This is a genomic window from Desulfothermus okinawensis JCM 13304, assembly GCF_054654515.1.
Genome location: NZ_BAAIEW010000005.1, coordinates 1 through 57,122, shown reverse-complemented (window position 1 = coordinate 57,122; position 57,122 = coordinate 1). Strand labels below are relative to the sequence as shown.

Here is a 57,122-nt window from a genome sequence, read left to right as displayed (position 1 = left end):
GATGTGGCCAGGGGCGTTGAAATTGGTAAGGAGAAGATTACCTATAGGCCTGGGGAGGGAATAACAGGCAAGGTTGCCCAGACAGGTAGGCCAATGGCAATAGCAAATTTAGGAAAAGAAGCGCATTTTTTGGACAGGACTGGTGCAAGGAAGACCATTGACAGAAAAGAACTCTCTTTTTTGTGTGTTCCAATTTTTTACAAGGGAAAGGTAGTTGGAATTTTATCAGCAGACAAGCTGTCAAAAGAAGTGGAAGATCTGGATAAAGAGTTAAATCTTCTATCTTCTGTGGCTCACCTGCTTGGGAAGGCAGTTTATTTTAGGGCAGTTGAAGAGGAAAACAGAAAGCTCAGAAAGCAACTGGCCACTGCCAGACGCCCAAAGACCAATATAATTGGCAGATCCAAAGGAATACTCACAGTTTTAAAACTAATAGATCAAGTTGCAGACACTGATACCACTGTGCTTATTATTGGGGAGACTGGGACGGGAAAAGAGCTTGTGGCCAGCGCTATCCATGAAAATAGTGGCAGGGCCAAGGGACCTTTTATAAAAATAAATTGTGCTGCGATGCCTGAGAGCCTTCTTGAAAGTGAGTTATTTGGCCATGAAAAAGGTGCTTTTACAGGGGCAGCCTATAGGAGAAAGGGATGCTTTCAAGAGGCCCATAAGGGGACTATATTTTTAGATGAAATTGGTGAACTTTCCCCAATGGCACAGGCAAAACTACTTAGGGTGTTACAAGAAAAGGAGATCCAGCCAGTTGGATCTTCCAGGACCATTAAAGTGGATGTCAGGGTAGTAGCTGCTACAAATAAAAATTTAGAGGAGGAAGTAGCAAAAGGCCGTTTTCGCTCAGACCTATTTTTTAGGTTAAATATCTTCCCAATTTATCTTCCTCCACTAAGGGAGAGATGTTCTGACATTTTACTCTTGGCTGATTTTTTTGTAAGTAAGTATTCAAAAATTTTTAAAAAGGATGTAAAAAGACTTTCCACAAGTGCAATTGACATGCTCATGTCATATCACTGGCCAGGAAATGTAAGAGAATTGGAAAATTGTATAGAGCGTGCAGTACTTATTGCAGAGGGGCATACCATTGAATCCCATCATATGCCACCTTCCCTGCAAACTAGCTTAAAGGGCGAACAGGGTAAAATACATGGTAAATTTGATATCTTAGTGGCAAATTTTGAAAAAGACTTAATTATTGACGCCTTAAAAGAGACCAATGGAAATCAAAGTGCTGCAGCAAAGATACTTGGTACTACCAAAAGAATAATCCAGTATAAAATAAAGAAGTATGGCATAGACCCCAAACGATTCAAAAAAAGAAATAAATACTAGGCGCCATGGATTTAGCCAAGAAACTCTCAAAAAAATTAAAGGAAAAAAGAGATAGTTTTAAACAGCTATGTGTTCAGGAAGTAGTGGGTTTAAATTCAGTTTTGGCCTATGCTGATGATGTTATCAGTTGTATTTCATCCCATCTAAAAGGGTTTAACTTTGATAGGTTTTGTGTAGTTGCATCTGGTGGCCTGGGTAGGGGAGAGATAAGCTTTGACTCTGATCTGGACCTTGTTTTTTTATATAAAAATAAACTCTCAAAAGAATCGAAAAAAATTGTGGAATCCATTATATCTTCTCTATGGGACGCTGGATTTGAGGTGGGTCAACAGGTCTCCTCAGTATCAGGGCTCAATAAACTAATTAGATCTGACTTTCCCGCCTACACCTCCCTCCTGGAAACCAAGTTTTTAGGTGGTGACAAATATCTCTACAAAAAATTTACCACGAACCTTATCAAAGAGATTACCACCACCAGACAGAAAAGGAACTTTTTGAAGAAATTAAAAGAGTATAGGGAAGAGAGGATAAAACAATATGGTGAAAGCATTTACTTAATTGAGCCCAACATAAAAGAGGGGCTTGGGGGAATGAGAGATATTCACTGTATAAGATGGGGAGGTGTGGTCTGCTTAAATACCCCTGATTTAAGTACTATTATGTCCCTTGGATGGATAAATCAAGATGAGCTCCAGTGGTTATTAAATGGTTATGATTTTTTGTGGAAAACCCGGATACAACTACATATTATTGGTGGGAACAAAAAAGAACAATTGAGTCTATACGATCAGCATTCAATTGCTAAAACAATGGGATTTTCCCATGGAGATACTATATCATCTGAAGAAGCATTCATGAGGATGTATTATACACATACCTCAAGGATAAAGAGGGTAACCAATTTTTTTATTGATAAACTATTTGATAGATTTGTTGAGAAAAATAAGAGGAAAAAGGAAAAAATAATTCCAGGACCTTTTATTGTTAAAAATAATTTGATACAGTTTAAAGATGCAGATGATGTAAATATTAGGCCTGAAATTTTAATGGAGATTTTCTGGAATGCATCAAAGATGGATCTTAAATTTCACCACGAGACAGGAAGGGTGATAAGAGAAAATTTAGATTTAGTAGAACAGATTAGGAATAATGAAAAAGTAGTCAATATGTTTTTCGATATTTTATTAAATGAGAAAAATAGTTTTGATATATTGAAAGTTATGCATGAAACAAAATTTTTGGATACATTTATACCTGAATTTTTACATCAGAGGTATAGGGTTCAGTATGATACTTACCATATATATACAGTAGATGAACATTCACTGCGAACTGTTAAGGTATTACATGAATTAAAAAATAGTGAATATTCTTATTTATTTGACCAGGGTGTAAATCTAAAAATTTTATTTTTAGCAGGATTATTACATGATATTGGAAAGGGATATGGAAAAAGTCACTCAAAAGTAGGTAGTAAACTGGCAATGGAGATTGGAAAAAGACTTTTTCTTACAAAAGAAGAAATAGAACTTTTATGTTTTTTAGTGGAAAATCATCTCTTGCTTGCTGAAACTGCTTTAAAAAGGGACTTAGAAGATGAAAAGCCTGTTGAGAGCTGCGCCATTAAAATAGGATCCTTAAAGAGGTTATATATGTTATTTTTGCTCCAGATTGCAGATTCCATTGCTACAGGAGATAGGGCATGGAATAAGTGGAGAAAGACCCTTTTAGAAGAAATCTTTATTAAAGTGAGGAATATCCTAAAAGGCGAAACCTTAAATGGAGGAGATATTGGAAGTATAATAGAAGAGGTTAAAGAAAGGGTAATTGCACTGGCAGACAAAAATCATATACCAAACATAAAGACATGGTTGAACGACCTCTCTATTCGATATCTACTTAGTCAAGCCCCTGAAGATATTTACCTTCACTACAATTTGGAAAAATTGTTCACACAAAAAAGGGATGTTGTCTTAAATTTAAGACCCTTAAAAAATGGATTTTGGGAACTTGTCTTTATTTCTGAGGACCATCCAAAGTTATTTGACTTTATAACAGGTGTGTTGTGGGTAAATGGTGTTAATGTATTGGCAGCTGATATATTTACAAGGAGATATAATGTAGCTGTTGATATTATAACAGTGGAAAATATACCGGACCCCTTTAATATTCAAAGGTTTTGTGAGAGAATAAAAAACACACTAAAAAAATTACTATCGGGACAGTTAGATTTAAAAGAACTTTATAAAAAGAAATGTTACACACATTTTGACAAATATAGATTTATCAGAATAAATGATAGGGTAGTAATAAATGAAGAGGCTTCAGATTTCTATACAATTATTGAGGTATATACATGGGAGAGGCCTGGTGTATTACATACCATTTCAAAGGTTTTGCATGAGTTTGATCTAAATATAAAGGTAGCAAAGATTTCTACTCCAGGGGAACAGGTAGTGGATGTTTTTTATGTGACCACAAATAACGGTGAGAAGATACAAGATCCCAAAACACATGAAAAAATAAAAAAAGCCCTAATTAATGCATTGAAGGAGCTTAGCTAGGTTATGTGGCTTCTTGTTATCTCTTTTGGCCTGGCAGTTGGTGTCTCTGCTTTGTGCTCCCTCACTGAGGCAGTTTTATATTCTGTGTCGTGGAGTTATATTGAGAGCCTCAGAAAAAAGGGGAAAAAGTCAGGAGAGATATTATATCAGTTAAAATCAAATATAGACAGACCAATAACCGCAATCTTGACATTAAATACAGTTGCTAATACAGCAGGGGCATCCATAGCTGGCGCTGCTGCCATGTCAGTATTTGGAGAAGAGAAATTATATATTTTTTCCATAGTTTTTACCCTTACCATCCTGTTTTTCTCAGAAATTATTCCAAAAACAGTAGGGGTTTTATACAACAGGTTTTTTGCAACAATACTGGCAAGGCCACTTATGGGCATGGTGATTTTATTTTTGCCAATTATAAATATTATTAGTTTTACAATTAGGTTCTTTGAAAAAGGTAAAAGTAGGGGATTAGATACTTCTGAAGAGGATGTTTTGGCACTTGTGAGTTTATCTAGAAAAACAGGAGTATTAAAACACTTTGAAGAAAAATATATAAATAATGTACTGGAACTTGACAAAAAACGGGTTATGCAGGTGATGACACCTCGTACTGTAATGTTTTCTCTTCCTGCTGAGATGAGTATAGATGACTCAATAGATGTTGACAAAATGTGGCCATATAGCAGGGTACCAATTTTTTTTAATGGAGATATAGAAGACATTCGGGGAATTGTCTATAAAGTTGATGTACTTAGGTGTATAATTAAGGGTCAAGGGAATAAAAAACTATATGAACTCAAAAAACCAGTCCATTTTGTGCTGGAGACTATTACTCTGGATAGACTCCTTCTTACATTTTTGGAATCCAGGATACCAATGGCTATTGTTTTAGATGAGTATGGTGGTATCTCAGGGCTTATTACATTGGAAGATATCCTTGAGGAGATATTGGGTAAAGAGATAGTTGATGAAACTGACAGGGTTGAGGACATGAGGAGACTTGCAGAGAAGAAAAAACAGGAGATCTTTTCTAAGATAGGGGAGGATAATAAATGAAAAAATCAAAAAAACAGACTTATTTAATAGCTTTTTTGCTAATTTTTTCTGGATTTATATTTCTTGTATATACATCTATTAAATCTGAGAGTGTTTATTTCTTAAATGTATCTGAGGCGCTTGCAAAGGAGAAATCAGACCTAAAAAATGCCAGGTTATTTGGAATAGTGGGAAAAAATATAGAAAAAAAAGGGGAATACATAGAATTTCCTTTATTGGACAAGGACTATCCAGAGAAAAAGATTTTAGTAAAATATAGCGGTGGTATTCCTGATACCTTTAAAATTGGAAGTGAAGTCATAGTTGAAGGAGGTTTTACTAAAAACGTATTTAACGCAAAGGTACTTATGACCAAGTGTCCATCAAAATATCAAAAAAGAAACAGAAAGGATGTTGGATAATGGCTGCTCTAAGTTACTTTTTTTTGATGCTAGGTTTTTTTTCCTGTACCTTTTTCAGTGTATTTTTACTTTACTGTTTTTGGAACAAAAGGGACATTAGTTGGACTAACTGGGTTCAAGGCTTGATTTTCTTCTGTGTAATGTTGTGTTTTTTAGTCCTTTTATACGCCTTTTTAAAAAGGGATTTTTCCTACGTTTATGTAGCTTCATATTCTGATACATACCTTCCGTGGTATTATGCCCTAACTGCAATATGGGCGGGACAGGAAGGATCTCTACTATTGTGGTTATTATTTATTGCAGGTTGTGGGGTAATACTTGTAAAACAAAGGGGGTATAAAAAACTTTCAGTTGATACAAAGGCAATTTTCTGGTCTTTATTTTATGCAACTGAAGCATTTTTTTTTCTGCTACTTATAACAGTAGCTAATCCTTTTTTATTAAATAACCCACCCCCTACTCAGGGAAATGGACTAAATCCCCTATTAATTCATCCTGGAATGATCTTTCATCCTCCAGCACTGTTTTTGGGATATGCATCATTAGTGGTTCCAGCATTAATTGGTCTTTCCATTAGGATATGTGGATTTAGGGGAGATGTCTTTTACATGATTAGAAAATGGACTATGTTTTCATGGGTATTTTTGTCTATAGGCATAATCCTTGGCATGTGGTGGTCATATTATGAACTTGGTTGGGGTGGATATTGGGCTTGGGACCCAGTTGAAAATGCATCACTGGTACCATGGCTATGTACAACTGGTTTTTTACACGTAAATATTGTGGCTACAAGGGAAAAGGCCCTTGAAAGGACGTGGGGCCTGTTATTGGGACTATCGTTGATAAGTTGTTTTGTGGCTACATTTTTAACTAGAAGCGGAATAATCCAGTCCCTCCATGCCTTTTCAGAAGGGGGTATTGGTGGACCTATTTTATTTTTGATAATAATTAGCTTGATTCTGGTAATATATATTACATGCTTATTTCCATCTAGAAACAACAATGAACTCAGTGGAATGTTTTCTAAAAATGGTTTTTTAATTATTTGTACATGGATGTTCTTAGGACTCTGTGCAATAATCTTGATCGGGACAATGTATCCTGTTATAAGTAAAGCCCTTTTTTCTGAGGCAAAAGGACTTTCCTCTTCTTTTTACAACAGAGTATTTCTGCCAATTGGTAGTTTCCTCATATTTTTAATTATCTTTTGTCCGTGGATTAAATGGAGAAGCGAGTCAATGCAAAAACAAGGATTTATGTTTTTAGGGATATTTGTATTTTTATCTATAATTATATGGGTTTTTAAAATTAAGAACCTGCTGGTTTTACTCTCCATATCATCTGGTATTTGTGCCTTTTTATCTGTTATTTATTTTGTTTTTAAGTATAATTTATATTCAAAATCTGGTCCACTGGGAAAATGGGGAATACATTTATCTATTATAATAATGGCAATATCCATTGCAATATCTTCAGGATTTAAAAAGAGTGCAGATTTTATATTGGCTAAAGGACAGAGTATAAAATTTGAAAATTATGAAGTAAGATACAAAGATTTTACAAAGAAAAATTATCAAGACAAAATTGTATATACCTATAATTTTGACGTTAATTTTAAAGATAAGCATCTGGGAGAGTTAAATCCTGAAAAGATTTTTTATCTAGTTCAAAATAACCTATTTTCAAAGGTAGCAGTGCTCAGGAGATTTTTTGATGAGTTGTATTTGAGTGTTATTCAGAGTACTGAAAATGGAGTTTTAAAATTACAGATACAAAGAAATCCAATGGTACATTGGATATGGTATGGGGCCATCCTTTTAACCATTATGGGATCTGTAGCTACCTTCAAAAGGACTTAGATGTTAGAAGTCGTTAAAGTTAGCAAGGTTTTTGGCCACAGGCTCATTTTTAAAGATGTAAGCTTTAAAGCCAGTAAGGGTGATGGTATATTTGTGCATGGTCCAAATGGATGTGGCAAGTCTACATTGATAAGAATCATTGCTGGTTCCATAAAGCCTACAACAGGTGAAATCAAGTTCTGTGAAAGGGTACACAAAATAGGTTATATGGGTCACTTTTTATCTGTATATGGAGAAATGAATTCCATTGAGAATTTAAAGTTCTGGGCTGATATATATGGCAAAAGTTTTAAGTCAAATGAAATTAAGGGCATCCTTTCTAAGGTTGGACTTGGAAAAGTGTGTTATGAGAAAGTGTCTATATTTTCAAGGGGCATGACTCAAAGGTTAAACATCGCAAGGTTAATGGTGATAGACCCTGAAATCTATCTTTTAGATGAACCTGAGACAGGTCTTGATCTGGAATCAAAGGAATTGCTAAAGGGTTTTATTTTGTCTGAACTGGATAAGGGGAAGATAGTAATCTGGATAACTCACTTGCAAGCAGACAATTTTTTTAAGAAAAAACTGGTATTCATGGATAATACATTTATTTTAGAAGAGAACAAAAATTAAATCATGTATCCAATTTTAGTTGTTTTAAAAAAAGACTTAAAGGTGATTTTTTTTAAGAAAAAGGGAATCATTGAGGCCTTGCTCCTTGGGCTTATAATTATCTTTACCTTTAGCCTGGCTAGTAGTAATCTTTCCTCCATTCATCCAACATGGGCTGGTACAATTTTTTGGGTCTGTTCCCTTTTCTGTAGTGTACTTGTATTTCGGGAACTCTATAGGATAGAAGAAAAGGACAATGTATTTGAACTACTCCTAATTTCCCCTATATCAAGGGAAGGAATTTGGATTTCAAAAACAATATCTGGGCTTATAGCTGTTTTTTTTATACAGATCTTTTTTCTCATTTTAATGGCAATTTTTTTAAAAACAGATTTTAAAAATGGCCTTTTTTACTTAATTACATCGATTCTATTAATAGATGTGGGTATATCAATTATGGGATCTTTTTTTGGTGGAGCAATGGTTGGAAGTCATCTTAAAGATTCCCTTTTGACAACAATACTTCTTCCCCTGGAAATACCTCTAATACTTGGGGGTATAAAAATATGGACTCAACTTGCAAATGGTGGTTCCTTTAAAGACATCATGGGATGGATTAATGTGATTTGTGGCTATGACGCAATTTTTGCTGGAATTTGCCTGTTTTTGTTTCCACACATTTTGGGAGATAGCTAGGAGTTATGAAAAAAAATTTTTCCATAGAAACCACAATCTTGATAATGAGTTTTATATCTATAATTGTGGGCATATATTTTATATATGTGTACGCCCCAGTGGAAAAAGTAATGGGAATACCTCAAAAAATATTTTATTTCCATGTATCTTTTGCATGGTGGTCATTTTTTGCATTTTTTTTGGTGTGTGTTTACAGCTTTTTATACATTTTAAAAAGGGACTCAAACTATTTATTGTGGTCAATTTCTGCAGCAGAAATAGGAGTTTTATATTCTACATTAGTATTAATAACTGGAATTATCTGGGCAAAGGCATCCTGGAACACCTATTGGACTTGGGATCCAAGGCTTATTACAACGCTTATCATGTGGTTTATGTACGTAATATATTTAGTTATTGTCAATATGGATATTCAGGAAGATAAGAAATATATCCTTGGAAGTGGAGTTGGGATTATTGGTTTTCTTGATGTACCATTGGTATTTTGGTCTGCAAGGATGTGGCGGAGCATACATCCAGCAATATTTGCATCCAAGGGTGGTGGAATGCCAAGGGAAATGTTACAGACTATGTTTATAAACCTTATTGCATATGGATTTTTGTTTTTATATCTTTTTCTATTTAGAAAAAGACAGTTGACACTAAAAGATAAGCTAGAACAAATAATTAAGAACAAAATTTTTTGACTATATGGAGAAAGCTTATGAAATATCTTGTGTTAGCAAATATTATTGTTTGGATTGGTATTATAGGTTATCTAATGTTTCTTGGGAATCAGAATAGAGAGATTTTAAAAAAATTAAGCCAAATTAAAAAAGAGTTTAAGTAATATGGATACCATTAATTCAAATAATTCAAAAAAAGTAAAGATATTAATATTTATTATTGCATTTAATGTTTTTTTTATGGTTGCCTATATGATTTATTATAAACTTCAAAATCCTTCACTTGTTGTTCAAAATACAGATACATCTCATGGTGAGGTATCAAAAGTAGATATTGAAAATATTATAACAAAATACATGAAGAGAATAAAAAAGGATCCAAATGATATTGAAGCCTTAAAATCCCTTGCTTCTATTTTTATTCAAATGAGGGCATGGGACAGGGCAGAATTCTTTTTAAAAAAGGCATACAAACTTATGCCAAATGATGAGGAAATAATTTTAAATCTTGCCATGTGTAATTTATTCCTAAAAAAATATAACCATGCATCCATATTGCTAGAGAAAATTGTTACCCTAGACCCAAACAATTATATGGCTAAGTTTAATTTGGCATATTTATATGGTTTTATTTTAAATAAAAAACAAAAATCAAAAAAATTATTTAATGATATTCTACAAGATAAAAAGGCTCCTAAAAATATAAAAGATAAAGTTAAAGAATCCTTAATGGAATTAAAAGATCATTAATTTTATAATTAACCATAAATATTAGGGGGATATAAAACCTATGATTTGTCAAAATAAAATTATAAGGACAGCTCTTACCTTTGATGATGTACTACTCTTACCTGATTATTCTGAAGTAATCCCATCTGATGTTGATGTTTCAACATATCTTACACCTCAAATAAAGCTAAATATTCCTATTTTATCAGCTGCAATGGATACAGTTACTGAAGCTAGAATGGCAATATCCATGGCAAGACAGGGTGGTATTGGAATTATACATAAGAATTTAAGTATTGAAGATCAGGTACTAGAAGTAAAAAAGGTCAAAAAATCCGAAAGTGGAATGATTATAGATCCAGTTAGTATTGAACCAGAGCACAGTGTTGGCCATGCCCTTAAGATTATGGCCCAATACAGGATTTCAGGACTTCCCGTTGTGAGGGGTAGTAGAGTAGTGGGCATAGTCACAAACAGAGATGTGGCCTTTGTGGAAGACATGGAAACCAAAGTTGAAGAAGTAATGACCAAGAAAAATTTAATTACTGTTCCCCCAGGTACTGACTTAGAAAAGGCCAAAAAGATTTTACATGAAAACAGGATAGAAAAGCTACTTGTGGTAGATGAAAACAACAATTTAAAAGGGCTTATCACAATAAAAGACATTAATAAAATTAAAAAGTATCCAAATGCATGTAAAGATAGCTTTGGTAGGCTAAGAGTAGGTGCAGCTGTTGGAGTTGGGAAGGATCTTAAGGCCAGGGTGGATGCCCTAGTAGGTGCCCAGGTAGATGTATTGGTTTTGGATTCTGCCCATGGTCACAGTAAAAATGTGATTCAAGGGGTTAAATTTATAAAATCAAACTATCCAGACATTCCTCTTATTGCTGGGAATGTGGCAACATATCAGGGGGCAAAGGACTTAATAGAAGCTGGAGCAGATAGTGTAAAGGTGGGCATTGGGCCAGGGTCCATTTGTACAACCAGGGTTGTGGCAGGGGTTGGAGTTCCCCAAATAACCGCTATTATGGACGTTGTACCTGCATGTAGGGAAAAGGATAGGTGTCTAATTGCAGATGGTGGCATTAAGTTTTCTGGGGACATTGTCAAGGCAATAGCAGCTGGTGCAGACAGCGTAATGATGGGTGGCATGCTCGCAGGAACAGAGGAGAGTCCAGGAGAGACAGTCTTGTATCAAGGGAGAAGATACAAAATATATAGGGGTATGGGATCATTAGATGCAATGAAAGAAGGGAGCAAAGATAGATATTTTCAGGAAAATTTAGAGAAATTGGTCCCTGAGGGGATAGTTGGCAGGGTGCCTTACAAAGGAGAAGTGTCTGAAACAATTTATCAATTGGTTGGTGGGCTAAAAGCTGGCATGGGATATTGTGGGTGCAGGAACATAAAAGAGCTCCAAACCAAGGCAAGATTTGTGCAAATAACCCAGGCAGGATATAGGGAGAGTCATGTTCACGACGTAATCATCACCAAGGAAGCACCAAACTATCAGATCGATGTATAGGAGTTGTGTCCATGGAAAGTTTAGATAAAGTTATAATCTTAGACTTTGGTTCCCAATATACCCAATTAATAGCAAGGAGAATCAGAGAAGCTGGGGTATATTCAGAGATCCATCCATGTAATATTGATATTGAAGCTCTAAGGAGACTAAAGCCCAGGGCAATGGTTTTTTCTGGTGGTCCGTCAAGTGTATGTGAAAAGGGATCCCCAGATATTGATATGGAAGTATTTAATTTAAATGTACCAATACTTGGTATTTGTTATGGTATGCAGCTTATAGCAAAAAAGATGGGAGGAAGGGTGAGCCCATCAACCAATAGGGAATATGGAAGATCTGCACTTATAAAGGTATCGGATTCTCCCCTTTTTAGAGATGTATTTGAAGATGGAAGTTTAAATGTCTGGATGTCCCACGGAGATAAAGTAGAAGAGATTCCACCTGGGTTTTCAATTATTGCAAAAACAGAAAATATTGATGTTGCAGCAATGGAAAATAGGGATAAAAATATATATTGCCTCCAATTTCATCCAGAGGTTGCCCACACAGTAAATGGTGAAAAGATAATTAGGAATTTCTTATTTGATATTTCCAGGTTAAAACCCACCTGGAATATGGCGTCATTTGTAAAAGGGGTAATTCAAGATGTGCCAAAACAAGTTGGAGATGCAAATGTTGTATTGGGAATAAGTGGAGGAATAGACTCAACTGTTGTGGCAGTACTCTTAAATAAAGCAATTGGAAAGAGACTACACTGTATTTTTGTTGATAACGGACTCTTAAGGCAAAATGAGGGAAATGAAGTTGTTCATTACTTAACAGAACATTTTGATTTAAATTTAAGGTATGTAGATGGTTCTGATACTTTTTTGTCTAGACTAAAAGGGATAACAGATCCAGAAGAGAAGAGAAAAATCATAGGAAGGACCTTTATTGAAGTCTTTGAAAAAGAGGCTAGATCCATTGAAAATGTGAAATTTTTGGCCCAGGGGACCCTATACCCAGATGTAATAGAAAGTGTTTCTTATAAAGGGCCATCTGCAGTTATAAAAAGTCATCATAACGTAGGTGGACTTCCAGAAAAAATGAACCTAAAGCTAATTGAGCCCCTTAGAGAGTTATTTAAGGATGAAGTAAGAAAGGTTGCCTATGAGTTGGGTATTCCAGATTTTCTGGTCTGGAGGCATCCATTTCCAGGGCCTGGGCTTGCAATCAGAATAATTGGGGAGATTACTGAGCAGAGGCTAAAAATACTTAGACAGGCAGATAAGATTGTAGAAGAAGAGCTAAAGGATGCTGGATGGTATTACAAGGTATGGCAGGGATTTGCAGTTTTGCTTCCCTTGAAAACAGTTGGGGTTATGGGAGATGAGAGGACCTATGAGCACGTGGTGGCCTTGAGGGTAGTAGACAGTTTAGATGCCATGACAGCAGACTGGTCCAGACTCCCATCTGAGCTACTTGCAAAGATCTCAAACAGGATAATAAATGAAGTTAAGGGAGTAAACAGGGTGGTATTTGACATATCGTCAAAACCTCCTAGCACCATAGAATGGGAATAATATAACAAAATGGAGTTTAGGGATGTTCGGGGTAGGTACATCAGAGCTTTTAATAATTTTTCTTGTTGCACTTTTGGTTATAGGTCCGTCAAAACTGCCAGATATAGCAAGGGCTTTGGGAAAGGCCCTTGCAGAATTTAGAAGGGTTTCATCTGATGTAAAGAGGCAGATTGACCTGGAAGTACAACTGGCAGATCTGGAAAAAAGAAATAAAGTATCAAATGTGGATCAGGATAAAACAGAGGAAAAGGATATATTAGAGGACAAAGGGGATATGGAGTAAACAAAAGAAGATGAGGTTAACAAATAAGGTCTTGAGGCGGTTAGGTTTTACTCAAGTCAACAGTGAATCTGGAATGATGCATCAAGTTCGAGATATTGCCATGAAAACACTATGGAGTAATTTTTCTTCTTTAGTGGATGAACATCCCAGGAAAGAATTGCTCAAGACTGCCATGAACAACAAAACAATCTCAGTCACATATGAAATTCCAGAACAGGAATACCTATTAGTGTAGGCGTAGCGTTATACCTCAGATAAAGGAGGAAAACCAAATGGAAAAAGTAATTAAGAAATTTACGTTGGAATTCTTTGGCACAGGAAAGCACAAAATATTACCAGAAAAATTTTTTGAAACAGAAAATGGTTTTCTATTGGATGTCCGTTCAAAAGAAGAAGCTGGCTCTCTTTCCATAAGATTGGATTATCATCCAAATATCGAATGTAGAAACATACCTCTTGACGAACTTCCAGATCGAATTGATGAAATTCCTCACCATACATCAATAGCTGTGTTTTGTTCTGGAACCGTTCGGGCAGCTATTGCTTATGTATATTTATTGTCAAAAGGTTATACCAATGTGCATATTATTGTAGGAGGGTATCCAGCTTTAACAGAAGCTCTAATGCCTGGAAAGGTCTTAAAGGTAATTAAACAAAATAAGGAGAATAATTAGATGTCACATTTGCTTATGGTGAGCTTCCTTATTTTTGTTGTAGCAGTTGCCATGACTATGGTTGGTAAAGGCGGAGGTAATTTTTATGTTGTGATTCTTACACTCGCCAATATTCCCATGCATCAGGCCGCAACAACTGGTCAGTTTATTCTTTTTTCGGCTTCTATTGCGGCAATGCTTGTTTTCCAGAAGAATAAATCAGTATCCTGGAAATTGGCCTTTTTAATCGGCTCTTTTACAGCATTAGCTGCTCTTGGAGGTGGGTATTTTTCTCATCTGTTCAGTGGTTTTACTCTTAAAATTATATTTGCGGTCATGCTCTTTATCGCAGGAATGCTGATGCTAATTCCTGTTTCAGAAAAACAAAATAATATAGTAAACAGCCATTTGGGAATCATAAATATTAAATCTGGAGACAAAGTATATAGTGTTAACTTGTGGATTGCTCTGCCAATCATTATTTTAACGGGTTTTGGTGCCGGCATGGTAGGTGTATCAGGGGGCTCTTTTTTAGTTCCCTTGATGGTATTGGCCTGCGGAATTCCTATGCATACAGCTGTTGGAACAGCATCTGCCTTAATTGCGACCACGGCTTTTATGGGATTTGTGGGACATGCTGTCCAGGGTGATTTTAATCCGTCATGGGCTATTCCATTGGCTTTTGTTACAATTATAGGAGGAATAATAGGTGGAAAATTTGCCTTAAAATCCAAGCCTAAAAATTTAAAAAGGCTTTTTGCTTACACAAACTGGATAGCTGCTCTTTTTATGATTTTTAATGCATTCCACACAAAGGGAATGATATGAAATCTTGGTTGAATCATAACAAGGCTGAAGGTTGAAGGATGAAGAGCACTCACATAACAGACACAAACACAGCAAAGAAGGAAGAAGGTTTTTCTCACTAATTAAGGAGATGTCCAATGACTGAAAATGATAAACTTCCAGTAACTGAGCTAGAGTCATCTGAAAACAATTCTCAACCACCTATCCTTGGACAGGAGGAAATCACTCAAAATGATGAAGTCGCTGAGATGAGCTTGTTGGAACATTTAGAGGAGCTTAGAAAGAGGTTGGTTAGGGCAGTTGTAGCCATTTTTTTGGGAATGCTTGCGTGTGTGCCCGTCTCAAAACAGATATTCAATTACATAATGCTTCCACTTTTTAACTCCCTTCCAAAAAATTCAACTATGATATATACCTCTCCCCATGAGGCATTTTTTGTATATCTAAAAATGGCGTTTATATCTGGTATTTTTCTTACCCTCCCATACAGTTTCTATCAAATATGGCTTTTTGTGAAACCAGGACTATATCCAGAAGAAAGGAAATTTATTTTACCTATTTCCATATGTTCTGCTTTTTTATTTATAATAGGTGCACTTTTTGGATATTTTGTTATTTTTCCATATGCATATAAATTTTTCATGAGTTTTGCTGATGTGTACATTAGCCCCATGATCAGTATGAAGGAGGGACTATCTTTTGCAGTCAGGATCTTGATTGCATTTGGACTTGTTTTTGAGCTTCCACTTGTTATATTTTTTCTTGCAAGATTGGGCTTGGTTACATCCAAATTTTTAAGAAAATATAGAAAATATGCAATATTAATAGCCTTTATTGTTGCAGCAATACTTACACCACCAGATGCAGTGACCCAGGTCTTAATGGCTGGTCCATTGGTATTATTGTATGAAGTGGGCATCTGGATTGCCCATATTTTTGGTAGAAAGGAAAACTCTAAAACAAATAGTAAAGAAGATGAAGATATTACAGTACAAAAACAAGGAGAAATAGATGGAGAAGATAGAGTACAGGAGGAAGACAAAAGAGACTAATATTGAAATAGAGTTTGGTTTAATGGGTGAGTCCAGTTTTAATATAGATACGTCCCTGGGATATCTTGACCATTTTCTCACCCTATTGGGTTTTTGGGGTAATTTTTATCTAAATGTAAAGGCAAGAGGTGACATCCAGGTTGATGCTCACCATCTAATAGAAGACATTGGGCTAAGTCTTGGAGAGGTTTTTAGAAAATCCCTTGGAGATAAAAAAGGCATAAGCAGAATGGCGTGGGTAAGGGTGCCAATGGATGAATCATTAGTGGAGGTTGTAGTTGATCTATCGGGGAGGCCTTATTTTGTTTTAAACAACGAAGAAATCCTACCCCATGTAATCTTTGGAGAAGAAAGAGATATCTGGAGGGAATTTTTTAAGTCATTTACAAATAATGCAAAAATAAATCTCCACATAAGCTTTGTATATGGGAAGAATGGCCATCATTTAATAGAGGCTGCTTTTAAAGGTCTTGGTATTGCCTTAAATAGGGCAATAAGGCCAGTTTCAAATAATAAAATAATGAGCACAAAGGGGATGTTAGAGTGAAAAAAATTTTTATATTTTTTATAATTTTTTTTGCAGGGTGCGCAGGAGTGCCAAAAGAAGAAACCTCAGTCAAAATTCAGGGTAAATTGGCTATATCCCCCTTTGAACATCCAACTGTTCCCCATGATGTTTTGTCTGGCTATATAACAGACGAGTGTGGAAAGATAGATAAGGAAGTACTGAAGAAACTAACCAATATTCTTTTATCAAGCCTACCCACAAAGCAAGGTATACAGATAATTGGACCTAATTTTGTGGACCAATGTAAGGAGCTGGTCATTTTAAAAGAAAATAAAACCTATTTAAATCCAGTTAAAAAGTGGGTTCAAGTTGGCAAGTGTATACCCTGTGATTACCTCATTGTCCCTCAATTGTTTGTATTTAAGCCAAGGGTAGGGGGCAAATGGGGGGCATTTGAACCAGCCAAGGTTATGCTTTCTCTTAATCTTATTGATATTAATAAAGGTTCTCTGATTAGGTCATTTTTATACAATGAGACCCAAGAGCCGCTAACAAAAAATATTTTGGAGTTTAAAAAATTTATAAAAAGAGGAGGCAAGTGGGTCAGTGCATATGAACTTGCTAAAGAGGGAATTACAACAGGTATTAAGGAGCTTGGTCTATGATCTTATTTCCTGCAATTGATATAAAAAATGGACAGTGCGTCAGGCTAAGACAGGGTAAATATAATGAGGTAACTATATTTTCTAAGGATCCTACAGAGATGGCCAAATTTTGGGTTTCAAAAGGGGCTAAATATCTCCACATTGTGGATCTAGATGGTGCATTTGAAGGAACCCCTAAAAATTATAAGCTCATAGAAAAGATATGTAGATCAATTGACATACCTGTTCAACTGGGAGGTGGAATTCGAAGTTTAGAGGTTGCAAAAAAATATTTTGATGCAGGCGTAACAAGGCTCATTATAGGAACCATGTTTTTTGAAAATCCTCTTGAATTTAAAGCCCTTTGTAGAGAATTTAAAGGGAAAATAGGTGTGTCATTGGATGCAGAAAATGGAAGATTAAAATCAAGGGGTTGGGTTGAAGATACTGGACTTATGATTGACAGTGTGGTTTCAGAAGCTAAAGACAACGGTGCTAGTTTTATTGTTTTTACTGATATTTCAAAGGATGGTATGCAAACAGGAATTAATCCTGAGCCTGTTAAAAAACTCTTGAAACTTACCTCTCTGCCTGTAATTTATGCAGGAGGGGTACGGGATATAAATGACATAAAGACCTTATTTCCCTTAAAAGACCTTGGACTCCAGGGGATTATTACTGGAAGGGCAATATATGAAGGAACATTAGACTTTGAGGAAGCAATAACCTGGATAGATGCACAAATTGAGTTTAAAAAGCCGTCAACAATATCAGGGAAATAATCGTAAGAAAAATACCGTATAGGGATTTTTTAGTAATTTTGTCTTTAAATATAATTGAAGACATTATAATACCAATAACAAAATGCATCCCATTTATAGTGGCAACTAGAGAAAGGGGACCAGTTTCCAGGGCCAAAAGATAACAATAAAAACCAAGGATATTTAAAATCCCCATTAATATTCCAATAGTAATTGTAGAAAATTTGAAGTAATACTTTTTAGAAAAAATAGTTTGCCCAGGGTTTATTATTTTTAATGCAATGGTAAGAAAGATTGTGGATATAACATACGATATAAAAATAAAAACAAATTTGTTTACATAATTTGCTGCATATTTACATGAAATAGATGAAATAGCACCACATATCATTGCAATGGATGCCCACATAAGTCCTAGATTACGAGAATTTTTATAATAAGAGTTTTTGTTAAATTGGGAACTAATAAGAATAAGGGCCATAAGCGAAAGAATGATTCCACTAATTTGAAAATATGTAAGTTTTTCATTTAAAAAAACACAGGAATAAAAAACTACAATTAATATATTCAGTCTAATAAATGGATAAACTAAAGAAGGGGATGAAAATTTTAGAGATTGAATATGGCTTATTGTTGCCATGGAAAAGGTTATACTGTTTACAAGGCTCAAAAAAAGAGTATATTTATCCAAAGAAATGGCTGTATTAGTTACAAAGATAAATACATAACTTATACAGCTCACAGATAACATAAAAATAATAGTTGTGGCAATGGAATTACAATTGTACTTTGCAGCTATATTATAAAAAAACCTTTGAACCCCTATTAAGAAAAAGGCTGAAAATGCATAAGTATACCAGGACATAATTTTTTTTAAGATAAAAGTTATAAAAGTTCAATTATTTGTTTAAGGGGTTTCTATGGTAAAGATCCTTGCCTTTGGAAATAGTTTGACAGAGGGCTTTGGTTTAAGACCAGATAAATCATTTGCCAGTATACTTGAAAAGCGTCTAAAGGATAAACTATTTGACTGCCACGTTATAAATGCAGGGCTGTCAGGTGATACCACCTTTGGAGGCCTCAGACGGCTGGACTTTTATCTAGAGGAATTACCCCATGTAGTTGTTTTAGAACTGGGAATAAATGACGGTTTCCTGGAATATCCAATTGATGATATTCGTTCCAACTTAGATAAGATAATAGAAAAATCAAAAGGTATTGGTGCAGAGGTATTACTCATTGGCGCAAGGATCCCAGAAGGGCTTTTTGAAATAGATAAAGGATATTGCAAGGAGTTTGAAGAAATATTTACAGACCTTGCCAAAGAGCACAATATTCCCCTTGTACATGATATATTAGGTGGAATTATAGGCAACCCATCGCTTACTTTAGAAGACCTGGTACATCCAAATGAACAAGGGGTTGAAATTATGGTAGATAAAGCAATTCCTGATGTGATCAACTTATTAAAAAAAAATAGAGGAAGGCAGGTAAGATGAAAACAGGTATTTTTGGTTTTTCTGGATGCGGTAAAACCGAGTTGTTTCTCGCCCTTGCAGGGGCTGAAGCTGCTAATTTAAACAGGGCAATGGTAAAGGTAATTGACCCAAGACTACAACCCCTCGCAGAGTTGTTTAATCCCAAAAAGATCACATATTCTGAGATTGAATACTGGGAGATCTCAGGGGCAGGGGCCAAGAGTCTTGGAAATAAAGTGTTAAATGATATAAGAAGCATGGATTGTTTAGTACCAGTAATTGATTGTTTTTCTGGTCTATATGACCCTAAAATGCAGGAAGAGAATATTGAAGGGGATCTAATAATTTCTGATCTGGCTGTAGTAGAAAAGAGGTTAGATAGGATATCTCTGGATAAGAAAAAAGACAAAAATTTGATAAATCCAAGGGAAGAAGATCTGCTTACTAAGGCTAGAGAACTCCTTGAAAAGGAACTACCACTTAGGATTGACCATGAAATAAGAACTGCCCCAGAGCTTAAAGGCTTTCAATTTTTGTCTGCAAAACCAATTTTATATGTGTACAATGTATCAGAATCTGATATTGGAAGGTTCAGGGGATTGAATGAGCAAAAGGAGCCCTACAAGAAAAAAATAGAGGTATGTGCAAAATTGGAAAGGGAACTTAGAGAGATAGAAGATGACCTAGAGAGAGAAGAATTTCTAAAGGATATGGGTATAGATGAATCTGCTCTGGATAAAGTAATCCATGCTACATATGAGCTGCTTGGACTGATCACTTTTTTGACTGCAGGAGAGAAAGAGGTAAGGGCATGGACAATTAGAAGGGGTTCCACTGCAAAGGAGGCAGCTGGTGCAATTCATTCTGATATTGAAAAGGGGTTCATCAGGGCGGAAGTACTCTCATGGGCTGACTTTGAAAAATATAGGGATTTTAAGAAGGCAAAGGAAGTAGGGGTGTTACGACTCGAGGGCAAAGACTATATAGTTCAAGATGGAGACATAATTACATTTAGGTTCAACATATAAAAGCAAGGAGGGATGGTTATGGCAGATATTATGGAAATCATAAAAAACAGGAGAAGCATAAGAAAATTTGAGGACAAAGACATTGAGCATGAAAAGATAGAGCAGCTCATGGAGGCCGTCAAATGGGCTCAGTCTTGGGCAAATACCCAATGTTGGGAGGTTGTAGTTGTAAAAGATTTAGAGGTTAAGAAAAAACTTCAGGAAACACTCCCAAATAACAATCCAGCCTATCTAGCCATAGTTAAGGCACCAGTTGTTTTTGTTATGGTGGCAAAATTAGAACAGGCTGGTTATTATAAGGGCCAGGTTACCACTAAATTTGGTGACTGGTTTATGTTTGATATTGGCATTGCTACCCAAAATTTGTGCCTAACTGCACATTCTCTGGGACTTGGCGGGGTAGTTGTTGGACTATTTGACCACAATAAGACCAAAGAAGTATTGGGTGTGCCTGAAGGATATGAGGTTGTTGTTATGATTCCAATGGGATATCCTGCCCAAAGTCCTAAGCCTCCCAAGAGAAAGGAGATCACAGAATTTGTTCACTATGAAAAGTTTTAAACAATAAAAAAGGGAGGGACATCCCTCCCTTTTTTATTGCACATGGCCAATTCTCCAAAACATTGTTTTATAATTAAATGGTTTACAAATGCAAAAAATGAGTATATACGAAAACCAATTCCTCCTGCACTATTTGTTTACCCAAATATCTATCTGGAGAGGAAAATTAAAATATGAAAAAATCTTCTACTTTTTTAAAACTAAAAGAAGAAGAAAGGGCATATAGAAAAGAGATAATTTTAGAAGCTGCCATAAAGTTATTTTCTGACCATTCATTCTATGAAATAGGTATGAGAGATATTGCAGAGGAGGCAGGAATAAGTCCTGCATCTATTTATAGATATTTCTCCAGTAGAGATGACATTATAGCGGAAATACTGGAACACGAGGCAGAACAGGGGAAAAAATTGCAGCTACAGCGGATTGAGTCTGGAAGTCCAGACCTATTGGATGTTGCAAGGGGTATTGTGGACTTTTTCTTAACAAGAAAATCTACCCTTCAGATGTTAGGCCACTTTTTGATAAATGAGGAAGTAGAAGAGGATGCCAGGGAAAAGTTTATTAAAATCAGGGAGCAATATCAGATAGAATTTGAAAATATATTGCTTGCCCTTGGATGTGAAAAAGAAAATGTCAGTCTTTTTGCAAAGTCCTTTTTTGCTTCAATATTAGGTATAATAGTCAATTATAAAAGCCCACGAGATAATAGAGATCAATGGGATATTGATCATATATATAAACTTGCAGAAGAAGCAGCAAATATATTTATGGAAGGAATGCCAAAAGAATAGATATAGCAGTACCTGGGGCAGACCCAGATACTGCATTGTTTTTTAAGCTGCTACCAGATCGACTAATTGGATTTCAAACTTAAGATTTTTTCCAGCAAGGGGATGATTGGCATCAAGAACAACATTGGTATCATCCATATCAGTTACCCTCACCAACACCTGGGTGTTTTGCGGGGTTGTGAGCTGAAGCATCATTCCAATCTCTGGGTTGATGTGTTCAGGAAGATTTTTCCTGGGAACTTCCAATTTTGCCATCTCATTGTACTCACCATAACCATCTTCTGGAGCAACGTCTACTACCTTTGTTTCTCCAACACCCATACCTACTACTGCATTTTCAAACCCCGGAATAATTTCACCGTTGCCAATTGTAAACTCAAGGGGATCGTGGTCAAATGAGGAATCAAAGACTGTGCCGTCTTCTAAAAATCCTTTATAATGAACCTTCACCTTATCTCCTTGTTTTGCCTTTTCCATGAATCTACCTCCTATAAAAATTCGTTATAAATATCTATGCTACACAAAAGAAAATAAATATGCAAACAAAAAAGGATAAATGGAATGAAAAGAGTTAAAGTGCTTGGTGTTTTATTTGTGATTTTAATAGGTTTGGGAATAGGATATTATGTTTTTACCCTGGATAGGATACCACCCAAAATTACCTTGGAAGACAGAAAATATATAGGGATTAATGATAATGAATTAAGAGTTAGTGTGAAGGACAATAAATCCTTTTTAAAGCAGGTTGATATAGAAATTTTTCAGGGAAACAGAGAGAAAAAGATTCCTTTAGAACTTGGAAAAGATTCTTACTATATTGATTACAAATTAGATCCCAAAAAGCTTGGATTTAATGATGGTAAAATCACAATAGTTGTGAGGGCTGTGGACAAATCCATAAATAATTTTTTGCGGGGAAATGTATCAAAGGTAGAAAGGACTTATATATTGGATACGTCACCTCCTACTATTCTCATGAAGACATATAGACACTATTTACAGGTTGGAGGATCAGGGGTTGCTGGATTTTCCGTTTCAGAGCCTGTGGCCAAGGCAGGGGTTGAAGTTTATAACTATTTTTTCCCAGCATATAAATTTGGTAAAGATTACCTTGTTTTTTTTGCAATACCCTATGATGTGCCACAAAAGGATTTAACAGTGTGGGTTGTAGCCAAGGACTTGGCAGGAAATATAAAAAAGATACCCCTTCCATGTTATATAAGAAAATCAAAATTCAAACACTCTAGAATAAATATTTCTGATAAATTTTTAAATACAAAGATGGTACAATTTCAAGACAGATTTAAGGGGCTATCTCCTTTAGAAATTTTTTTAAAGGTAAACAATGAAGTGAGAAAAGAAAACAGAGAAAAGCTAAAGGAGATTGGATTGGATACTGAAAAAAAGATTTTATTTAAAGGTGCTTTTTTAAGGATGCCCAATGCAGCTAGAATGGCCTCTTTTGGTGATAAGAGGACTTATTTTTATAAAGGGAAAAAAATTGATCAACAAACACATCTTGGGATTGATCTTGCTTCAGTTTCACGGGCTAAGGTGATTGCTGCCAATTTTGGCAGGGTAGTTTATGCAGGCTGGTATGGTATTTATGGAAATGCTGTGATTATAGATCATGGGTATGGAGTGCAATCTTTGTATGGACATTTGTCTTTAATAAAGGTAAAGAAAGGTGATTTCGTAAAAAAAGGACAGGTGATAGGACTTTCTGGTGCCACAGGACTTGCAGGCGGAGATCACCTACACTTTGGAATGTTAATTAGCGGTATACCTGTAAATCCAGTGGAGTGGTGGGATCCAAAATGGATGAAAAATAATATTTTTTACAATCTAAAACAAATAAGAGGTGGCAACTGATCTTTTTCAGTTAAAAACATATTTTCCAGTGGTCCTAAATAAATCAATTAAAAATTCTTTGGAGGTAGGTTATGTTTGAAATTGTCAAGCGAGAAGAAATGGCACAAGGTTCAGTTGTGTTAAATGAAATCAAGGCGCCCTTAATTGCAAAAAAGGCTAAACCAGGACAATTTGTAATTTTAAGGGCTAGTGAGACAGGGGAGAGGATACCCTTAACCATGGCTGATACAGATCCAGAAAAGGGTACCATTACAATTATCTATCAGGTGGTAGGTAAGACCACTGCACTTTTTAAAACTCTAAAAGAAGGGGATGGTTATCTTGATATTATTGGTCCACTTGGAAAGCCCACTGAGATAGAAAAATATGATGGAGACGTTGTTTGTGTAGGCGGTGGAACTGGTGTTGCAGTTTTACATCCAATTACAAGGGGACTAAAGGAAAAAGGAAATCACGTAATTGCTATTATTGGTGCCAGGACAAAGGATTTGCTTATTTTAGAAGACAAGATGAAGGCAGCTTCCCATGAACTACATGTATGTACAGATGATGGTTCCTATGGTCACCATGGATTTGTAACAGATGTATTAAAAGAAATTTTAGAAAAGGGAAATGTTAAGTTAGTGGTTGGGATTGGTCCAGTACCAATGATGAAATTTGTCTGTGCCATGACCAAAGAATACAATGTAAAGACATTGGTGAGTTTAAATCCAATTATGGTGGATGGAACAGGCATGTGTGGTTGTTGTAGGGTAACAGTTGATGGCAAAACAAAATTTGCATGTGTTGATGGACCAGAATTTGATGGTCATAAGGTTGATTTTGATGAGCTTATGAAAAGGCTCAGGGCATATTTGGCTGAAGAAAAAGAGGCCTATGAAAAATTTAAAGCAGCATTACAGGAATAAAAAATAAAAGGAGAAGAGAATATGGCAGAGAAAAAAGAAAAACTCCCACGTCAGCAAATGCCAGAACAACCACCCGAGGTTAGAAGAAGAAATTTTAAAGAAGTTCCTTTAGGGTATACCCCAGAACTTGCAATGAAAGAAGCTTCCAGATGTCTTCAGTGTAAAAAACCATCTTGTAGGGAAGGGTGCCCAGTACAGGTAGATATTCCCGCATTTATTAAACTAATAAAAGAAGGAGACTTCACCAAGGCCATTAGAAAGATTTGGGAGAAAAATAGTCTTCCAGCAATATGTGGTAGGGTATGTCCCCAGGAACTTCAGTGTGAAGGACATTGTATTCTAGGGAAAAAAGGAGAGCCCGTAGCCATTGGAAATTTGGAGAGGTTTGCTGCAGATTATGAAAGGGAACATGGCACAGGTGAACTTCCACCAAAGGCACCTCCAACAGGGAAGAAAGTGGCTGTAATAGGTTCTGGACCATCAGGCCTCACAGTGGCTGGCGACCTTATCTTAAAGGGCCACGAAGTAACTGTGTTTGAGGCATTCCACAAAGGTGGCGGAGTTTTAGTGTACGGCATACCTGAATTCCGTCTTCCAAAGGATATTGTGGCGTCTGAGGTAAACTTTTTGGAAAGACTTGGTGTTAAATTTGAGTATAACACTGTAGTTGGAAAGACCATTACCATTGATGAGCTCTTTGAACAGGGTTATGATGCAGTTTATATAGGAGTTGGGGCTGGATTGCCAAGGTTCTTAAATATTCCTGGAGAAAATTTAGTTGGAATTTATTCTGCCAATGAATATCTCACCAGAGCCAATCTCATGAAAGCTTATCTATTTCCTGAATACGATACCCCAATTGCAAAAGGCAAAAATGTAGTTGTAATTGGTGCTGGAAATGTGGCAATGGACTCTGCAAGGACGGCAATGAGACTAGGAGCTGAAAGTGTGAAAATAGTATATCGTAGGTCTAGAGAAGAGATGCCTGCAAGAAAGGCTGAAATACATCATGCCGAAGAAGAAGGGATTGAATTTCATCTCTTGACAAATCCAATTGAGTTTTTAGGAGATGAGAATGGGAGAGTTAAGGGAATGAAGTGTATAAAAATGGAACTTGGTGAGCCTGATGAATCTGGCAGAAGAAGGCCTGTTCCCATTGAAGGTTCTGAATTCGAGATGGAATGTGACCTTGTGGTAATCTCAGTTGGTGCTGGGGCAAATCCAGTTTTAACCAAGGCAACTGAAGGATTAGAGCTCAATAAATGGGGTTACATTGTAGCAGATCCTGAAACTGGAAAGACCAAGAAAAAAGGTGTGTGGGCTGGTGGTGATATTGTCACTGGCCAGGCTACTGTTATATTGGCTGCTGGTGCTGGACGTAAGGCATCAGATTCAATTCACCAATACCTCACATGGGGATGGTAAAAATATAAAAGGGGACTCTTTGGTCCCCTTTTATATTTTTATATTAATCCAATTTATCAAAATAATAAACTCGGGTTAATAGATTCCCTAAAATATCTCTTCTATTCCTTTTAAATATGATTCTATACAATAACATAATTCTTGATGGTTATACCCACCTTCCAATATGGAAAAAATTCTGCCTTGGGCTTTATTTTTAGCAAACTTAGCTAAAAGTTTTCCAATATTTCTATAATCTTCTAAAGTAAGGAGGCCACCCCAATCGTTTATATATCTATCAAAACCAGCGGAAACTCCCAGGATATCGAAATATGGACAGGACTTTAAAAATTTTTCTAAGCTGGATATAGAATCCATATGGTGATAAATAACTTGTGGATCATTGAGAAAGATTCCATTGGTACCATCACCAAAATGTAAGTCAAAATCAACTATAAGTGCATTTTTTATTTTCTGGTCTTGTAACAGTCTCTTTATTGCCACTGCTATATTGTTAAACCAACAAAATCCCCAACAAGAATCCCTGCTTGCATGGTGACCTGGTGGCCTAATGAGTCCAAAACTAGGTTCACCTTTTAGTGCTATTTCACTTGCCTCTATGGCCCCACCTGCTGCAAGTAGAGCTAAGGCAAACAGATGCGATGATTTAGAGGATATTCTGTCAAAATGTTCCTGGGTGTGTACCAGTAAGATATCTTCTTCTTGTGCAATTATTGGTTCAACAAATTCATATTTCTTTCCAAGAAGTGCAATTGAGGTATCAAGTCTACCACGTGTAGCTGCAGGATCAGATGCATATACTTCCAGATATTTTGGATGGAATACTATTTTCATAACATTATCTACAGGGAAAATTTCTTTTTACCCTCAGTTAATTTCATACCAATTTCAAAGGCCTTAAAATTCAGATCCAAATAGGTCTCTGGAAAACTATCCGTGAGTGTATTTTTTATTGAATCTGGTGATACAATATTTGTTAGTCCCACAAGGGCACCAAGGGTGCAAATATTAAGCCCAAGGGTGGTGTTCAATTCATTTCTTAAGGTCTCATAAATGGGAAGAGAGTAGGTGATTGCATCTGCACTAATTTCCTGATTAACTAAAAAGTCATCTACAATCAATATGCCACCAGGTCTAATGGAATTAAAAAAATTATTATAGGCCCTCTGAGTAAGACATATTAAAATATTAGGTTGGGTTACTTTGGGAAAGTATATCTCTTCCCTAGAAATAATAACATCTGAGCGACTGAGGCCACCCCTTGCCTCAGCACCATAGCTTTGAGATTGCACAGCATTTAGTCCTTCATATATAACTGCAGCTTTTGCAAGTAATATTGCTGCAGTAATTATTCCCTGGCCTCCTGAGCCAGCAAACAAGAGTCTGTATCTCTTCATATTTTTTACCTCTAATTGTTTAGATTTTTCGGGTTATTACGGGAAATAAGGAAGGTTTCTGTCTGACCAATATTTTGTTATAGATATATATGCCAATAAATGAAATGATCAAAAACAATATACCCATAAGAGAAGCGGACAGGTCCTTATTTTTTAGGGGATTAATAAAATTACCCAATATAACACCAAACAAAAATAAAATAAGGGGGATAATATAAAGTACAGTAATGGCACTGCCCCTTTTTACCAGAGAAAATTTGACTTCAACCTTATCGCCAATTTGGGCATTTATACTATTTTTTGCTCTAATAACCATAAAATTGCTGCCAAATGGATCGCAAATCCCCCTATGGGAACACCCCACGCATTGGGAACGTCTCTCCACCTTCACCTTGGCATCTCCATTTCCAAGTAGCTCAACTACCTCACCACTTTCAATTTTTGAACTAAGCTGCATTGGCCTTATCTTCTTGCTCTTCTTCCTGGGATGTTTCTTTTACTAAGCTCACCATTGCCCCAGTTGGACATTTCTTAACACACTCTAAGCACCCTGTACACTTTTTATTGTCAATAACCGGTAAGGAATTAACCATCTTAATTGCCTTTTCTGGACATTTCTTGGCACATATACCACACCCAATGCAACCCACTTTACAAACGCTCTTAACTGTTTTTCCTGTTTCCTGGGAACAGCAAAGGGCTGCTACCTTTTGAGATGCTGGAAAGAGTTTTGGGATATTTCTAGGACATGCATTTACACAACATCCACATCCTGTACATATATCTTCATTGACAACAGGAATTCCATTATCACCCATAGATAACGCACCAAAAGGACATGCCTCCACGCATGATCCAAGTCCTATACAGCCGAACTCACACGCCTTGTTGCCCCCAGTGGCAATTATTGCAGCATAACAGTCTTTAGCCCCTATATATTCAAAGTTCTTTTTGGCATTTTTATTGTCTCCCCTACATTGAATCCTGGCTATCTTTCTTTCCCCTAATGATGCAGAAACACCTAAAATGGAACACACAGCTTCAACTACATTGGCACCTCCAGCTACACATTTGTTGGGTTCTTCATTTTTCATTACAATTGCTTCGGCATAATCACTACACCCTGCATATCCACATCCACCGCAGTTTGCCCCTGGAAGCACATCTAAAATAGATTCTATTCTGGGGTCTACTTCAACATAAAATACCTTGGCAGCTATTCCTAAAAATAGACTTAAACACAAACCTAAGATAGCCATTATCAAAGCCGCAGTGATAATTGGAGACATAATATGTTTCTCCTTATGTTTTTATTGTCCCAATCCCACAAAACCATAGAAGCAAAGCCCCATTAGCCCAGCAGTAATAAGGGCAATGGGAAATCCTTGAAATAGTGTGGGGATTCTACCCAATGCAAATCTCTCCCTTATACCTGCTAGAATAATAAGGGCTAGGTCAAAACCAATGGCAGTGGCAATTGAGTAAACAAAAGTTTCCATAAAGGTATGCTTTTGTTGTACATTTAAAACAGCCACACCAAATATCATACAATTTGTAGTAATCAAAGGCAAATAAATCCCAAGGGATCTATAAAGTGCAGGAGCAACCTTTTGCAAGATTATCTCAACCAATTGTACAAGTGATGCTATTACCAGGATAAAGGCCACTGTTCTTAGGTATTCCAATTCCAGGGGAACCAATATAAAATTATAGACCATCCATGTAATGCAGCTAGATAGAACATTTACAAATAGGGCAGCCCCAGACATTCCAATGGCACTGTCTAGACTGGTAGAAACACCCACAAAAGGGCAGTTTCCTAAAAATCTAACCAATAAAATATTATTTGCAAAAATAGCTGTTACCATCATGAGGATATAATCGCTCATAATATCTACTCCTGGTAAATTAAATTTTTAATCTAAGCGCCTTGACCTTCTATTTTTGTAGAAATAAAGTTCATTAAAGCTAGAATCAGACCAAGACAAATAAAAGCCCCTGGAGGCCTTTGTAATAATCCAAATCCTATATATGATGCTGGCATAACCCTCATACCAAACCATGTCCCAGCGCCTATAATTTCCCTAATGGAAGCCAGGGCAACCAACGAAATAGTATAGCCAAGCCCCATACCAAGGCCATCAGCAATGGAGTACAGGATTGGATTTTTTCTGGCAAATGCTTCAGCCCTTCCCAAAATCAAACAATTTACAACGATTAAAGGAATCCAGATACCAAGTACTCTATAGAGTGAGTAAAAATAGGCCTCCATAGATAGCTCAACAATGGTAACTGCAGAAGCTATTATAACAATAAATACAGGAACCCTTATTTTGGATGGGATAAAATTTCTAAAGATTGAGATAAGAGTGTTGCTCACAAGTAGCACAAAAATGACCCCACATCCAAGTCCAAGGGCACTGCTGGCACTGCTGGTTACTGCAAGGGTGGGACAAAGTCCTAAAACGAATCTAAAAGGAGGTACCTCCTTCCACAGTCCCTTTGTAAACTCTTGAATTAGCCTGGACATGATTTTCTCCTTAAAATCAAGGAATTAACAATTTAATGGACCGTTAGACTCCAATTTTATTTTTTATTTTTTTATAAATATTTACTGCATTTTGTACTGCCCTCATAATTCCATTGGATGTGTAAGTTGCACCACTAAAAGCATCAATGGTTCCACTACCTGGCAGAAAATTAGCAGTAATTGGTTTGTTTTTGAACTGGTTTTTAAACTTTGAACTCTCAATTGCCCTTGTCCCTACACCAGGTGTCTCAGAATGAGTAGTAATGGCAATGCCCCCTATGGTCTCAGAAGGCAAATTAATTGAGACCATCACACCGACATTTCCTGCATATCCTGCACCATAGGCCTCAAGTGCAACAGCCACTATCTTACCACCTTTTTTTGCAAGAAAAATATTTTTTACTATATCCTTACCCCTGGCATCCTTACCCACTACAACCTTTATTCTGTCTTTTACTGGATCATTATCGTAATCCACTGTAAGGGCTTTTTTTAGTGCTGGGGCCTTTATGTTTTTTATTCGTTGATACTCAATTTGTGGTTCAGTGACCTTCTTAACAATGGATAAGGCTCCCCCCCAAACACCACAAACAACAGTAAGCACTATGACCATTCGAAGGATTTCTTTGACATTCACCTTTAACTTACCTCCCGTATGGCTCAGGTAATATTTTATCCAAAAAAGGAGTGATAAGGCTGACTATTAACACAGAATAATATGCACCAAAGGTCCAACTACCCCAAAGCCTTACCACCACAGTTAAGACTCCACAGAAAAATCCAAATAATAACATCCCTTGGGGAGAAACAGGAGAGGAAGGCATATCAGTTGCCAAAAAAAACGCAGAGATAAATGTTCCACCTGCGAGTAAGTGAAAAATTGGGTCACCAAAAGAAGTGGAGCCAATCCCCCAAAAAATAAAGGAAAACAAAAAAACTCCAACTAAATAAGCAACTGGTATCCTCCAATTTATTCTCTTACGAGCAAGCAAGTAAATGCCTCCAATTAGGAGGCAAATAACGGATACTTGTCCCATGAACCCAGATCTAAACCCTAAGAACATATTCTTGTAGGAAAAATAATGGTGGACATATTCAATCCCTTGGGTCTTAAACACCTCAATTGGGGTCAAATCTGTTGTCAATCCTTTTATTGGATTAATCCATTTTCCCATAAAATCAGGGAAGGATATCTTTAAAATCACCCAGGAAATAAGTGCTCCATTAAATGGATTGGCGCCATATCCTCCATATACCTCTTTTCCTAAAAGCACCATTAAGAAAGTCCCAATTATAACGATCCACCAGGGCAGGGTGGGTGGAAGCAGCATGGCAAATAATAGGCCATAGTAAACAGAAGTGAGATCACTTATTACAATGTCTCTATTTGTCAACTTTTGAAGTAGTGCTTCCCAACCAACTGCAGATAAAACTGATATAAATACAACCTTTAATGCAGCTAGCTTGAATAAATATATTGCAAAAAAAGTTGCAGGTATAAGTGCTATAATGTGATCTAACATTATATTTTGTAGACTATTTCCACTGTGAAGATGGGGAACAGGTGATACAACTAAATTATTCATAAGGGTATTACTCCTTATTTTAAATTTTCTTTCCCATACTTTATCCACTGAACCAATGGAATATTTACAGGGCACACATATGCACAACAACCACACTCAATACATCTTTCAATAAAAAATTTTTTAGTAAAATCAAATTGTTTTGTTTTAGAGTATCCAAAAATAAAAAGTGGCATTAAACCCATTGGACATGCTTCAACACAAAGTCCACATTTAATACACACTGAATCACTATAGGTAGGTGTCTGGCCTTTCTTCAAAACAAAAATAGATCCAATATCTTTGGTAATAGGATAATTAATATCAAAAATAGAAGAACCAGATATGGTTCCATTAATAACTACTTGTGATATAGAGTCTAAATTTATATTTAATTTTTCTAAAATGTAGTAAATAGGTGTTCCTATTGGTACCTGAACCAGTTGGGTATTGCTAATCTCACCATCAATTACAGTTACTATTTTTTCCCTGTAAGGAACACTTTTTTCAATCAATGAACCTAAATGATATATTGTCTCTAAATCCAGTATAGATACTTTGAGAGATTCCTCTACAGACGCACCTATATCAACATATTTATTTAAGATAGTATTTACAAGAAGGGGAGTTTTATGTTGAGGGTATTTGTTTTTCAAAAATATTACCTTGATTCCCAAGGACCCTAACTGGGACTCTAGCTGATCTTCAAAGCCTTCAATATTTTTATAATCATTATATATTGCCAAAAATATCTTTTGGGGTCTAAAAACATCTATAACCTGTTCAAATCCCTTCTTTATTAAATTTATCCTTTTTTGGAGAAAAAAGTAATTTTTCCCATTGGCAATAATTTCTTCAAGTCCATTTACAATCACAGTATCTACTTTGTTTTTTTGAGCTATTTCCATCTTCTTTGCCAAAGATAACACCTTATCTTGATTGTCTATAATCCCGCTTGTTATTACATTATCTAAAATTCCATCCCTTGTTGTAAACTCAGTAGAAAAACCTCTATCATTTGTGGAAATTATTATAGCAACACATCTTCCCCCAAGATGAGATCTAAAATCTTTAATAACCTCTGATACTTCACCGTCCACTGGACACATTAAAGATCCATATGGGCCTTTTGCTATTATTTCTCCTGCTTTTACCTTTGACTTCTTTTTGACCAGAGGGGTGAGTTGAGGGGACAAATCTTGTTTTAGGGGAATTACAATTTTTTCAGGAAATGGCAAAATCTTTGTTTTTTCGGGATAACTGGCCAAAAAATTAAAACTGATCCCTCCAGGAGAAAAAGACAGATCTCTCATATTTTCTTCTCTCTTTTTAGGTTTGAGGTCCCAGAAGTACAACACATAGGTATTGTTTATTAATTTTGTTCTCTAAGCTAACAACTTAATCAGGTTTATTTTCTTTAACAATTCTTGTCAAGGGTAAAAAATAAATTGAATTATATAGGTTAATGTACAAATCCCAAGATCTTAGGTAAGAATAGTGATACACTGGGAAAATATGTGATTATCAATAACACTATCAATTGAATTATTAAAAAGGGCATTACTGCTCTAGACACAAACAAAAAATCTCGCCTTGCCAGTGCACTGGTGATAAAGAGGCTCACTCCCATTGGAGGGGTACAATATCCTATAGCAAGATTTACTGTCATAATAAGCCCAAAATGCATGGGATCTATATTAAAGCTATATAGCATTGGAATAAATACAGGGCCAAGGATTAAAGTAGCAGAGATTATGTCCATAAACATGCCCACAATTAGAAAGATTATATTTATGACCAGTAAAAATAGCAAAGGTGAGTGTATAACATTCATTACCAGAGAAGAGATGCGAAATGGTATATTTTCCAGGGTCAAAAACCTTCCAAAACATGTGGCTCCTGCTACTATAATTAAAAGGGTGGCAGAGGTTACTGCAGAGCTAACTGTAATTTCTTTTACTTCTTTAAAAGTAATAGCTTTGTGAATGAAAAGTTCCACAAAAAAGGCGTAAACAGACGCAATAACAGCTGCTTCATTTGCGGTAAACATACCAGAAAAGATTCCGCCAAATATAATTACAGGGAGAAGCAGGGCCCAGAAACCATCTTTTAATGCAGATATGAGTTCTTCACTTGAAAAATTTTTTAAAGACGTTCCATTGGGCGACTTAGACTTGTTGTGAAATTGAAAATAGGTATATATGCAGGTAAATATTACAATCATTATACCAGGAACAAACCCTGTTAAAAATAGGCCCTCTAAAGAAACATTGCTTATCATGCTATATAGAATCATGCTAATACTAGGAGGAATAATCACCCCCAGATTTGGGGATGTTGCCATAATACCCAGGGAATAGTTTTCATCGTATCCATTTTTTAAAAGTGCAGGAATCATTACTCCCCCAATTGCCACCACTGTTGCAACAGTAGAGCCTGATATGGCTCCAAAAAGGGCGCATCCAATAACCCCTGCCATACCAAGTCCACCAGGGAGCCATCCAACTAATGCATTAGCTACCCTGATTAGTCTATTTACAATATCTCCAGAACTCATGGTATTCCCACAGAGTATAAAAAATAGAACAACCACCAGGGCAAAATTATCTAAGCTCCTAAAGAGTGTTTGGGTCAAGAGTTCTATTGGAAAGGACGTAAACAGGATAAGTCCAAGTGCTGATGTAAAATATAGACAAATATACACAGGTATATTTGAGGCCATAAATCCAAGTAAAATCAAAAAAACTACCAAATCACTCAGGTTCATGCTTACTCTTTGTTGCATCCAGGATGTAAAAAGGAATAGATAACTCTAAATGACATAAAAAGACCACTTATTGGCAAAACAGAGTATAGTATAACTAAAGGTATCTTCAATACAATGGTCTTTTGATTGGATGTATGCATCATAATTGCCATCTTAGATCCATAATAAATAAGAAAAAAAGAAAAAATAAAGGTTGCGATCCTAGACAATACATTTAGCTTATTTTTAAGCCAAGGAAATAAATAAATAGTAGCATCAATCTTTATTTCTGCACCTTTTTTTATTGCCAAGCTACATCCAATAAAAGTGGTATATATTATGACTTCTCTAACAAATTCCTCACTCCATGGCAGATTGGAATTAAAGCAATATCTTAAAATTATATTGATAAAAAGGGCTACCATGGCTGAAATAACAGAGATAAAAAGGGTCCACTCCTCTAAAAAGGTTACTATCTTTTCAATTTTACCAAGGAAATAGACCCCTTTTTTACTTATTCTACTAGTCAACTGAATACCCCATATAGGTTTGAACTTCTTTTAAATAGTTTTTAGGACGGTATTTGTCCCCAGGATAGAGTTCATTTATTTCTTTTTCATATTTTTTATGCACTAAATCTCCCTGCTTTTTTAAAATCTTCATTTCTTCTTCTGACAGTTTAAAGAATTTCACGCCTGAGTGCTTTGCCTTCTCTATTTCCTCTTGTTCTTGAATCTTTGTCTCTTCTCTTATTTGAGAACAAACCTCATGCACCACTTGTTTAAATGTCTTTTGCAGATCCCTTGGTAGGGAATAAAACCACTGTTTATTGAATATCCATATAAAGAGTCCCTGGGCATAGTTTATTTGGGTAAAATACTTGGCCACTTCAAACTTTTTTGTTATATTACAAACAGTTGGAGTGTGGTCCAATCCACTTATTACCCCTTGCTTTAAGGCCACATGTACATCTGGCCAAGGCATAACCACAAAATTCAGCCCCCACTGTTTGTAGAGCAACTGATTTACCGCTGCTTCTGCTATTCTAAACTTGATTTTTTTTGCGTCTTTAATGGTCCTAACAGGTTTGGTAGTCGCCCAACCGTAATTTCCATATCCAGTTATATCCAGACCAATTATGCCTTGATGGTCCATGGCGTTCATAAAATGCTCAAACATCCACCCACTCTTGGTAAATTTGTCCAGCTTATCAAAAGAATTTATTAAAAATGGAAGATTTACAAGACCAAACCTAGGCCCCAAATTTGTTGCAGCCACTGAACTAACAGCCATTCCCTGAATGGCCCCCATTCTGAGTAAATTTAATACCTCAACTTCACCTCCCAACATGGAAAAGGGTTTGTAATCAAAATAGATTTTCCCGCCAGTCCTCTCCCACAGTTTGTCCCTTATAAGGATTCCCGCGTACACTCCTTTTATCACAGGATGGGAGACATTTGAGACTATACATCGATATTTTGCAGTTGATGGATCAAATTTCGGTTTCCATTTATTGAGAGACCTAGGTGATGCAAATACATTTCCTGAATAAACTAACAAGATTGAAATAATTAGATAAATAGATTTTTTTGTCATAAAAATTCTCCTTTAGACCTTTAAAAAGTATTTTGACATAATCATAATTGCTTCCCTTAAATCTTTTTTATCAATAACCTTAGAGTCCAGGGCTTGTTGAATTAGAAACCCTTCAAATAAGGCTGTCACTAGGGCACCTAATTTTTTTGAGTTTTCTGTGTCCATATAAAAAGGGGAGAGTATGCGGGCAAATAGGTCTGTAGAAAGCCTGTAATTGCTTTTATTCAACTTACCTCTTAATTGTGGATTGGAAAAAGCGTGTATTGTGAACTCCAAAAAGACCTTTGACCAGTTCTTATCATCAATTATTGTCTCTAAAAAATCCACAATTACTTCCATTACATCTTGGATAGACCTTGCCTTTTTAAGACCGTCTTTTCTAGTTTCCCTATACTCACTTAATCTTTTCTCCATTATTTCTAAAAAAATATCGTCCTTGCTCTTCCAATACCTATAGAAATTTCCCTTTGCATACCCAGCTCGTTCTGTGATCTCTAATATAGTGGTGGAAACAAACCCCTTTTCTCCAAAAAGTTCAACAGCAGATTGCATTAACTCTAGCTTTGTTTGACGGGATTTTTGCAATTGTTTTTTGGCCATAGTTGACTCCTGGTCATTAATTGACCGCAGGTCATTAAATCGTAGATAAAAAAATTCCTCTTGTCAATTGTTCTTTTTCAAATTAGTTGAAAAGAAAGGATTGTTTAAATACTTTAAAAAATTGTTTTAAATTCTAGTTTATTATATAAATTACTTTATATATAAGATTAAGTTGTTCACGTAACCTATTATGAAAATAGATTTTATTAAAACTGCACCCGTTCTCAGCTTTGTTTTAAAGTTCTGGTATAAGACTTTAAGGTATAGCCAAGTGGGTATAGAACAGGTTATAGGTTTTAGGTGTAGAGAAAAGGGGAGGGTAGTTTTATTTACCTTATGGCATGATGAGTTATTTGCCCCAATATATGTCCACAGACACGAAGATGTTGTAATTTTAGTTAGTGAAAGCAGGGATGGTGAATTTGTAAGTAGAATATTAAACAGGTTTGGATATGCTACAATAAGGGGATCCAGTACCCGGGGAGGAGTGAAGGCCCTAAAAAAATTAACCAAGATGGTTAATAATCATCCAAAGGACATAGCTGTTACAATTGATGGACCAACTGGTCCAAGACACATCCCCAAGCAAGGGGTAATATATTTGGCATGGAAGCTAAATATTCCAATAGTCCCTGTTAGATCCTTTGTAAATTTTAAAAAGATTTTTTACAAATCATGGGATAGATTTCAACTTCCCTTACCTTTTGCCACGTGTAAAATCGTATATGGCAGTCCATATAGGATTTCACACAAAAAACTTTCCTCAGAGATCCTTAAAAAAGAGTCCTATTTGTTAAAACTAAAAATGGATCAATTAAAACCAAAATAGTTTTTGAGAAGTTGCATTTATTTTCTTATTAATGTCATTTAGCCTTGCCTGTGCTGCCTCTTTTTCAGATTTTCTCCTGGCATTTTTAACCACATCTCTCAATATTTTTTTTGCGATATAAAGGTTTCCTTTTTGTTCATATATCAAAGCCGCCCTATATAATCCTGTAATGGACCAGATATATTGATCCCTATAAAACCAATAAACTTTAAGATATTCGTCTATAGCAACGTCAAGGTTACCTTGGATCTGATGGCATTCAGCCATCCAAAATAAAATCTCTGCTTGAATTTTTCTATTCAAATTATCTTTGTTATTCCAAAGGTGCTTGAAGATTTTTTGGCTCAAATCAATATTACTATTTTTTTGATAATATAATGCTACTTTGATTAGTTCTTCAGGATTTAATGAATCTGGAGATATCTCAAAAATCTTTTCATAATAAGACATTGCTTTATTAAAATTGTTCTTTATTGTATAATAATCTATCATGAGCTTATAATAATTAATTAGTAGACTTTGATTTAAATTTTTATAATCAAATAATTCTATATATTTTTTGAATAATGTTGTATTTCCTGTATCTATAACATTTTTAGCAAGCTTTAAAATAGCCATTTGTCCTAAAATAGTTTCTTTATATAAAAATATCGCTTGTTTTAACTGGGCTTCATTACCTTGTCCATTTATTATTGTATTTTTTAGATATGCATATCTAAGAAAATAATCCAATGGATACATATTTAATTTTTTTTCTATTTCCTGATTTGGTATATCAAAATCTGAATTGAAACCATACGGATTAAAACCAAAGGGTTGTAGAAAAAGACAAATCTCTTTAAATTCATCCTTAGTTAATCCAATATCTAAAGACGATACCTTGTCTAATAGCAATAATATGGAAATCTTTAAAGATAAAGGTAACTTCTTAAAATCCATATCAGGAAGCTCTTTTTTTAAGAGACCATAGTCTTTATTCATTAAAATTAGGGCGATTTTTATCTGTTTTAATTCTTCCTTTATCTCTGAGGGAACAAAAACACTATTGAGTTCCCCATTAATTGTATTGAGAAAATTGTTAACTCCTACTAATTGACTTTGTATTTTTAGCTTCTTCAATAGGTATGAACTGTTAGTAATAATCCATTTATTTTGATTAAGTCTTTTTATAAGTATATCAAAAAAACTAATACACTTTGGAATATTCAATAAATCACTTTTGTGATCAAGAGAGATCTCGTCATTATTAATTTTCTCATAAACTAAATCCAATACATATCTCTGAGATGGATTCTTAAAAAGCTTTAAAGAAGAGTTAATATTATTTTTATATTTAATGGCCAAAGATGCCAGAAAAGATATAATAGAATCTCTAATTTCATTATTTGAGAGACTAAAGCTAAAATCCTTGCTATTTAGTCTTAAAATAGAGTGGTAGATAGCTGTAAATTCTTTATCCTTGGGCCAGAGAATTTGAGAAATTTTTATGATGTCTAGAACTTCTTTTTTTTGTCGAAGGAATTTGTCGTTATTCAAAAAAGAACCCGTATATAATAAATCCAAAGACCACTTTAAAATAACAGATTTAAAGAAATTGCGAATGTCAGGCTCCTTAAGTAATTGTCTTGGATCTCCACTTAGGTGAAACGCCTTGGCATAGTGGAGAAGTCCATTATAAAAATCACCTTTATATCGATATGCCCTAGCTAGGGTAAATTCCAGCTTGGCCAATAAATCTTCATCCTTGAAGTCCACACCCTTTAAAATTGATATGGCTTCATCAGGTGAACCTGAAAAAATTTTTGAGTTTGCATAGGCTAATATAGACTTATCCTTCTTGGACTTATCTTTGAGTTCAATATTAATTACATTGTATGCCCCATACCTTTTTAAAAAAGATATAAATTTCGATTCAGTGTAACCATATAAAACACCTGGAATAAGTAGAATAAGAATAAAAAAACATATATATTTTCGTTTCATATAACACCCCTAAGCCAAAATTTTATATAGACTTGGCTTATAATAATGACTTATATATTATAGATTGTTATTTTAATTTCTGGGTTAGCCAGTGTTTATTAGTTTGATAAACATAAGCTAGGGAATAGTTAACTTTTAAAACAAGAAAAGTAAAGATGCCAAAATGATTTCTTCCTATGGTACAGAAAGAAATTTAACAAAATTAAACAATATTTATATGTTTAATTTTGTTAAACATATAAAATGTATAATAAAATTAAACGTAATCATCTCTATGACACATTAAAATTCGCTATTAATAAAAACACTTTTTGAGTAAAGTATTTTTAAAATCCAAGATCGTGAATGGTAAATCGTAAATTAACTAAGGGGGATAGAATAATGGTCAATAAGAAAATGACCTCATTGCGGTTCTTAATGTTAATATTTTAAGTTTACATAATATTCATTATGAGACAAAAAATAAAATATAAATTTTTTTTAATTATTCAATTTACTAATCACTAAATTTAGGTTCTTCATGTTGACGTGATTGTTATTCATAATCAGGAGACTCGATATATGTTTTGGATTCACTATCACTATTCACGAGTCACAATATTTAATTGGGTCTTCCTTCTAAAATCTTGATTCCTTTAGGAAGACCATAAAGGCCTTGGGGAGTTTTTTTGTTAATATTAATATCATTAAATTCTATTATGTTTTCATTTCCAAAAAAATCTATTATGTCTATCTTTTTGATTAAATTTTTTTCATCTATCCACAGGTATACAAGGACCATGTTGGGCTCTGGATTAAACGGGACCAATTTTATTTTTGTCAAACCTATGTTTTTGCCTTGATCCTCTATTTTTATATTAAACTTTTCCTTTAAGTCCAATTTTCCGCTTATTAAATCAAATATAATTTTGGACTGTTCCACCTTTGATAATTTGTATTTATAAGCCAATTTTTCCTCTGGAAAATAATCCCATATTGTTTCCCCATTTACTATGAGTATCTCTTTTTCTGGATCTGTTACTTCCCATCTAACTTTTACTGAATCTTTTATCTTCTCACAAAATATTTTTCCTGATCTTATTTCCTCATCCTTGGTGGTCTTACTTTTTAATATCTGATGAAATTTTGTTTCAATGGAATGAATGTTTTTGTAATTATTTAGCAAGTCATCTATTATATTTGACTGAGCTATTTGTGAGATAGAAATTAAAAAAATTACACCAAAAATTAAAACAAAAATTCTCATATACTTTTCCTTTAGTTAGCTTTTTTTATTATTCCTATAATATTTGGAATTACTGGACTATTTTTATTTTTGTGAAATATATCCATTTTTGAATATCCATTTAGATTTTTTTCAAAATTTTTATATCTTAAATACATACCACAGGTACTTCCTCCTTCAGTAAACAAACAAGATTTTATTTTTATAGGTAAAGTTAACAAGATCTCATTTAAGTCATGTATTGATAACGGTAAATAACTAAATATAAATTGCACCATATCCATTTCATCAATCCCAATGGCTGAAACACTATGTGTATTATTGTCAATATGCCATAAATTTTTCCTATTTTTTCCGATCATCCTATAATCTTGTATAACTGTATCATATTTGGTAAGTATTTCCTTCCAGTTTTTGGTATAGTCTTTTTCAATAATGGCGACCTGCGGTATATTTTTTTGTTTTGGATTAAATACTAAAAAACCTCCAAATCTTTTGTGTATTATCTTTTGATTTACATAATCCTGATTTTTCATATATCCAGTGCTGGTACTTTTGTCTTTCCAGAACATGCTAGCATTGATCACAGCTACAAGATTGTATTTTTTGGACCATTCCTTCAACGACAATGGATTGATGTTTAATTTAGAAGACATAAGTAATTCAAAAGAAAAATAGCTAGGGTCTATCTTTAAAATATATATATCATATTTCTTATCTTTGTATTCGCCTTTAAAATTGTAGTATATAAGTCCCTTATCTAACTTTCGTTTCTCTACATTGTAGCTGTAAGAAAAGGTACTATTTAAAAATAAAAAGAAGAATAGGACATAAACCCATTTTTTCATGATTATAACCAGTTACACGTCTTCAAATAAATCCTTCATGGTATATAATCTCCCAGGCTCTTTGGTCACAATCCATTTTGCAGCCCTAATTGCCCCCTGGGCAAAGGTTTCCCTTGAATGTGCCCTGTGGGTTATCTCGATCCTCTCTCCAGGTCCAAAAAAGTAGATTGTATGATCTCCTACCACATCTCCCCCCCTTAAGGTCTGGACACCTATCTCCTCCTTTGGTCTTTCACCAATTATACCCTCCCTGCAGTATCTTATTGCCTCTTTCTTGAAGCCCTTTGCCTCTTTAAGTACTTGGGCGAGTTTAACAGCTGTTCCACTTGGAGCGTCTTTTTTGAATTTATGGTGAATCTCTGATATCTCTACATCATATAAATCCCCTAACAGCTCCACAAACTTAGGCAGTAAATTTAATAGTACATTTATTCCTACACTCATATTAGGCGCCCAAAATATAGGTATTTTTTTTGCCGCATCTTCTAGCAATTTCATCTGTTCATCATTTAGGCCTGTTGTTCCAATTACCATGGGATTACCAGATGACACAGCCACTTCTACATTTTGTTGGGTGACTTCAGGATAAGTAAAATCAATAATAACAGCATCATTATATTTTGCTGTGATCTCCTTTAAATCACTTGAGACATTAGGAGCCACTTTTTTTATTTTTTCTAAATATTCAGCCCTTTCAACTGCCCCTATAAGTTCCATATCATCATCTGTTTTAATCAAACTGCATATTGCAGAGCCCATTCTTCCAGCAGCCCCAGTTACAATTGCATAAGTACCCATAGCTTGCCTCCATTTATTTAAAATTTATTTTCTATCAAGCCTAAAAATTCATTTTCATCTATTATTTTTAATCCCAGTTCCCTTGCCCTATTAAATTTGCTCCCTGGGTCTTTACCAACCACTACAAAGTCTACATTTTTTGATATACTACCAACTACCCGACCTCCAGCTTGTTCAACTAATTCCTTTGCCCTGCTCCTTGTAAGATTTTCTAACTTTCCCGTGAAAATAAACTTTTTTCCTGCAACATGGGGATTTACTGTTTCATCTTTATTCTTCTCTTTTTTTGTGGGCCAGAGTCCTATTTCTTTAAATTTTTTCAGGAGTCTTTGATTTTCTGGATTTCTAAAAAAAGTATATATGGACCTTGCCACTTCTGGTCCAATATCTCTGATCTCCTGTAATTCTTCAATAGAGGCTTGAGCCAGTCTGTCTAAAGATCCAAATCTTTCAGCAAGTACTCTGGCTGTTTGTTCCCCTACTAATCTTATACCCAGGGCTGAAATAAATTTATCAAGTGTTGCCTTCTGCTTTGCTTCTTCAATGGCATTAAGCATATTTTCTGCAAGCTTGTCCCCCATACGTTCAAGATGTAATATCTGAGATTTTTTGAGGAGAAATAGGTCTGCAAAATCTTTTATAATTTCCTTGTCCACAAATATCTCTATCCACTTCTCCCCTACTCCACTAATATCAAGACCTGCCTTGGATACAAAGTATGCAAGCCCCCTTTTTAGTCTTGCAGGACAAGAAGCATTTATGCACCTATGATTTGCTTCACCCGCAAGCCTCACCACACCACTCCCACAAACAGGGCATTTTTTAGGAAATACAAACTCCCTTTCCTTTCCAGACCTTTTTTCTTTTATGGGCCTAACTACCTCTGGTATTACATTCCCAGCCCTCTGTACCACTACCCAATCGCCTATTTTTAAATCCTTCGCCCTGATCTCATCTTCATTGTGCAAAGTTGCCCTTTTTACTACCGCTCCACCAATTTCAACTGGCTCTAATACAGCTACTGGAGTGAGTACACCAGTCCTTCCCACTTGCACCACTATATCTCTTAACAGAGTTTCAGCCTGTTCTGCTTTAAATTTAATGGCAATTGCCCACCTTGGAGATCTTGCTGTTGCCCCTAACCTTGATTGCTGATCTAAAGAATCTACCTTTGCCACCACCCCATCAATTTCATAGGGAAAATCATCCTTTTTTAATTCAATTTCCTTAAAATATAAATACACCTCATCTTTATCCTTACAATACTTCGCAAAGGGAACAATATTAAATCCAAGTTGTGTTAAAAGCCCCATTATTTTACTTTGTGAATTGATTAAATCTCCTGATCCATGAGCCCATCTTACTGTTCCAATACCATATGCAAAAAATTTAAGGGGTCTTGAAGCAGTTACCTTTGGATCTAATTGCCTGATAGACCCCGCAGCAGCATTCCTGGGATTGGCAAAGGTCTTTTGATTATTTTTAAGTTGCTTTTGATTCAACAAATAAAAATCTTCTTTAGATATTACCACCTCTCCTCTAACTTCAATATATTCTGGAGAGGGATTTACTCCTTTTCTAAGTAGTAATGGTACATTTTTAATGGTCTTAACATTTTCAGTAACATCTTCTCCCACATAACCATCTCCTCTGGTGGCAGCGGCCATATACTTGCCACCTTCATATATTATTTCCAACGCCAGACCATCTAATTTGGGATCTACCCAGAAAGAAATTTCCTCCCCAGGAAGTAGCCTCTTTATCCTTGAAAAATATTCTTCAAATTCTTCTTTTGAGAAGACATTGTCCAGACTATACATGGGAATGGTGTGTTCTCGTCTTACAAATTCATCCAGTGGACTGCCCCCAATCCTCTGGGTAGGAGAATAAGGGGTTATAAACTCAGGATATTTTTCTTCTAATTCCTTTAGTTCTCTAAATAACCTATCATACTCTGCATCAGAGATCTCAGGATCATCTAATACATAGTATCTATAGTTGTGATACTCTATTTCTTGTCTCAGTTCTTCAATTCTTTTTTTTATTTTTTTTAGATCCATAGCATAAAAAGTTAAAGTGTTTCTTTAAAATTTTTTAAATCGATTTTTCTACCAACAACTATAAGGGTATCTCCCCCCTCTAATATTTCTCCAGCCTGTGGATTGTATATCATTGAGCCATTTTCTTTTTTTATGGCAATAATAATTAAGTTGAATTTAGGTCTAAGCTCTGATTCTATTATATTTTTACCAACAATAGTGGATGAATCTGGTATTAGGACCTCTTCCATTTGTAGATTTAAATCATCTCCATGGATAGCCATGTCCAAAAAATTAATAACTGTTGGTCTTAGAACCATCTGGGCCATCCTGAGCCCACCTAAAAGATGAGGGGTAAGTGCCCTGTTAGCACCTGCAAGTTCTAATTTTTTTATAGATTGTTCATTTTCTGCCCTTGCAATTATTGTAATATCTGGCGCTGCCTGTCTTGCTGTTAGTGTTACATAGACATTTTGGGCATCGGTTGACAAGGCTGAAATTAACGCCCTGGCATTAAGAAGTCCTGCTTTATAGAGTGTTTTATCATCAGTGGCATCCCCTTCAACATATAGGGTTTTATTTTCAATAAGTTCTTCAACTGCCTTGGGATCATTTTCAATAACAACTATTTCACACCCTTCACGCCTAAGTTCCTTTGCCACTATGTTTCCAATCCTTCCATAGCCACAAATAATATAGTGGTCCTTGAGTGATAAGATTTTTGCTTCCATCCTTTTTTTTCCCCAAAAAATTTGTATTTTGCCCTCTAAAAAGGCATTGGTAAATGATCCAATAATGTATGCATAGGTTCCAACTCCAAGCAAGATTAATATGGAGGTATGGAGTTTTCCCTGGTCTGAAATCTCATGAACTTCTCTAAATCCCACTGTGGAGAGTGTTATAACAACCTGGTAGAAACTATCCAAAAGTCCCCACCCTTCTATATGCATAAAGATATATAATCCATATAAGTAAACACAAATTAGTATCACAAAGCCAATAATTAGTGGATAAAATTCTTTGACAAATTCCTTTGAAAACAAGAACTCCAATCGAGATTTATGAATTTTTCCGTCCATAGATTAACGCTCAATATTTTAAAAGAATTTCCTTTAATTCGAAGATCCTGTCTCTGAATAGAGCTGCTTTTTCAAATTCTAGGTCCCTTGCTGCTTTCCTCATCTTTTTTTCCAACTTTCTAATTTCCTTCTCTATTGTTTCCCTGTCTAGATAATAAAGTTCTGTTGATTCTGCAACAGATAAAACCTTCTTCTTTTTTCTTTCTCCAAACTCATATAATGGGTTTGACATTGATTTGATTATGGTTTTTGGAGTGATATTGTGTTCTTTGTTGTGTTTTATCTGTTTTTTCCTTCTCCTTTCTGTCTCTAATATGGCCTGTTTCATTGAATCAGTGATTGTATCTGCATACATAATCACCTTTCCATTGACATTTCTCGCTGCCCTGCCAAAGGTCTGGATTAAAGATGAAGTAGATCTCAAAAAACCTTCTTTATCTGCATCAAGTATTGCCACTAGAGATACCTCAGGTATATCAAGTCCTTCCCTTAAAAGATTTATACCCACAAGCACATAAAAAGTTCCATCCCTGAGCTCCTTAATTATAGAAATCCTCTCCAGGGTATCAATGTCAGAGTGCATATATTTTGAAGGAATACCATTTTCATTTAAAAAGTCAGTTAAGTCTTCAGCCATTCTTTTTGTTAAGGTGGTGACCAGGACCCTTTCATTTTTTGACATCCTTTTTTTGCATTCTGAGAGAAGATGGTCTATCTGTGCCATGGTAGGACGCACTTCTACCTGTGGGTCAACAAGTCCAGTTGGTCTGATTATTAGCTCTACCACCCTACCCTCTGCAATTTCCATTTCAAATGGACCAGGGGTTGCTGAAACATAGACCACCTGATTTATCCTGGACATAAACTCGTTAAAATTAAGGGGCCGATTATCTAATGCAGAGGGAAGTCTGAATCCAAAATCCACCAAATTTTGTTTTCTCGACCTATCCCCGTTATACATACCCCTGATTTGAGGGATAGTAATGTGAGACTCGTCAATAAATAATAAAAAATCCTCTGGAAAGTAATCCAATAAACAGGCAGGAGGAGTACCTGGCTTTCTTCCATCTAAATGTCTGGAATAATTTTCAATTCCATTACAATATCCCAACTCTTCCAGCATCTCAAGGTCCAGTTGTGTCCTCTGCTCCAACCTCTGTGCTTCTACCAATTTGTTATTTGAATAAAACCAGTCTAACCTTTCCCTTAATTCTTCTCTAATATCTGAGATGGCCCTCATGAGGTTATCTTTTTCAGATACATAGTGGGATCCTGGAAAGATAACCGTCTTTTCCAATTGATCCATGACCTCCCCTGTAATGGGGTTTATCTCAGAAATAGACTCCACCTCGTCTCCAAAAAATTCTATCCTGATGGCCTGTTCCTGTTTATATGCTGGAATTATTTCAACAACATCTCCCCTGACCCTAAAAGTCCCCCTGTGGAAGTCATAGTCATTCCTCTCATAATATATCTCAACCAGTCGCTCTAAAAAATCCTCCATTATTACCCTTTGACCAACCCCTATTGGAATGACCATATTTTTATAGTATTCAGGGGATCCCAGGCCATATATACACGATACAGAGGCCACTATAATAACGTCTCTACGGGTGAGCAGGGAATAAGTAGCTGCATGTCTTAATTTATCTATGTCTTCATTTATTGATGAATCTTTTTCAATATATAAGTCACTTTCTGGCACGTAAGCCTCTGGCTGGTAGTAATCATAGTAGCTAACAAAGTATTCAACTGCGTTTTCAGGAAATAGTTGTTTAAACTCATTGTAGAGCTGGGCGGCCAGGGTCTTGTTTGGTGCCATTACCAGGGTAGGCCTGTTTATTCTGGCTATTACATTTGCCATGGTATAAGTCTTTCCAGAACCTGTAACACCAAGCAATACTTGATGTTTAGCCCCTGTTTTTAAATTTTTATACAGCTCATCGATGGCCTTTGGCTGATCTCCTGCAGGTTTAAACTTGGATACTAATTTAAATTTCATAACAGGGCTTCCTGTAAAAATCTTTGTAGGGTATTTATATAGAATAATGTTGATAATGTTGATTATAGAAATCTAACAGATAGGAATCAATTGAAAAGTTTTAGAAACAGGAATTCTCGGTGAACACCGAGGCAAGTTAATCAGTTATAAATTTTTTACCCCTGATTAGTTTAAATTTTAGTGTTCACCGAGAATTGCTTTTAAAATAATCCAACCTAAATCAAATGGGCTAAAATCTTTTTAAAAATGGCATAATAATAGGAATAATTTTTCACAAAAAGCTTTAGTGCTACAGCTAAGAGCACTATAGCAAACATCTGCTTTATCCATTTTGCCTTCATCTTTTCCTTCATTACCTTGGCACCTATTTGAGAGCCAATTATAACTGCAATAGTAGTTGCCAGCATAAATGGAAGATTAAAGTGCCCTTCTGCTATGTGACCTGCAAATCCAGAAAATGATGAAAACACAACCACAAAACTACTTGTAGCAGCAGCTTCTTTGGTCTTATATCCCATGAGAAGTAGCATTGGGACAAATAAAAATCCACCACCAACCCCAAGTAACCCTGCAATAAAACCAACAAAAAAGCCTCCAACAATCATAAGTAGCATCTTTAAAGTGGTGGCCATTTTCTTTTCCCTATCAGGCTGGGTGGAGGAGATAAGCATACGAGTTCCAGCAAATGCCATTGCAATGACAAAAAAGAATATAAGGAGCTTGGTTGGGACAAATTTTGTAAAATAGGCCCCTACTGGGGCTCCAATAAATGATGAAATTATAAGGGGTATTCCTCCCTTAATATCAACCATTTTGGCCTTGATGTAAAATACGGCCGCAGACAAGGCAGTAACCCCATTTAAAAGTAGCCCTGTTGGTATGGCCACGCTCTTGAAATCATAGCCAAGCCAGTGAAATACTGGAATGTAGAGCATGGCCCCACCTAAACCTAACATTGCAAAAATAAAGGATAAAACCAAAACGCAGAGACTTGCAATTAAGATCATCATACGGGTAAATCTCCTGTGTTAATCTTCATATCCACTGCATGGAATACACACCAGTTTTCCGTCCTCTAAGACTCTTAGCTTATTTACAAATGTGAGCTCGCCACACACATCACACCTCTTTGCCTCAAATACTGACTTTCCTTTTTTTACCTCAAACTCTGTAATCTCGCCAATATCCAAAAACTTTTCTTCTGGTACTTTAAATATATTTTCTATTAAGGGATCAGCAATTGCAGGTTCAATATCCTGGGGAGGTATGCCCTGTTTTCTCTTTTGAACAAAAGGAGAATTTAGGGCCTTTTCAAAAAAATCTGGTTTAATAGATACCCTGACTGCCTTTTTGTTTTTTACATCCACCAGGGTAAATGCCATTTTGTTGTAATATAACTTCTGAATATTGGACTTCCCATAGGTGCAACCTGTGGCAGCCATAATGCCGTCTAAAAAACACCCTGCAGCATGGCCCTTTCCAGTTTCTGCCAAGACCATAAGCTCTTTGTCCTTTGACCTTTCTACTCCTAAAACCCTCATTGCAGCAAGACCTGCCCTAAGGCCAAGGGGCATTGCAGGGCACCTGTGTCCATGAAATTTTAGTGCCATATCATATAATTCTTGGAAGTCCATAGCTTTCCTCCTATTTATTTTAAATTGAACAATTTTTTAAAAATAATTTTTATCTTATGCAGATAAACTGCGATAAAAGAAAATATCGCGCCCAGGATTCCAGCAGATGCAAATCCCACTGGACATCCAGTTTGTCCACAAAAGGGACATACAGCAGATGATGAATAAAGTCCCATAAATCCAAGCCACCATCCAAAAAGATGTATTATTTTATGGAAAAATCCCTTGTGGGATTTTTCCTGGGATTTACCTATATTATTTTCCATAATAATTACCTGTCATATCCAGAACATGGGATACACATGTGTTTTTGCCCAACTACCCTTAAATATGGCCTGGCAACTAACTCACCACAACTATCACATGGGACAAGCCCCATTACCTCTCCATAGTCCTCATATGGATGGTCCTTGACTTCCTCTACTGTTAAGATCTCATCTTCAGGTGCATCCCAGATTATATTAACCATCTCCATTGCCTCTTCTCTTGGAATTTGAGTAGGAGGAATACCCTGTGCCCTTTTCCTCATAAAGGCAGATTCTGCAATCAATTTATGTCTGGTAGGTTTATACGATACCCTCACACTCTTTTCATTAATTTTATCAATTAACGTTAAGGCCAATTTCCCCCATCCTGCCTTTTCAATGTTTCCTTTGCCCAATGTGCAACCTGTTGCATATTGCACACCATCAGCAAAACATTGGGCCCCATGGTTATCACCTATCTCTACAATACAATGTAGCTCCCCTGAAGTCCCAGTTCTCTTAACACCCAGGGCCTTAAGTGCAGCAAGTCCAGCCCTTACTCCCACAGCAGATGCCCAACAGATGTGACCGTGAAACTCAAATGCCTTTTCTAATACTTTCCTTTCATCCATTTTTTTCGCCTCCTTGTCTTTGTTTTAGTATATTTCTATATCGCTCATTGGGAATATATAAATGCAATCTTCTAATTGTCAAGGAACTTATTTAAAAAAGTTTAGAAGAAAATTTATAAGTAATCATAAAAAATACCCAATCTGCTTGGGTATTTGAAGCTACCTTTTTAGCAAATTCATCTGGCCAAAAGTGTCCATATCCCACCTGTATCTCAGCGTATTTACAGGGATTAAATTTAGTCACCACATCAAATTCCTTACCCACCTTATCTCCTGATCCACCACTTTTGTCCCTATATATTTTTGCATTATGGTACCAACCATCTCTTTTTTGAGCCAGATAGAACCTATGGAATTCCAGCTTTACATAAGATTTTTTTCCAGGATAGAGCTCTAAATTTATTTCCTGATCTTTTAAATTTTGCCATTTAAAAAGGTTCATCCTTCCATAGGCCTTGTCTTTTGAACCATAAGCACCATCAAAGGTCTCGTGCTTTCCATCTCTTGGGTTGCTGTCACCTGATCCATATGAATATTCCAAACTGATCTGTGGTTTCAGATATATTGATGTTAATTTATACCCAAGCCACACATGATACCCATATGCATCCACATCATCCTGTGAATAATCTCCTTTTTGGGTCACATACAAAAAATCAAATTTAAAGCCTTTTATATATCCAGTATATGCCCTGGCCCCAAAATAATAGGTATCAAGGTCTCCATATATTCCATTTTCACTTTTGTATCTATTGTGGTTGTCTTTTTTGGTCATGGAAAACGGCTCTAAAAAGATCAAATTATCAGGCATCTTAATATGACCATAAAAACCAAGACACTCGTATCCATGGCGGTGGTTTAAACTAAAGTCATCTGGGTCATGGATCTCAGAGCGTCCATAAAATGCACTCAAATACCCTACTGGAACTTTAACATTAGCCCTAGCTGCATCCCATATCCAGCTACCTGTATTGCCCCACTGTCCTGGTCCAAATATCCTGTTGTTACCAAAATAAATCCTCTGTCTCCCAGCTTTAATAGTAATTGGAAGATTAGCAGGTTCTATTAATTCAATGTATGAGTCCCAGATCTCCATTGGATCCTTATATGGGTTATGCTCTCTGTTGAAATTGTATTTGTAAAAATCATCATCTGGTATATCCAGATCCCACACCCTGGAATCCTGTATCCATAGAGACAGATGTAATTTTGACAAAAAATAATAATCAAGGCCTGTTCTAAACCTCCCAATTATAAAGCCGTCATTCTCCTCTCCCACCACAGGATCTTTTCCATAGGATTTTATGTTAAAGTTATTTTGATATTCATACCTAAACCTTACATTTACCCCTAACTTTAAACTGTGTAATTTTTGATGAGATGTCTCTGCATATAAAACTCCAGAAGACAAAAATAAAACCAAAAAGATAAAAATTGTTTTACCTGGATTCATCTGAGTCTCCAATGGCCACTTTTTGTCTATTTATGTGATGTTTTAAAACCTTTGTGGAACACTCAAAAAATTCAATCACACACGGAATCTCTAATTTATATATCATGTCTTTTTTTATTTTCTTAGACGATACAACTCCCACTTCCTTTAGAACTGACAGGTGTTTAGAAATAGTGGATTTGTCTAAATCAAATATATCCTTTAAATAAGCAAAGCTTTTCTCACTTTCCCTTAAAATATCCACAATCATGAGCCTAACAGGATGGGCTAAGGCCTTTATAATCTTTGCCCTCACTTCAGCCTCTTCAAAGGTAATCATTGACAGGTTTCTCCTTTTATTTTAATTTCTTCGTTGGCAAAACTACCAATAAACTAATCATTAGTCAACGTAAATCCAGGGGAGGATAAAATGTTGATCCAAAAATGGGAAAAAGAGATAACAAAGTCCAAGTGTAATCCCAAACAAGAAGGGGTGCATTGCATAATTCAGGTAGATGCTGACCTATCAGATGTAATTCCATATCTAAATGCAGAATTGGGGGGTGATTTTTGTACTAAAAATCCTCCATCTGTTACCTTTAAGATCCATGGTAAACTGCTAACAGTCCATCCCCATAAAATTGCTGTAAACGCACTTAAGGACGAAGAAGAGGCAACCAAAGTTGCAAATTGGATAATTGGTGAGATAAACCGCGTATGGGAAAATAGGGCAGAAATAACACCTATGTATGAAATCCCCAAAAAGCCCCAGCCCCTTGAAATTCTAAAAAGACTTCCGAAAACCAATTGCAAAAAATGTGGCTGTCCAACATGTCTTGTATTTGCAACATATGTCTGTCAGGGAATAAAAACCATAGAAGATTGCCCAGAACTTGAGGATGATAAGAAAAAAGAGCTTGAAAGTTACTTAAAAAATTTTAAATTTATTAGTTTTGAGTAGTTCAATTCCTTTACAATAACTTTGCCACCATTAAGAGATTGACAGAAAATTAATATTTAGCTATTTAGCTAATTAACTAAATATTTCATAGGTCAAGGGAAATGGATTCTATTAGTAATATCTTTGCAGCATTATCAAACAAAAACAGATTAAGGATCGTGGCTGTTCTGTTCTACTACAATGAGCTATGTGTGTGTTATTTAAAGGATTTCCTTGGGGTGTCAGGTGCTACCGTCTCAAGGCACCTTTCAATTTTGCAACATACAAAAATAATTTCAGGAAGAAAACAGGGCAAATGGATATATTACTCTCTTACTGAAAACTTTAAAAAGGAGGTGGAACTAGTAACTTGGCTAAATGAAAAAATAAAACACAATGAAAAATACTTAAAAGACCTTGATTTGCTAAAAGAGTTGTTAGAAAAAAACCAATTTGTTAAAAGGAGGTTTTAACTATGAGTCAACAAAAAAAGCTTAGCTTTTTAGATAGATATTTGACCATTTGGATATTTCTGGCCATGGTCATTGGTGTGGGAATTGGCTATTTCTTTCCTGGTATCACAAAATTTATGGACAGATTTACCATAGGAACAACCAATATCCCAATAGCCATTGGCTTAATACTTATGATGTATCCTCCCCTTGCAAAGGTAAAGTATGAAAAACTTGGATTTGTATTTAAAGATTTTAAGATACTTTTTTTGTCTCTGATACAAAATTGGATTATTGGACCAATCCTTATGTTTTTGCTGGCAATCTCTTTTTTATCAGGTTACCATGAATACATGGTTGGTCTTGTTTTGATTGGACTTGCCAGGTGTATAGCTATGGTCATTGTATGGAATGACCTGGCAGAAGGCGATTCAGAATATTGTGCTGGTCTTGTAGCATTTAACTCAGTTTTTCAGGTCTTCTTTTATTCTATTTATGCATATATTTTTATCACACTACTTCCCAAATATCTAGGACTACAGAGTATTATTGTTGATATTTCAATAAAAGAAATTGCCAAGAGTGTATTTATCTATTTAGGTATTCCCTTTATAGGTGGAATCATATCAAGGATAATAGGACTTAAAACTGTAGGTAAGGAGGTATATGAGAAAAAATTTATTCCCAAGATTAGCCCAATAACCCTAATCGCCCTTCTATTTACCATTATTGTAATGTTTTCCCTTAAGGGAGAATATATTGTGGCACTTCCAATGGATGTTCTTCATATAGCAATTCCTCTTTGTCTATACTTTTTATTAATGTTTTTTATTACCTTTTTTATGTCAATGAGGGCAAATGCAACATATGAACAAACAGTAACCCTATCCTTTACTGCAGCCTCCAATAATTTTGAACTTGCAATAGCAGTTGCAGTGGCAGTATTTGGGATAAATTCTGGTGAGGCATTTGCCGCGGTAATAGGCCCACTCATGGAGGTACCAGTGTTAATATCCCTTGTTAATGTAGCACTTTACTTTAAGCGCAAATTCTTCCCAAAACAAATAAAAACCCCCTTGGGAATTGCACATATCAGGGATTAAATATTACTGGTTATAGATAATTTTTTAGGGGAGCTAGTTGACTAAAGAGGGCTAGCTCCTTTATCTTTTTTCTTGCCAATTATTAATATCAACCTAACAAGGAACCATGAACATTCAAAAAACAGACATTTTATTATTTTTAATCCCTTTTGTTTTTATAATGGTATTTCAAGGCTCCCGTGGACTCTGGGAAAGGGATGAGGGTAGATATACCGATGTAGCCCTTATTATGCTAAAAAATAAAAATTTTTTTGTACCAAAATTAAATGATGATATATTACACTTTTCAAAACCTCCTCTAACTTACTGGGCCATTGCCTCGGGAATTGCCATTTTGGGCAAGAATGAATGGGGAGCGAGACTTCCAAATGCACTGTGCTTTTCTCTTACAGTATTGATCATATACTTGATTTCCAAAAGATTATATACAGAAAATATTTTATCCCCCCCTATTATTTATGCCACATCTATATTCCCTTATTTTGCTGCAAATTTTATCACCACAGACACAATATTAACCTGTTTTGAAACTCTAGCTGTTTATGGATTTATTCTCTGTTTTTTAGAAGATGAAACCAATAAAAAGAAGCTACTATATCTTATAATTATGTGGCTTGGATTTGGTCTTGCCTTTCTAACCAAAGGTCCACCAGGTATCATTCCTTTCATTGCAATTATTGTATTTTTGTTTTTTTTAAACCATAGAGAAAAAATAGGTAAACTCTTTAATCCCATTGGTATATTGGTATTCTTTATTTTTGGATTTACCTGGTATATATTGGTAGTTATAAAATATAAAAATCTTTTTTCATATTTTTTAGTTGATGAATTCTTTAAAAGAATTGCAACTGGTCATTATCATAGAAATCCACAGTGGTATAAACCATTTATCATATACCTCCCCATCCTTGTATTTGGCATCCTTCCATGGACATTTATCTTTTTTAAAAAGTTTCCAATCTTCAGATACAGAATCTGGTCCAAGAAATGGTGGGAAATAAAAATAAATAAAGAACCAATAGAATGTTTTCTTCTACTATGGATATTAATTCCCCTGGTAATTTTCTTTATTGCCAAATCAAGGCTGCCTTTATACATACTTCCTCTTTTTGCACCCATTTCTCTTTTTGTGGGAAATTATATTCAAATTAATTTAAGTTCAAAAAAAACATTGGTAAGCCTAATTATATGGAGCATCTTTTTGTTTGGGATAAAATTTGCTATGGCAAAATTTCCATATAAAAAAGACAGTAGATTAATGGCACATCAAATAAAAAAAATAAGTCCTTTTGCACCTAATGAGGTCGTGTTTATTGATACAGTCCCTTTTTGGGGACTTAGTCTTTATCTGAATGCAGAGGTAGAAGAACTAACTATTAGTAAAACTAAAGCACAAAAATCCTCTGAAGAATATTTAATAGATGAGATTAAAGAAGGAGAAAAAAATATTTTATATATAACCAGAAAAAAAACCATGCCATATGTGATATCATTATTGAAGATGAGATTTATACCGTATAGGTTAATTGGGGAATACAATGAATATGTCTTTTTTTATATACATAGATAAATAGTTATAGCTTCTAATAACATAATAAACAATAATTTAATAAGGGGAATATTTTAGAGCATTTTTCCCTTAAAAAGTGAAAGTTCAACATAAATTGATAAAAAAGGGGGATCATTGTGGCAAATGAGGTTTTTAAAAGGGTGGATGATTTTATTATTAACTGGACAGATTGTACTGCCAAAAATGGATTTTTAGGACTTAAGGAATTGATTTTTGGTTTTAAAGATGTGGAGATAGATTTTATAGAGAGAAAAGGGATTAGTTATTCCCTTAGGGCAAAGCACAAAAATCAGACTACCAGAAAACTTTTTGTTATGGTGGATGTGATAGATGACGAGCCAGATAACAGATGGCTGTCAGTATGTTTTTATGGTGACATGATTTCTGACCCAGATGAGAAAGGAGACTTAATACCCGGAGGACTTTTGGGCGAAGATGGATATTGCTTTGATGTAGAAAAATTTTCAGAAGAAGAGGTAAATTACATTAAAGAGAGGATAAAAGAGGCCTATAAGAACGCAGCAAATTAAAGTTACAGTTATAAGGGACAAGTGGGTCTTTGGGGATACTTAACCCAAGTTATCAAATTGAGAGACGTGGGTTAGTTTATGACCTCTATAAAGCGTGAAGCGTAAAATGAAACCCGAGAATCGGATATGGGATCACGGGTTACGGATCACAGCTAACAACAACTATATCCCCTTTTTTTCTCCAAAACACAATATATGTAGTCTAGGAGTCATTTTTAATCCATATTTTTTGCAAAATTCAAATACTATTGGCATATTTTCCAGTTGTTTTTCCTTTGTTGCTCCAAAGGGCATAATATATATTTTTTCTTTCTTAAGATTATTGGAGAGAATAAATTTCACTATAAGATCTAAGTTGTTTTTATTTGCTAGTAATTTAAAATAATCACACCTAGATAAGTTTGCATAAGGAATGCACCATCTTCCAGAGATATATTTGGGGCTGCAAACCACTGTTCCCTTTGAATTCTGTGGGATTTCTACTTTTCCACTGGTTTCATATTGAATAAAGAAAGATTCTTGTTTTAATAAGTTCACTAAATTATTTAATCCTGAATCCCACTGTAAAAATGGCTCTCCTCCAGTTATTACTAAATTTTTACATTGAAATCGCTTTATTTCTCCAACAATATCTTCAATTGTCATACATTTAAAATCAGCCCAGGCATATTTTGTATCACAAAAAGGACAATATGGCTCAACACAACCAGAAAGTCTTAAAAAAACAAAGGGATGCCCTAGAAATGGTCCTTCCCCCTGAAGGGAATAAAAAATCTCATTTACTTTTAGCCTCATGGTGGATTTTGTTATAACTATCACAAGCAAATTAAGTCAATATACCCTACCTTATTTAAAAAATTAATAAAAATTTTTCTTGCCAAAAGAAAAAAAAATACCTATATTTTTCCTTTGTCAGGGCGAGGTAGCTCAGTTGGTTAGAGCATGCGGCTCATATCCGCAGAGTCGGGGGTTCAAGTCCCTCCCTCGCTATTTTTTTATTTGATCTTTTAAAAATTCCCCCTCCAAGTTTTAAGGGGGCGAAATGGCTTCGACGGGGATAGCGAAGCAAGGGTGGCAGGCCGAGGTGCCGTGAGGCCTCGTAAAACACACGGCAAAAAATTAAGTGCCGACAATAATTACGAATACGCAATGGCTGCTTAAAGTCAGCCACGCCTCATCTAGGCGACGCCTGATAGCTTAGATGAGGTGACAAATTAATCAGGCTAAACTCAAATGCCCGCCTTCTGGCATTTGAGTGAAATCAAAGAAGGAGGCTCGTTGTCAGAGACCCTGGTCAGGGGGGATCTGGCAATTAAATCAAAACCTGACCTAAGCCTGTAGAAGCTCTTGTGTAGTATCTCCGGACGCGGGTTCGATTCCCGCCGCCTCCACCATTTATTGATTTCACACCGTTTAAACAAATATAAAAACTACCATAAATTCCCTATTTACAAGGCTTTTAACGTATAGTGTAGTTCAAGACAATTCAAGGTAAGCAGAAAAAAATGGTGGGACGGAAATTTTTCTTTTAGAACGTCCCATCAAATTGACTTTATATCCTTTTATTTTAACCCCTTACAA

At 35.4% G+C, this 57,122-nt stretch carries 62 protein-coding genes, 1 tRNA gene and 1 other RNA gene (1 of these 64 running past the window's edge); 35 read left to right on the top strand and 29 right to left on the bottom strand.

Going from position 1 to position 57,122, the window contains the following annotated elements:
* From ACYQ0O_RS03285 to hisA, 20 genes are all read left to right on the top strand, one after another.
* Positions 1-1,347, top strand: partial view of a sigma-54 interaction domain-containing protein gene (locus ACYQ0O_RS03285; protein WP_459890594.1) — the 3' portion only. Its footprint begins 174 nt before the window's first position; the window shows 1,347 of its 1,521 coding nt (coding positions 175-1,521); its start codon lies beyond the left edge, outside the window; the stop codon is at positions 1,345-1,347.
* Positions 1,348-1,352: 5 nt separating this feature from the next.
* Entirely contained in the window at positions 1,353-3,911 is a 2,559-nt protein-coding gene (glnD, locus tag ACYQ0O_RS03280) for a [protein-PII] uridylyltransferase (RefSeq protein WP_459890593.1), read from the top strand.
* 3 nt (positions 3,912-3,914) lie between these two features.
* A complete protein-coding gene (locus tag ACYQ0O_RS03275; RefSeq protein WP_459890591.1) occupies positions 3,915-4,967 on the top strand; it encodes a hemolysin family protein in 1,053 nt (350 codons plus the stop codon).
* Positions 4,964-5,368: a cytochrome c maturation protein CcmE gene (locus ACYQ0O_RS03270; protein ID WP_459890589.1), complete on the top strand. Its 405-nt coding sequence runs from the start codon at positions 4,964-4,966 to the stop codon at positions 5,366-5,368. The genes ACYQ0O_RS03275 and ACYQ0O_RS03270 overlap by 4 nt, the downstream gene beginning before the upstream one ends.
* Entirely contained in the window at positions 5,368-7,227 is a 1,860-nt protein-coding gene (locus ACYQ0O_RS03265; RefSeq protein WP_459890587.1) for a heme lyase CcmF/NrfE family subunit, read from the top strand. Before ACYQ0O_RS03270 ends, ACYQ0O_RS03265 begins: the two co-directional genes overlap by 1 nt.
* A complete protein-coding gene (locus ACYQ0O_RS03260) occupies positions 7,228-7,842 on the top strand; it encodes an ABC transporter ATP-binding protein (RefSeq protein WP_459890585.1) in 615 nt (204 codons plus the stop codon).
* A 3-nt stretch (positions 7,843-7,845) separates the two neighbouring features.
* Positions 7,846-8,517: a heme exporter protein CcmB gene (locus ACYQ0O_RS03255; RefSeq protein WP_459890583.1), complete on the top strand. Its 672-nt coding sequence runs from the start codon at positions 7,846-7,848 to the stop codon at positions 8,515-8,517.
* Between the two features lie 5 nt (positions 8,518-8,522).
* Positions 8,523-9,203: a cytochrome c biogenesis protein CcsA gene (gene ccsA, locus ACYQ0O_RS03250; RefSeq protein WP_459890581.1), complete on the top strand. Its 681-nt coding sequence runs from the start codon at positions 8,523-8,525 to the stop codon at positions 9,201-9,203.
* Positions 9,204-9,220: 17 nt separating this feature from the next.
* Positions 9,221-9,346 (top strand): CcmD family protein, encoded by a 126-nt coding sequence (locus ACYQ0O_RS03245; protein WP_459890579.1) that lies wholly within the window; start codon positions 9,221-9,223, stop codon positions 9,344-9,346.
* A 1-nt stretch (position 9,347) separates the two neighbouring features.
* Positions 9,348-9,932 (top strand): tetratricopeptide repeat protein, encoded by a 585-nt coding sequence (locus tag ACYQ0O_RS03240; RefSeq protein ID WP_459890577.1) that lies wholly within the window; start codon positions 9,348-9,350, stop codon positions 9,930-9,932.
* Positions 9,933-9,972: 40 nt separating this feature from the next.
* A complete protein-coding gene (gene guaB / locus ACYQ0O_RS03235; RefSeq protein WP_459890575.1) occupies positions 9,973-11,436 on the top strand; it encodes an IMP dehydrogenase in 1,464 nt (487 codons plus the stop codon).
* 11 nt (positions 11,437-11,447) lie between these two features.
* Complete coding sequence (guaA, locus tag ACYQ0O_RS03230) at positions 11,448-12,995, top strand: glutamine-hydrolyzing GMP synthase (protein ID WP_459890573.1); 1,548 nt, start codon at positions 11,448-11,450, stop codon at positions 12,993-12,995.
* A 22-nt stretch (positions 12,996-13,017) separates the two neighbouring features.
* Positions 13,018-13,278 (top strand): Sec-independent protein translocase protein TatB, encoded by a 261-nt coding sequence (gene tatB, locus ACYQ0O_RS03225; RefSeq protein ID WP_459890571.1) that lies wholly within the window; start codon positions 13,018-13,020, stop codon positions 13,276-13,278.
* Between the two features lie 10 nt (positions 13,279-13,288).
* On the top strand, positions 13,289-13,513 hold the full coding sequence (locus ACYQ0O_RS03220; protein ID WP_075068241.1) for a hypothetical protein: 225 nt from the start codon (positions 13,289-13,291) through the stop codon (positions 13,511-13,513).
* Positions 13,514-13,550: 37 nt separating this feature from the next.
* Entirely contained in the window at positions 13,551-13,952 is a 402-nt protein-coding gene (locus ACYQ0O_RS03215; RefSeq protein ID WP_459890569.1) for a rhodanese-like domain-containing protein, read from the top strand.
* Complete coding sequence (locus ACYQ0O_RS03210; RefSeq protein WP_459890567.1) at positions 13,953-14,759, top strand: sulfite exporter TauE/SafE family protein; 807 nt, start codon at positions 13,953-13,955, stop codon at positions 14,757-14,759.
* 227 nt (positions 14,760-14,986) lie between these two features.
* Positions 14,987-15,790 carry a twin-arginine translocase subunit TatC gene (gene tatC, locus ACYQ0O_RS03205; protein WP_459890661.1) on the top strand — a complete coding sequence of 268 codons (804 nt, stop codon included), beginning with the start codon at positions 14,987-14,989 and terminating at the stop codon, positions 15,788-15,790.
* A complete protein-coding gene (gene hisB, locus ACYQ0O_RS03200) occupies positions 15,750-16,337 on the top strand; it encodes an imidazoleglycerol-phosphate dehydratase HisB (RefSeq protein ID WP_459890565.1) in 588 nt (195 codons plus the stop codon). The genes tatC and hisB overlap by 41 nt, the downstream gene beginning before the upstream one ends.
* Positions 16,334-16,963: a hypothetical protein gene (locus ACYQ0O_RS03195; protein ID WP_459890563.1), complete on the top strand. Its 630-nt coding sequence runs from the start codon at positions 16,334-16,336 to the stop codon at positions 16,961-16,963. The genes hisB and ACYQ0O_RS03195 overlap by 4 nt, the downstream gene beginning before the upstream one ends.
* Positions 16,960-17,724: a 1-(5-phosphoribosyl)-5-[(5-phosphoribosylamino)methylideneamino]imidazole-4-carboxamide isomerase gene (gene hisA, locus ACYQ0O_RS03190; RefSeq protein ID WP_459890561.1), complete on the top strand. Its 765-nt coding sequence runs from the start codon at positions 16,960-16,962 to the stop codon at positions 17,722-17,724. The genes ACYQ0O_RS03195 and hisA overlap by 4 nt, the downstream gene beginning before the upstream one ends.
* Here hisA and ACYQ0O_RS03185 read toward each other — a convergent pair.
* Entirely contained in the window at positions 17,693-18,568 is an 876-nt protein-coding gene (locus ACYQ0O_RS03185; protein WP_459890559.1) for a DMT family transporter, read from the bottom strand. The two genes, hisA and ACYQ0O_RS03185, sit on opposite strands and share 32 nt — an antisense overlap.
* 55 nt (positions 18,569-18,623) lie before the next feature.
* On the opposite strand from ACYQ0O_RS03185, the gene ACYQ0O_RS03180 reads away from it, so the two are divergent.
* The 4 genes from ACYQ0O_RS03180 (at position 18,624) to ACYQ0O_RS03165 (ending at position 21,561) form a co-directional block, all read left to right on the top strand.
* The gene (locus ACYQ0O_RS03180) at positions 18,624-19,202 is read left to right on the top strand and encodes an arylesterase (protein WP_075068244.1); all 579 of its coding nucleotides are present in this window, start codon (positions 18,624-18,626) and stop codon (positions 19,200-19,202) included.
* Positions 19,199-20,209, top strand: coding sequence for a DUF933 domain-containing protein (locus ACYQ0O_RS03175; RefSeq protein ID WP_459890557.1), 1,011 nt, complete (start codon positions 19,199-19,201; stop codon positions 20,207-20,209). Before ACYQ0O_RS03180 ends, ACYQ0O_RS03175 begins: the two co-directional genes overlap by 4 nt.
* Positions 20,210-20,227: 18 nt before the next feature.
* Positions 20,228-20,770 (top strand): nitroreductase family protein, encoded by a 543-nt coding sequence (locus ACYQ0O_RS03170; protein ID WP_459890555.1) that lies wholly within the window; start codon positions 20,228-20,230, stop codon positions 20,768-20,770.
* Positions 20,771-20,943: 173 nt separating this feature from the next.
* Positions 20,944-21,561, top strand: coding sequence for a TetR/AcrR family transcriptional regulator (locus ACYQ0O_RS03165; protein WP_459890553.1), 618 nt, complete (start codon positions 20,944-20,946; stop codon positions 21,559-21,561).
* A 42-nt stretch (positions 21,562-21,603) separates the two neighbouring features.
* On the opposite strand, the gene ACYQ0O_RS03160 is transcribed toward ACYQ0O_RS03165, so the two are convergent.
* Positions 21,604-22,038, bottom strand: a complete 435-nt coding sequence (locus ACYQ0O_RS03160; RefSeq protein WP_075068246.1) for an FKBP-type peptidyl-prolyl cis-trans isomerase — start codon at positions 22,036-22,038, stop codon at positions 21,604-21,606.
* 84 nt (positions 22,039-22,122) lie between these two features.
* Here ACYQ0O_RS03160 and ACYQ0O_RS03155 point away from each other — a divergent pair, with 84 nt between their 5' ends.
* The 3 genes from ACYQ0O_RS03155 (at position 22,123) to gltA (ending at position 25,766) form a co-directional block, all read left to right on the top strand.
* Positions 22,123-23,433 carry a M23 family metallopeptidase gene (locus tag ACYQ0O_RS03155; RefSeq protein ID WP_459890550.1) on the top strand — a complete coding sequence of 437 codons (1,311 nt, stop codon included), beginning with the start codon at positions 22,123-22,125 and terminating at the stop codon, positions 23,431-23,433.
* A gap of 71 nt (positions 23,434-23,504) precedes the next feature.
* Positions 23,505-24,341 (top strand): sulfide/dihydroorotate dehydrogenase-like FAD/NAD-binding protein, encoded by an 837-nt coding sequence (locus ACYQ0O_RS03150; RefSeq protein ID WP_459890548.1) that lies wholly within the window; start codon positions 23,505-23,507, stop codon positions 24,339-24,341.
* Between the two features lie 21 nt (positions 24,342-24,362).
* Positions 24,363-25,766, top strand: a complete 1,404-nt coding sequence (gltA, locus tag ACYQ0O_RS03145) for an NADPH-dependent glutamate synthase (RefSeq protein ID WP_459890546.1) — start codon at positions 24,363-24,365, stop codon at positions 25,764-25,766.
* A gap of 87 nt (positions 25,767-25,853) precedes the next feature.
* Here gltA and ACYQ0O_RS03140 read toward each other — a convergent pair whose 3' ends face one another.
* The 13 genes from ACYQ0O_RS03140 to ACYQ0O_RS03080 all read right to left on the bottom strand — a co-directional run bounded on the left by ACYQ0O_RS03140 (position 25,854) and on the right by ACYQ0O_RS03080 (position 36,200).
* Positions 25,854-26,600 carry a histone deacetylase family protein gene (locus ACYQ0O_RS03140; protein WP_459890544.1) on the bottom strand — a complete coding sequence of 249 codons (747 nt, stop codon included), beginning with the start codon at positions 26,598-26,600 and terminating at the stop codon, positions 25,854-25,856.
* 8 nt (positions 26,601-26,608) lie between these two features.
* Positions 26,609-27,163, bottom strand: coding sequence for a 2-oxoacid:acceptor oxidoreductase family protein (locus ACYQ0O_RS03135; protein ID WP_459890542.1), 555 nt, complete (start codon positions 27,161-27,163; stop codon positions 26,609-26,611).
* A gap of 19 nt (positions 27,164-27,182) precedes the next feature.
* The gene (locus ACYQ0O_RS03130) at positions 27,183-27,620 is read right to left on the bottom strand and encodes a SoxR reducing system RseC family protein (RefSeq protein ID WP_459890540.1); all 438 of its coding nucleotides are present in this window, start codon (positions 27,618-27,620) and stop codon (positions 27,183-27,185) included.
* Complete coding sequence (rnfB, locus tag ACYQ0O_RS03125; protein WP_075068248.1) at positions 27,610-28,452, bottom strand: RnfABCDGE type electron transport complex subunit B; 843 nt, start codon at positions 28,450-28,452, stop codon at positions 27,610-27,612. Before rnfB ends, ACYQ0O_RS03130 begins: the two co-directional genes overlap by 11 nt.
* Positions 28,453-28,473: 21 nt before the next feature.
* On the bottom strand, positions 28,474-29,052 hold the full coding sequence (gene rsxA / locus ACYQ0O_RS03120) for an electron transport complex subunit RsxA (RefSeq protein WP_459890538.1): 579 nt from the start codon (positions 29,050-29,052) through the stop codon (positions 28,474-28,476).
* Between the two features lie 32 nt (positions 29,053-29,084).
* Complete coding sequence (gene rsxE, locus ACYQ0O_RS03115; RefSeq protein ID WP_459890536.1) at positions 29,085-29,693, bottom strand: electron transport complex subunit RsxE; 609 nt, start codon at positions 29,691-29,693, stop codon at positions 29,085-29,087.
* 43 nt (positions 29,694-29,736) lie between these two features.
* Complete coding sequence (gene rnfG, locus ACYQ0O_RS03110) at positions 29,737-30,330, bottom strand: RnfABCDGE type electron transport complex subunit G (protein WP_459890534.1); 594 nt, start codon at positions 30,328-30,330, stop codon at positions 29,737-29,739.
* A 7-nt stretch (positions 30,331-30,337) separates the two neighbouring features.
* Complete coding sequence (locus ACYQ0O_RS03105; protein WP_459890532.1) at positions 30,338-31,279, bottom strand: RnfABCDGE type electron transport complex subunit D; 942 nt, start codon at positions 31,277-31,279, stop codon at positions 30,338-30,340.
* A 14-nt stretch (positions 31,280-31,293) separates the two neighbouring features.
* Positions 31,294-32,571, bottom strand: a complete 1,278-nt coding sequence (locus ACYQ0O_RS03100) for a 4Fe-4S dicluster domain-containing protein (protein ID WP_459890530.1) — start codon at positions 32,569-32,571, stop codon at positions 31,294-31,296.
* A 149-nt stretch (positions 32,572-32,720) separates the two neighbouring features.
* Positions 32,721-34,025, bottom strand: a complete 1,305-nt coding sequence (locus ACYQ0O_RS03095) for a TRAP transporter large permease (RefSeq protein WP_459890528.1) — start codon at positions 34,023-34,025, stop codon at positions 32,721-32,723.
* Between the two features lie 2 nt (positions 34,026-34,027).
* A complete protein-coding gene (locus tag ACYQ0O_RS03090; protein ID WP_459890526.1) occupies positions 34,028-34,534 on the bottom strand; it encodes a TRAP transporter small permease in 507 nt (168 codons plus the stop codon).
* A complete protein-coding gene (locus ACYQ0O_RS03085; RefSeq protein WP_459890524.1) occupies positions 34,527-35,600 on the bottom strand; it encodes a TRAP transporter substrate-binding protein in 1,074 nt (357 codons plus the stop codon). The genes ACYQ0O_RS03090 and ACYQ0O_RS03085 overlap by 8 nt, the downstream gene beginning before the upstream one ends.
* Positions 35,601-35,612: 12 nt before the next feature.
* The gene (locus tag ACYQ0O_RS03080) at positions 35,613-36,200 is read right to left on the bottom strand and encodes a TetR/AcrR family transcriptional regulator (RefSeq protein ID WP_459890522.1); all 588 of its coding nucleotides are present in this window, start codon (positions 36,198-36,200) and stop codon (positions 35,613-35,615) included.
* A gap of 190 nt (positions 36,201-36,390) precedes the next feature.
* On the opposite strand from ACYQ0O_RS03080, the gene ACYQ0O_RS03075 reads away from it, so the two are divergent.
* Positions 36,391-37,029 carry a lysophospholipid acyltransferase family protein gene (locus ACYQ0O_RS03075; protein WP_459890520.1) on the top strand — a complete coding sequence of 213 codons (639 nt, stop codon included), beginning with the start codon at positions 36,391-36,393 and terminating at the stop codon, positions 37,027-37,029.
* On the opposite strand, the gene ACYQ0O_RS03070 is transcribed toward ACYQ0O_RS03075, so the two are convergent.
* From ACYQ0O_RS03070 to ACYQ0O_RS03010, 13 genes are all read right to left on the bottom strand, one after another.
* The gene (locus ACYQ0O_RS03070; RefSeq protein WP_459890518.1) at positions 37,015-39,012 is read right to left on the bottom strand and encodes a hypothetical protein; all 1,998 of its coding nucleotides are present in this window, start codon (positions 39,010-39,012) and stop codon (positions 37,015-37,017) included. The genes ACYQ0O_RS03075 and ACYQ0O_RS03070 overlap by 15 nt on opposite strands.
* Positions 39,013-39,613: 601 nt before the next feature.
* Entirely contained in the window at positions 39,614-40,258 is a 645-nt protein-coding gene (locus ACYQ0O_RS03065; protein WP_459890516.1) for a LolA family protein, read from the bottom strand.
* Between the two features lie 11 nt (positions 40,259-40,269).
* Positions 40,270-41,085 carry a phosphodiester glycosidase family protein gene (locus tag ACYQ0O_RS03060; RefSeq protein WP_459890514.1) on the bottom strand — a complete coding sequence of 272 codons (816 nt, stop codon included), beginning with the start codon at positions 41,083-41,085 and terminating at the stop codon, positions 40,270-40,272.
* Positions 41,086-41,097: 12 nt separating this feature from the next.
* Positions 41,098-41,883 (bottom strand): 4-hydroxy-tetrahydrodipicolinate reductase, encoded by a 786-nt coding sequence (gene dapB, locus ACYQ0O_RS03055; protein WP_459890512.1) that lies wholly within the window; start codon positions 41,881-41,883, stop codon positions 41,098-41,100.
* Between the two features lie 17 nt (positions 41,884-41,900).
* Positions 41,901-43,943 (bottom strand): NAD-dependent DNA ligase LigA, encoded by a 2,043-nt coding sequence (gene ligA, locus ACYQ0O_RS03050; RefSeq protein ID WP_459890510.1) that lies wholly within the window; start codon positions 43,941-43,943, stop codon positions 41,901-41,903.
* Between the two features lie 11 nt (positions 43,944-43,954).
* The gene (locus tag ACYQ0O_RS03045; protein ID WP_459890508.1) at positions 43,955-45,001 is read right to left on the bottom strand and encodes a potassium channel family protein; all 1,047 of its coding nucleotides are present in this window, start codon (positions 44,999-45,001) and stop codon (positions 43,955-43,957) included.
* A gap of 10 nt (positions 45,002-45,011) precedes the next feature.
* Complete coding sequence (gene uvrB, locus ACYQ0O_RS03040) at positions 45,012-47,003, bottom strand: excinuclease ABC subunit UvrB (RefSeq protein WP_459890506.1); 1,992 nt, start codon at positions 47,001-47,003, stop codon at positions 45,012-45,014.
* Between the two features lie 215 nt (positions 47,004-47,218).
* The gene (locus ACYQ0O_RS03035; protein ID WP_459890504.1) at positions 47,219-48,013 is read right to left on the bottom strand and encodes a sulfite exporter TauE/SafE family protein; all 795 of its coding nucleotides are present in this window, start codon (positions 48,011-48,013) and stop codon (positions 47,219-47,221) included.
* 18 nt (positions 48,014-48,031) lie between these two features.
* Positions 48,032-48,637 (bottom strand): FmdE family protein, encoded by a 606-nt coding sequence (locus tag ACYQ0O_RS03030; protein ID WP_459890502.1) that lies wholly within the window; start codon positions 48,635-48,637, stop codon positions 48,032-48,034.
* A gap of 14 nt (positions 48,638-48,651) precedes the next feature.
* The gene (locus ACYQ0O_RS03025; RefSeq protein ID WP_459890500.1) at positions 48,652-48,903 is read right to left on the bottom strand and encodes a hypothetical protein; all 252 of its coding nucleotides are present in this window, start codon (positions 48,901-48,903) and stop codon (positions 48,652-48,654) included.
* 5 nt (positions 48,904-48,908) lie between these two features.
* On the bottom strand, positions 48,909-49,514 hold the full coding sequence (locus tag ACYQ0O_RS03020; protein WP_459890498.1) for an FmdE family protein: 606 nt from the start codon (positions 49,512-49,514) through the stop codon (positions 48,909-48,911).
* Between the two features lie 91 nt (positions 49,515-49,605).
* Positions 49,606-50,967, bottom strand: a complete 1,362-nt coding sequence (locus tag ACYQ0O_RS03015; RefSeq protein WP_459890496.1) for an alginate export family protein — start codon at positions 50,965-50,967, stop codon at positions 49,606-49,608.
* Positions 50,954-51,286 (bottom strand): ArsR/SmtB family transcription factor, encoded by a 333-nt coding sequence (locus ACYQ0O_RS03010; RefSeq protein WP_459890494.1) that lies wholly within the window; start codon positions 51,284-51,286, stop codon positions 50,954-50,956. Before ACYQ0O_RS03010 ends, ACYQ0O_RS03015 begins: the two co-directional genes overlap by 14 nt.
* 90 nt (positions 51,287-51,376) lie before the next feature.
* On the opposite strand from ACYQ0O_RS03010, the gene ACYQ0O_RS03005 reads away from it, so the two are divergent.
* From ACYQ0O_RS03005 to ACYQ0O_RS02985, 5 genes are all read left to right on the top strand, one after another.
* On the top strand, positions 51,377-51,907 hold the full coding sequence (locus tag ACYQ0O_RS03005) for a (Fe-S)-binding protein (protein ID WP_459890492.1): 531 nt from the start codon (positions 51,377-51,379) through the stop codon (positions 51,905-51,907).
* A gap of 101 nt (positions 51,908-52,008) precedes the next feature.
* Positions 52,009-52,359, top strand: coding sequence for an ArsR/SmtB family transcription factor (locus ACYQ0O_RS03000; RefSeq protein WP_459890490.1), 351 nt, complete (start codon positions 52,009-52,011; stop codon positions 52,357-52,359).
* 2 nt (positions 52,360-52,361) lie between these two features.
* Positions 52,362-53,441, top strand: coding sequence for an ACR3 family arsenite efflux transporter (gene arsB, locus ACYQ0O_RS02995; protein WP_459890488.1), 1,080 nt, complete (start codon positions 52,362-52,364; stop codon positions 53,439-53,441).
* Positions 53,442-53,547: 106 nt separating this feature from the next.
* The gene (locus ACYQ0O_RS02990) at positions 53,548-55,011 is read left to right on the top strand and encodes an ArnT family glycosyltransferase (RefSeq protein ID WP_459890486.1); all 1,464 of its coding nucleotides are present in this window, start codon (positions 53,548-53,550) and stop codon (positions 55,009-55,011) included.
* Positions 55,012-55,127: 116 nt separating this feature from the next.
* The gene (locus ACYQ0O_RS02985) at positions 55,128-55,541 is read left to right on the top strand and encodes a hypothetical protein (protein WP_075068273.1); all 414 of its coding nucleotides are present in this window, start codon (positions 55,128-55,130) and stop codon (positions 55,539-55,541) included.
* Positions 55,542-55,703: 162 nt separating this feature from the next.
* Here the strand turns inward: ACYQ0O_RS02985 and ACYQ0O_RS02980 are convergent, their stop codons facing one another.
* Positions 55,704-56,360 carry a 7-carboxy-7-deazaguanine synthase QueE gene (locus ACYQ0O_RS02980; protein ID WP_459890483.1) on the bottom strand — a complete coding sequence of 219 codons (657 nt, stop codon included), beginning with the start codon at positions 56,358-56,360 and terminating at the stop codon, positions 55,704-55,706.
* Between the two features lie 97 nt (positions 56,361-56,457).
* Here ACYQ0O_RS02980 and ACYQ0O_RS02975 point away from each other — a divergent pair.
* Positions 56,458-56,531, top strand: a tRNA-Met gene (locus tag ACYQ0O_RS02975).
* Between the two features lie 43 nt (positions 56,532-56,574).
* Positions 56,575-56,935, top strand: a transfer-messenger RNA (tmRNA) gene (gene ssrA / locus ACYQ0O_RS02970).
* Positions 56,936-57,122 lie beyond the last annotated feature (187 nt).

Bases quoted from the DNA above. Each gene is read 5' to 3' on its own strand.
- arsB (WP_459890488.1), top strand. From the start codon at position 52,362: ATGAGTCAACAAAAAAAGCTTAGCTTTTTAGATAGATATTTGACCATT.
- ACYQ0O_RS03240 (WP_459890577.1), top strand. From the start codon at position 9,348: ATGGATACCATTAATTCAAATAATTCAAAAAAAGTAAAGATATTAATA.
- ACYQ0O_RS03220 (WP_075068241.1), top strand. From the start codon at position 13,289: ATGAGGTTAACAAATAAGGTCTTGAGGCGGTTAGGTTTTACTCAAGTC.
- ccsA (WP_459890581.1), top strand. From the start codon at position 8,523: ATGAAAAAAAATTTTTCCATAGAAACCACAATCTTGATAATGAGTTTT.
- guaB (WP_459890575.1), top strand. From the start codon at position 9,973: ATGATTTGTCAAAATAAAATTATAAGGACAGCTCTTACCTTTGATGAT.
- ACYQ0O_RS03010 (WP_459890494.1), bottom strand. From the start codon at position 51,286: ATGATTACCTTTGAAGAGGCTGAAGTGAGGGCAAAGATTATAAAGGCC.
- ACYQ0O_RS03095 (WP_459890528.1), bottom strand. From the start codon at position 34,025: ATGAACCTGAGTGATTTGGTAGTTTTTTTGATTTTACTTGGATTTATG.
- ACYQ0O_RS03180 (WP_075068244.1), top strand. From the start codon at position 18,624: ATGGTAAAGATCCTTGCCTTTGGAAATAGTTTGACAGAGGGCTTTGGT.
- ACYQ0O_RS03080 (WP_459890522.1), bottom strand. From the start codon at position 36,200: ATGGCCAAAAAACAATTGCAAAAATCCCGTCAAACAAAGCTAGAGTTA.
- tatB (WP_459890571.1), top strand. From the start codon at position 13,018: ATGTTCGGGGTAGGTACATCAGAGCTTTTAATAATTTTTCTTGTTGCA.
- ACYQ0O_RS02990 (WP_459890486.1), top strand. From the start codon at position 53,548: ATGAACATTCAAAAAACAGACATTTTATTATTTTTAATCCCTTTTGTT.
- ACYQ0O_RS03130 (WP_459890540.1), bottom strand. From the start codon at position 27,620: ATGCAGCTTAGTTCAAAAATTGAAAGTGGTGAGGTAGTTGAGCTACTT.
- ACYQ0O_RS03210 (WP_459890567.1), top strand. From the start codon at position 13,953: ATGTCACATTTGCTTATGGTGAGCTTCCTTATTTTTGTTGTAGCAGTT.
- ACYQ0O_RS03155 (WP_459890550.1), top strand. From the start codon at position 22,123: ATGAAAAGAGTTAAAGTGCTTGGTGTTTTATTTGTGATTTTAATAGGT.
- ACYQ0O_RS03070 (WP_459890518.1), bottom strand. From the start codon at position 39,012: ATGAAACGAAAATATATATGTTTTTTTATTCTTATTCTACTTATTCCA.
- ACYQ0O_RS03005 (WP_459890492.1), top strand. From the start codon at position 51,377: ATGTTGATCCAAAAATGGGAAAAAGAGATAACAAAGTCCAAGTGTAAT.
- hisA (WP_459890561.1), top strand. From the start codon at position 16,960: ATGATCTTATTTCCTGCAATTGATATAAAAAATGGACAGTGCGTCAGG.
- hisB (WP_459890565.1), top strand. From the start codon at position 15,750: ATGGAGAAGATAGAGTACAGGAGGAAGACAAAAGAGACTAATATTGAA.
- tatC (WP_459890661.1), top strand. From the start codon at position 14,987: ATGAGCTTGTTGGAACATTTAGAGGAGCTTAGAAAGAGGTTGGTTAGG.
- dapB (WP_459890512.1), bottom strand. From the start codon at position 41,883: ATGGGTACTTATGCAATTGTAACTGGGGCTGCTGGAAGAATGGGCTCT.
- ACYQ0O_RS03150 (WP_459890548.1), top strand. From the start codon at position 23,505: ATGTTTGAAATTGTCAAGCGAGAAGAAATGGCACAAGGTTCAGTTGTG.
- ACYQ0O_RS03035 (WP_459890504.1), bottom strand. From the start codon at position 48,013: ATGATGATCTTAATTGCAAGTCTCTGCGTTTTGGTTTTATCCTTTATT.
- gltA (WP_459890546.1), top strand. From the start codon at position 24,363: ATGGCAGAGAAAAAAGAAAAACTCCCACGTCAGCAAATGCCAGAACAA.
- ligA (WP_459890510.1), bottom strand. From the start codon at position 43,943: ATGGATCTAAAAAAAATAAAAAAAAGAATTGAAGAACTGAGACAAGAA.
- ACYQ0O_RS03000 (WP_459890490.1), top strand. From the start codon at position 52,009: ATGGATTCTATTAGTAATATCTTTGCAGCATTATCAAACAAAAACAGA.
- ACYQ0O_RS03215 (WP_459890569.1), top strand. From the start codon at position 13,551: ATGGAAAAAGTAATTAAGAAATTTACGTTGGAATTCTTTGGCACAGGA.
- ACYQ0O_RS03275 (WP_459890591.1), top strand. From the start codon at position 3,915: ATGTGGCTTCTTGTTATCTCTTTTGGCCTGGCAGTTGGTGTCTCTGCT.
- ACYQ0O_RS03175 (WP_459890557.1), top strand. From the start codon at position 19,199: ATGAAAACAGGTATTTTTGGTTTTTCTGGATGCGGTAAAACCGAGTTG.
- rsxA (WP_459890538.1), bottom strand. From the start codon at position 29,052: ATGAGCGATTATATCCTCATGATGGTAACAGCTATTTTTGCAAATAAT.
- ACYQ0O_RS03100 (WP_459890530.1), bottom strand. From the start codon at position 32,571: ATGAGAGATCTGTCTTTTTCTCCTGGAGGGATCAGTTTTAATTTTTTG.
- ACYQ0O_RS03170 (WP_459890555.1), top strand. From the start codon at position 20,228: ATGGCAGATATTATGGAAATCATAAAAAACAGGAGAAGCATAAGAAAA.
- ACYQ0O_RS03135 (WP_459890542.1), bottom strand. From the start codon at position 27,163: ATGAAGAGATACAGACTCTTGTTTGCTGGCTCAGGAGGCCAGGGAATA.
- ACYQ0O_RS03185 (WP_459890559.1), bottom strand. From the start codon at position 18,568: ATGTCCTGGTATACTTATGCATTTTCAGCCTTTTTCTTAATAGGGGTT.
- ACYQ0O_RS03260 (WP_459890585.1), top strand. From the start codon at position 7,228: ATGTTAGAAGTCGTTAAAGTTAGCAAGGTTTTTGGCCACAGGCTCATT.
- ACYQ0O_RS03045 (WP_459890508.1), bottom strand. From the start codon at position 45,001: ATGGACGGAAAAATTCATAAATCTCGATTGGAGTTCTTGTTTTCAAAG.
- uvrB (WP_459890506.1), bottom strand. From the start codon at position 47,003: ATGAAATTTAAATTAGTATCCAAGTTTAAACCTGCAGGAGATCAGCCA.
- ACYQ0O_RS03085 (WP_459890524.1), bottom strand. From the start codon at position 35,600: ATGACAAAAAAATCTATTTATCTAATTATTTCAATCTTGTTAGTTTAT.
- glnD (WP_459890593.1), top strand. From the start codon at position 1,353: ATGGATTTAGCCAAGAAACTCTCAAAAAAATTAAAGGAAAAAAGAGAT.
- ACYQ0O_RS03140 (WP_459890544.1), bottom strand. From the start codon at position 26,600: ATGAAAATAGTATTCCATCCAAAATATCTGGAAGTATATGCATCTGAT.
- guaA (WP_459890573.1), top strand. From the start codon at position 11,448: ATGGAAAGTTTAGATAAAGTTATAATCTTAGACTTTGGTTCCCAATAT.
- ACYQ0O_RS03025 (WP_459890500.1), bottom strand. From the start codon at position 48,903: ATGGAAAATAATATAGGTAAATCCCAGGAAAAATCCCACAAGGGATTT.
- ACYQ0O_RS03160 (WP_075068246.1), bottom strand. From the start codon at position 22,038: ATGGAAAAGGCAAAACAAGGAGATAAGGTGAAGGTTCATTATAAAGGA.
- rsxE (WP_459890536.1), bottom strand. From the start codon at position 29,693: ATGTCCAGGCTAATTCAAGAGTTTACAAAGGGACTGTGGAAGGAGGTA.
- rnfB (WP_075068248.1), bottom strand. From the start codon at position 28,452: ATGTCTCCAATTATCACTGCGGCTTTGATAATGGCTATCTTAGGTTTG.
- ACYQ0O_RS03015 (WP_459890496.1), bottom strand. From the start codon at position 50,967: ATGAATCCAGGTAAAACAATTTTTATCTTTTTGGTTTTATTTTTGTCT.
- ACYQ0O_RS03075 (WP_459890520.1), top strand. From the start codon at position 36,391: ATGAAAATAGATTTTATTAAAACTGCACCCGTTCTCAGCTTTGTTTTA.
- ACYQ0O_RS03270 (WP_459890589.1), top strand. From the start codon at position 4,964: ATGAAAAAATCAAAAAAACAGACTTATTTAATAGCTTTTTTGCTAATT.
- ACYQ0O_RS03165 (WP_459890553.1), top strand. From the start codon at position 20,944: ATGAAAAAATCTTCTACTTTTTTAAAACTAAAAGAAGAAGAAAGGGCA.
- ACYQ0O_RS03020 (WP_459890498.1), bottom strand. From the start codon at position 49,514: ATGGATGAAAGGAAAGTATTAGAAAAGGCATTTGAGTTTCACGGTCAC.
- ACYQ0O_RS03060 (WP_459890514.1), bottom strand. From the start codon at position 41,085: ATGAAAAAATGGGTTTATGTCCTATTCTTCTTTTTATTTTTAAATAGT.
- ACYQ0O_RS03105 (WP_459890532.1), bottom strand. From the start codon at position 31,279: ATGAATAATTTAGTTGTATCACCTGTTCCCCATCTTCACAGTGGAAAT.
- ACYQ0O_RS03245 (WP_459890579.1), top strand. From the start codon at position 9,221: ATGAAATATCTTGTGTTAGCAAATATTATTGTTTGGATTGGTATTATA.
- ACYQ0O_RS03030 (WP_459890502.1), bottom strand. From the start codon at position 48,637: ATGGACTTCCAAGAATTATATGATATGGCACTAAAATTTCATGGACAC.
- ACYQ0O_RS03255 (WP_459890583.1), top strand. From the start codon at position 7,846: ATGTATCCAATTTTAGTTGTTTTAAAAAAAGACTTAAAGGTGATTTTT.
- ACYQ0O_RS03265 (WP_459890587.1), top strand. From the start codon at position 5,368: ATGGCTGCTCTAAGTTACTTTTTTTTGATGCTAGGTTTTTTTTCCTGT.
- ACYQ0O_RS03065 (WP_459890516.1), bottom strand. From the start codon at position 40,258: ATGAGAATTTTTGTTTTAATTTTTGGTGTAATTTTTTTAATTTCTATC.